45 protein-coding genes, 1 pseudogene and 3 other annotated features (1 of these 49 cut by a window edge) are annotated in these 57,671 nt (G+C 54.9%); of the genes and pseudogenes, 32 read left to right on the forward strand and 14 right to left on the reverse strand.

Features of this window, described 5'->3' with window-relative positions:
• Nucleotides 1-401: 401 nt before the first annotated feature.
• The 4 genes from C7E10_RS07250 (at nucleotide 402) to C7E10_RS12410 (ending at nucleotide 4,383) form a co-directional block, all read left to right on the forward strand.
• Nucleotides 402-695: a DUF6110 family protein gene (locus C7E10_RS07250; RefSeq protein WP_105325543.1), complete on the forward strand. Its 294-nt coding sequence runs from the start codon at nucleotides 402-404 to the stop codon at nucleotides 693-695.
• Nucleotides 696-733: 38 nt separating this feature from the next.
• On the forward strand, nucleotides 734-2,848 hold the full coding sequence (locus tag C7E10_RS07255; RefSeq protein WP_105325527.1) for a heavy metal translocating P-type ATPase: 2,115 nt from the start codon (nucleotides 734-736) through the stop codon (nucleotides 2,846-2,848).
• A 187-nt stretch (nucleotides 2,849-3,035) separates the two neighbouring features.
• Nucleotides 3,036-4,049, forward strand: coding sequence for an ISL3 family transposase (locus C7E10_RS07260; RefSeq protein WP_146109051.1), 1,014 nt, complete (start codon nucleotides 3,036-3,038; stop codon nucleotides 4,047-4,049).
• 22 nt (nucleotides 4,050-4,071) lie between these two features.
• Nucleotides 4,072-4,383: a transposase gene (locus tag C7E10_RS12410; RefSeq protein ID WP_146109052.1), complete on the forward strand. Its 312-nt coding sequence runs from the start codon at nucleotides 4,072-4,074 to the stop codon at nucleotides 4,381-4,383.
• Here the strand turns inward: C7E10_RS12410 and C7E10_RS07270 are convergent.
• Nucleotides 4,380-5,069 (reverse strand): TetR/AcrR family transcriptional regulator, encoded by a 690-nt coding sequence (locus C7E10_RS07270; RefSeq protein ID WP_105326665.1) that lies wholly within the window; start codon nucleotides 5,067-5,069, stop codon nucleotides 4,380-4,382. The two genes, C7E10_RS12410 and C7E10_RS07270, sit on opposite strands and share 4 nt — an antisense overlap.
• 160 nt (nucleotides 5,070-5,229) lie before the next feature.
• Between C7E10_RS07270 and C7E10_RS07275 the strand changes: the two genes are divergently transcribed.
• Together C7E10_RS07275 and serA are read left to right on the forward strand one after the other, a co-directional pair.
• Nucleotides 5,230-6,213 (forward strand): DNA recombination protein RmuC, encoded by a 984-nt coding sequence (locus C7E10_RS07275; RefSeq protein ID WP_105326666.1) that lies wholly within the window; start codon nucleotides 5,230-5,232, stop codon nucleotides 6,211-6,213.
• Between the two features lie 40 nt (nucleotides 6,214-6,253).
• Nucleotides 6,254-6,457 (forward strand) — a binding site (T-box leader).
• A gap of 57 nt (nucleotides 6,458-6,514) precedes the next feature.
• On the forward strand, nucleotides 6,515-8,104 hold the full coding sequence (serA, locus tag C7E10_RS07280) for a phosphoglycerate dehydrogenase (RefSeq protein ID WP_105326667.1): 1,590 nt from the start codon (nucleotides 6,515-6,517) through the stop codon (nucleotides 8,102-8,104).
• Nucleotides 8,105-8,171: 67 nt separating this feature from the next.
• Here serA and C7E10_RS07285 read toward each other — a convergent pair whose 3' ends face one another.
• On the reverse strand, nucleotides 8,172-8,804 hold the full coding sequence (locus tag C7E10_RS07285; protein ID WP_105326668.1) for a formate/nitrite transporter family protein: 633 nt from the start codon (nucleotides 8,802-8,804) through the stop codon (nucleotides 8,172-8,174).
• A 500-nt stretch (nucleotides 8,805-9,304) separates the two neighbouring features.
• On the opposite strand from C7E10_RS07285, the pseudogene C7E10_RS07290 reads away from it, so the two are divergent.
• From C7E10_RS07290 to leuB, 19 genes and pseudogenes are all read left to right on the forward strand, one after another.
• Nucleotides 9,305-10,366 (forward strand): annotated as a pseudogene (locus C7E10_RS07290) (IS30 family transposase); the annotation flags it as partial.
• A 236-nt stretch (nucleotides 10,367-10,602) separates the two neighbouring features.
• A complete protein-coding gene (locus C7E10_RS07295) occupies nucleotides 10,603-12,021 on the forward strand; it encodes an aspartate-alanine antiporter-like transporter (RefSeq protein WP_105326669.1) in 1,419 nt (472 codons plus the stop codon).
• 163 nt (nucleotides 12,022-12,184) lie between these two features.
• Nucleotides 12,185-12,835: a cupin domain-containing protein gene (locus C7E10_RS07300; protein ID WP_105326670.1), complete on the forward strand. Its 651-nt coding sequence runs from the start codon at nucleotides 12,185-12,187 to the stop codon at nucleotides 12,833-12,835.
• A gap of 173 nt (nucleotides 12,836-13,008) precedes the next feature.
• The gene (locus C7E10_RS07305) at nucleotides 13,009-13,968 is read left to right on the forward strand and encodes a LysR family transcriptional regulator (protein WP_105326671.1); all 960 of its coding nucleotides are present in this window, start codon (nucleotides 13,009-13,011) and stop codon (nucleotides 13,966-13,968) included.
• A 102-nt stretch (nucleotides 13,969-14,070) separates the two neighbouring features.
• On the forward strand, nucleotides 14,071-15,558 hold the full coding sequence (locus tag C7E10_RS07310; protein WP_105326672.1) for an alanine/glycine:cation symporter family protein: 1,488 nt from the start codon (nucleotides 14,071-14,073) through the stop codon (nucleotides 15,556-15,558).
• 46 nt (nucleotides 15,559-15,604) lie between these two features.
• Nucleotides 15,605-16,546, forward strand: coding sequence for a glutaminase A (gene glsA / locus C7E10_RS07315; protein WP_105326673.1), 942 nt, complete (start codon nucleotides 15,605-15,607; stop codon nucleotides 16,544-16,546).
• 141 nt (nucleotides 16,547-16,687) lie between these two features.
• On the forward strand, nucleotides 16,688-17,566 hold the full coding sequence (locus C7E10_RS07320) for a DMT family transporter (RefSeq protein WP_105326674.1): 879 nt from the start codon (nucleotides 16,688-16,690) through the stop codon (nucleotides 17,564-17,566).
• Nucleotides 17,567-17,585: 19 nt separating this feature from the next.
• A complete protein-coding gene (locus tag C7E10_RS07325) occupies nucleotides 17,586-17,864 on the forward strand; it encodes a DUF1653 domain-containing protein (RefSeq protein ID WP_105326675.1) in 279 nt (92 codons plus the stop codon).
• Nucleotides 17,865-18,169: 305 nt separating this feature from the next.
• A complete protein-coding gene (locus C7E10_RS07330) occupies nucleotides 18,170-19,435 on the forward strand; it encodes a M24 family metallopeptidase (RefSeq protein ID WP_105326676.1) in 1,266 nt (421 codons plus the stop codon).
• A 34-nt stretch (nucleotides 19,436-19,469) separates the two neighbouring features.
• On the forward strand, nucleotides 19,470-19,784 hold the full coding sequence (locus C7E10_RS07335) for a hypothetical protein (protein WP_105326677.1): 315 nt from the start codon (nucleotides 19,470-19,472) through the stop codon (nucleotides 19,782-19,784).
• Nucleotides 19,784-20,341 carry a manganese efflux pump MntP gene (locus C7E10_RS07340; RefSeq protein ID WP_105326678.1) on the forward strand — a complete coding sequence of 186 codons (558 nt, stop codon included), beginning with the start codon at nucleotides 19,784-19,786 and terminating at the stop codon, nucleotides 20,339-20,341. Before C7E10_RS07335 ends, C7E10_RS07340 begins: the two co-directional genes overlap by 1 nt.
• A gap of 66 nt (nucleotides 20,342-20,407) precedes the next feature.
• Entirely contained in the window at nucleotides 20,408-21,565 is a 1,158-nt protein-coding gene (gene dinB / locus C7E10_RS07345; protein ID WP_231085718.1) for a DNA polymerase IV, read from the forward strand.
• A gap of 11 nt (nucleotides 21,566-21,576) precedes the next feature.
• Complete coding sequence (locus tag C7E10_RS07350) at nucleotides 21,577-22,452, forward strand: DMT family transporter (protein ID WP_105326680.1); 876 nt, start codon at nucleotides 21,577-21,579, stop codon at nucleotides 22,450-22,452.
• Nucleotides 22,453-22,552: 100 nt separating this feature from the next.
• Nucleotides 22,553-23,848, forward strand: a complete 1,296-nt coding sequence (locus C7E10_RS07355; protein ID WP_105326681.1) for an O-acetylhomoserine aminocarboxypropyltransferase/cysteine synthase family protein — start codon at nucleotides 22,553-22,555, stop codon at nucleotides 23,846-23,848.
• Nucleotides 23,849-24,103: 255 nt separating this feature from the next.
• Nucleotides 24,104-27,526 carry a pyruvate carboxylase gene (locus tag C7E10_RS07360; RefSeq protein ID WP_105326682.1) on the forward strand — a complete coding sequence of 1,141 codons (3,423 nt, stop codon included), beginning with the start codon at nucleotides 24,104-24,106 and terminating at the stop codon, nucleotides 27,524-27,526.
• 112 nt (nucleotides 27,527-27,638) lie between these two features.
• On the forward strand, nucleotides 27,639-29,024 hold the full coding sequence (locus C7E10_RS07365) for a WG repeat-containing protein (RefSeq protein ID WP_105326683.1): 1,386 nt from the start codon (nucleotides 27,639-27,641) through the stop codon (nucleotides 29,022-29,024).
• Nucleotides 29,025-29,347: 323 nt separating this feature from the next.
• A complete protein-coding gene (leuC, locus tag C7E10_RS07370) occupies nucleotides 29,348-30,613 on the forward strand; it encodes a 3-isopropylmalate dehydratase large subunit (protein ID WP_105326684.1) in 1,266 nt (421 codons plus the stop codon).
• Entirely contained in the window at nucleotides 30,610-31,092 is a 483-nt protein-coding gene (locus tag C7E10_RS07375; protein WP_105326685.1) for a 3-isopropylmalate dehydratase small subunit, read from the forward strand. Before leuC ends, C7E10_RS07375 begins: the two co-directional genes overlap by 4 nt.
• Nucleotides 31,092-32,165: a 3-isopropylmalate dehydrogenase gene (gene leuB / locus C7E10_RS07380; protein WP_105326686.1), complete on the forward strand. Its 1,074-nt coding sequence runs from the start codon at nucleotides 31,092-31,094 to the stop codon at nucleotides 32,163-32,165. Before C7E10_RS07375 ends, leuB begins: the two co-directional genes overlap by 1 nt.
• A 52-nt stretch (nucleotides 32,166-32,217) precedes the next feature.
• On the opposite strand, the gene ilvN (C7E10_RS07385) is transcribed toward leuB, so the two are convergent.
• The 6 genes from ilvN (C7E10_RS07385) to ilvB (C7E10_RS07410) all read right to left on the reverse strand — a co-directional run bounded on the left by ilvN (C7E10_RS07385) (nucleotide 32,218) and on the right by ilvB (C7E10_RS07410) (nucleotide 39,436).
• The gene (gene ilvN / locus C7E10_RS07385; RefSeq protein WP_105326687.1) at nucleotides 32,218-32,721 is read right to left on the reverse strand and encodes an acetolactate synthase small subunit; all 504 of its coding nucleotides are present in this window, start codon (nucleotides 32,719-32,721) and stop codon (nucleotides 32,218-32,220) included.
• 2 nt (nucleotides 32,722-32,723) lie between these two features.
• Nucleotides 32,724-34,415, reverse strand: a complete 1,692-nt coding sequence (ilvB, locus tag C7E10_RS07390; protein ID WP_105326688.1) for a biosynthetic-type acetolactate synthase large subunit — start codon at nucleotides 34,413-34,415, stop codon at nucleotides 32,724-32,726.
• Nucleotides 34,416-34,440: 25 nt separating this feature from the next.
• Nucleotides 34,441-35,451, reverse strand: a complete 1,011-nt coding sequence (gene ilvC, locus C7E10_RS07395) for a ketol-acid reductoisomerase (protein WP_105326689.1) — start codon at nucleotides 35,449-35,451, stop codon at nucleotides 34,441-34,443.
• Nucleotides 35,452-35,532: 81 nt separating this feature from the next.
• Nucleotides 35,533-35,772 (reverse strand) — a binding site (T-box leader).
• 178 nt (nucleotides 35,773-35,950) lie between these two features.
• Nucleotides 35,951-37,216 (reverse strand): ATP-binding protein, encoded by a 1,266-nt coding sequence (locus tag C7E10_RS07400; protein ID WP_233547517.1) that lies wholly within the window; start codon nucleotides 37,214-37,216, stop codon nucleotides 35,951-35,953.
• 10 nt (nucleotides 37,217-37,226) lie between these two features.
• Nucleotides 37,227-37,745, reverse strand: coding sequence for an acetolactate synthase small subunit (gene ilvN, locus C7E10_RS07405; RefSeq protein ID WP_105326690.1), 519 nt, complete (start codon nucleotides 37,743-37,745; stop codon nucleotides 37,227-37,229).
• 2 nt (nucleotides 37,746-37,747) lie between these two features.
• The gene (gene ilvB, locus C7E10_RS07410) at nucleotides 37,748-39,436 is read right to left on the reverse strand and encodes a biosynthetic-type acetolactate synthase large subunit (protein WP_105326691.1); all 1,689 of its coding nucleotides are present in this window, start codon (nucleotides 39,434-39,436) and stop codon (nucleotides 37,748-37,750) included.
• 75 nt (nucleotides 39,437-39,511) lie between these two features.
• Nucleotides 39,512-39,738, reverse strand: a binding site (T-box leader).
• Between the two features lie 256 nt (nucleotides 39,739-39,994).
• Here ilvB (C7E10_RS07410) and C7E10_RS07415 point away from each other — a divergent pair.
• Both C7E10_RS07415 and C7E10_RS07420 read left to right on the forward strand, forming a co-directional pair.
• The gene (locus C7E10_RS07415; RefSeq protein ID WP_105326692.1) at nucleotides 39,995-41,497 is read left to right on the forward strand and encodes a sensor histidine kinase; all 1,503 of its coding nucleotides are present in this window, start codon (nucleotides 39,995-39,997) and stop codon (nucleotides 41,495-41,497) included.
• The gene (locus C7E10_RS07420; protein WP_105326693.1) at nucleotides 41,475-42,161 is read left to right on the forward strand and encodes a response regulator transcription factor; all 687 of its coding nucleotides are present in this window, start codon (nucleotides 41,475-41,477) and stop codon (nucleotides 42,159-42,161) included. The genes C7E10_RS07415 and C7E10_RS07420 overlap by 23 nt, the downstream gene beginning before the upstream one ends.
• Nucleotides 42,162-42,220: 59 nt before the next feature.
• Here C7E10_RS07420 and C7E10_RS07425 read toward each other — a convergent pair whose 3' ends face one another.
• Entirely contained in the window at nucleotides 42,221-43,711 is a 1,491-nt protein-coding gene (locus C7E10_RS07425; protein ID WP_105326694.1) for an ArnT family glycosyltransferase, read from the reverse strand.
• Nucleotides 43,712-43,921: 210 nt separating this feature from the next.
• Between C7E10_RS07425 and C7E10_RS07430 the strand changes: the two genes are divergently transcribed.
• A complete protein-coding gene (locus tag C7E10_RS07430; RefSeq protein WP_105326695.1) occupies nucleotides 43,922-44,776 on the forward strand; it encodes an isocitrate lyase/PEP mutase family protein in 855 nt (284 codons plus the stop codon).
• Between the two features lie 51 nt (nucleotides 44,777-44,827).
• Here the strand turns inward: C7E10_RS07430 and C7E10_RS07435 are convergent, their stop codons facing one another.
• On the reverse strand, nucleotides 44,828-45,949 hold the full coding sequence (locus C7E10_RS07435; protein ID WP_105326696.1) for a 5-methyltetrahydropteroyltriglutamate--homocysteine S-methyltransferase: 1,122 nt from the start codon (nucleotides 45,947-45,949) through the stop codon (nucleotides 44,828-44,830).
• A gap of 174 nt (nucleotides 45,950-46,123) precedes the next feature.
• A complete protein-coding gene (locus C7E10_RS07440; RefSeq protein WP_105326697.1) occupies nucleotides 46,124-50,404 on the reverse strand; it encodes an acyl-CoA dehydratase activase in 4,281 nt (1,426 codons plus the stop codon).
• Nucleotides 50,405-50,857: 453 nt separating this feature from the next.
• Here C7E10_RS07440 and C7E10_RS07445 point away from each other — a divergent pair, with 453 nt between their 5' ends.
• On the forward strand, nucleotides 50,858-52,489 hold the full coding sequence (locus C7E10_RS07445; RefSeq protein WP_105326698.1) for a putative polysaccharide biosynthesis protein: 1,632 nt from the start codon (nucleotides 50,858-50,860) through the stop codon (nucleotides 52,487-52,489).
• A 315-nt stretch (nucleotides 52,490-52,804) separates the two neighbouring features.
• Nucleotides 52,805-53,773: a M23 family metallopeptidase gene (locus tag C7E10_RS07450; protein WP_105326699.1), complete on the forward strand. Its 969-nt coding sequence runs from the start codon at nucleotides 52,805-52,807 to the stop codon at nucleotides 53,771-53,773.
• 368 nt (nucleotides 53,774-54,141) lie between these two features.
• On the opposite strand, the gene C7E10_RS07455 is transcribed toward C7E10_RS07450, so the two are convergent.
• Genes C7E10_RS07455 through C7E10_RS07465 form a run of 3 tightly spaced genes read right to left on the reverse strand, consistent with a single transcriptional unit; the run spans nucleotide 54,142 to nucleotide 56,063 of the window.
• A complete protein-coding gene (locus C7E10_RS07455; protein WP_105326700.1) occupies nucleotides 54,142-54,591 on the reverse strand; it encodes a Fur family transcriptional regulator in 450 nt (149 codons plus the stop codon).
• Nucleotides 54,581-55,402, reverse strand: coding sequence for a metal ABC transporter permease (locus C7E10_RS07460; protein WP_105326701.1), 822 nt, complete (start codon nucleotides 55,400-55,402; stop codon nucleotides 54,581-54,583). The genes C7E10_RS07455 and C7E10_RS07460 overlap by 11 nt, the downstream gene beginning before the upstream one ends.
• Nucleotides 55,395-56,063: a metal ABC transporter ATP-binding protein gene (locus tag C7E10_RS07465; protein WP_105326702.1), complete on the reverse strand. Its 669-nt coding sequence runs from the start codon at nucleotides 56,061-56,063 to the stop codon at nucleotides 55,395-55,397. The genes C7E10_RS07460 and C7E10_RS07465 overlap by 8 nt, the downstream gene beginning before the upstream one ends.
• Before the next feature lie 187 nt (nucleotides 56,064-56,250).
• On the opposite strand from C7E10_RS07465, the gene C7E10_RS07470 reads away from it, so the two are divergent.
• Together C7E10_RS07470 and C7E10_RS07475 are read left to right on the forward strand one after the other, a co-directional pair.
• Nucleotides 56,251-57,156 carry a metal ABC transporter substrate-binding protein gene (locus C7E10_RS07470; protein WP_105326703.1) on the forward strand — a complete coding sequence of 302 codons (906 nt, stop codon included), beginning with the start codon at nucleotides 56,251-56,253 and terminating at the stop codon, nucleotides 57,154-57,156.
• A gap of 107 nt (nucleotides 57,157-57,263) precedes the next feature.
• A protein-coding gene (locus tag C7E10_RS07475; protein WP_105326704.1) for a Zn-dependent hydrolase crosses the window boundary here: on the forward strand, nucleotides 57,264-57,671 show its 5' end (the start). The gene runs 789 nt beyond the window's last position; the window shows 408 of its 1,197 coding nt (coding positions 1-408); the start codon lies at nucleotides 57,264-57,266; its stop codon lies beyond the right edge, outside the window.

Raw genomic sequence — 57,671 nt, forward strand, 5'->3', positions numbered from 1 at the left:
CTTTAACTTATCCATACCTATAGCCAACCAGGGAAATACCCCTGCAATAGAAAAGTCCTTATAAAAATAGCAAGAAAATGGAAGAAGAATAAGCAATATTCATAGTTACAGCGTTTTAAAATTTTATAAAACAATAGAACATACGGATAGGCATGAAAATGCGTTGAATTTTGCCTAAAAATGTTGCATTATCAAGTTAGTTCGTACTATAATGAGGAAAGTCAAATTGGACTATAACCTCCCCGGATGATACTGGAGTGTGGTGCAGACGCAATTACAATGCGGCTTTTGGGCGGGAATTAGGACGCCCCCCAAAGGATTGCGGCTGCAGCGGACTCATGTGAAACGTTCTCCTAATGGGCCAAATGCTCCGGGCAATTTACGGAAAGGTGGCAATGGATATGGAAAGAGAAGATTGGGTAAAAACGGGATTGGTAGCTGGAGGGGCTGTACTGGGTCTTTTGGGTGAAAAGCTGGTAAAATCCAAGCTGATGAAAAAAGCCCTGGTCAAGAGCACGGCCGCTGCCCTGCGGGTGCAAAAATGCGCTTCTGAAAGCACTGCCTGCCTGCAGGCACAAGCCGATGACATTGTAGCGGCTGCCAAGGAAGAAAACAAGAAAATTGAAGAAGCAGAAGCTGCTGCAGAAGCTGCTGAAGCTGCCCAAACGCCGGTTATCGAAGACGCTGCGAAATAAGCCCCGTTCCCTAGGGTCAAAACAAGGGAGCGAGAGCCATGAAATTTCAAATTCAAAATGAGGTTCCAGGCCGCCTGCGGGTGCGCTGCCTGGCCCAGGAGGGGCGGAAAGTCCGCTCTTTTGACCTGGAGCAGGGAGCTGCCATTTTAGGGGGCTTGGAACGGGTTGCCGGCGTCCGCAAGGTGAAGCTGTATTCCAGCGCCGCCGGCATTGCCGTCTTTTATGAACAGGATTTGGCAGGCGATAACCGCCAGGGGATTATTACCGCCCTGGCCCGGCTGAACATGAACGATCCGGAACTGCGGAAGGCCACCAAGGAGAAGGCGGGCTCCCTGCAGCTGAACCGGCAATACCGGAACCGGCTGATTGGGCTGGTAACCCGGCATTTTGCCTGCAAGTTCTTCCTGCCCCTGCCGCTTCGGATGATTCGCTCCTGGTACCATACCTTGGGCTTTATCCGCCTGGGGCTCCGGTCCCTGCGTCAGGGCCGGCTGGATGTGCCGGTGCTGGATGCGACGGCCATTACGGCAGCCATGCTGCAGAACGACCTGTCCACGGCGGGCAGCGTTATGCTGCTGCTCCATATTGGGGAACTGCTGGAAGAATGGTCCTACCGGAAGTCCGTCCACGACCTGGCCGAGAATATGTCCCTGCACATTGACACGGTCTGGAAAGTGGTGGAAGGTACGGAAGTGGAAGTACCCCTGGCCGAAATTGCGGACGGGGATCTGGTCAGCGTAAAGATGGGCTCCACCATTCCTCTGGATGGGGAAGTGACGGCTGGGGAAGCCTTGGTCAACCAGGCTTCCATGACCGGGGAATCCCTGCCGGTGGAAAAGAAGCCGGGGCTTACGGTGTACGCCGGAACGGTGGTGGAAGATGGGGAAATTACCGTGAAGGTCAAGGGCGGCGCTGGTGCCACCCGCTACGACCGGATCGTGGAAATGATCCAGGCTTCCGAAAGCTTCAAATCCAACCTGGAAAGCAAGGCCGCCCATTTGGCGGACAAGCTGGTGCCCTGGTGCTTGGGCGGTACCGTCCTGACCTACCTGCTGACCCGGAACGTTATGCGGGCCATGTCCATCCTGATGGTGGACTTCTCCTGTGCACTGAAGCTGTCCATGCCTCTTTCGGTGCTGTCCGCCATGCGGGAATGCAGCACCCATAAGATTACCGTCAAGGGCGGCAAGTTCCTGGAAGCGGTAGCGGAAGCGGATACCATTGTCTTTGACAAGACTGGTACCCTGACCCTGGCCAAACCCAAGGTGGCCGATGTCTTGTGCTTCAGCGGGTACGACCGGAGCACGGTGCTGCGGTATGCTGCCTGCCTGGAGGAGCATTTCCCCCATTCGGTGGCCAACGCCATTGTGCGCCAGGCTGCGGAAGAGGGCCTGACCCACGAGGAAATGCACAGCAAGGTGGAATATATTGTGGCCCACGGGATTGCTTCCCAGGTGGAAGGGAAACGGATTGTTATCGGTTCCGGCCACTTTATTTTTGACGATGAGCACTGCGTTATCCCGGAAGGGGAAGAAGCCATCTACGAAAGCCGGCCGGAAGAATATTCCCATATCTATATGGCCCTAAACGGCAAGTTGATGGCCATTATCTGCATTCAGGATCCTCTGCGGCCGGAAGCACCCCAGGTGCTGCGGAATCTGCGGCAGGCGGGCTTTAAACGCCTGGTCATGATGACTGGGGACAGCGAGCGGACGGCAGCGGCGGTAGCGGCCAAAATCGGGGTGGACCAGTTCTACGCCGAAGTGCTGCCGGAAGATAAGGCACGATTTGTAGAAGAAGCCAAGGCCCAAGGCCATACGGTGGTGATGGTAGGGGACGGTATCAACGATTCCCCGGCCCTGTCGGCGGCAGACGCCGGCGTTGCCATTGCCGAAGGAGCGGATATTGCCCGGGAGATTGCGGACATTACCATTTCTGCCCACGACCTGCAGCAGCTGGTGGTGCTGAAGCAGCTGAGCACCCTATTGATGCGCCGGGTAAACTTCAACTATGACTTTGTGGTATCCTTTAACGCCGGGCTCATTGGTTTGGGCGTATTAGGCATTCTGCCTCCGGCTACCACGGCTTTGCTGCACAATGGGTCCACCATTGCCATCAGTCTGCACAGCATGACGGATCTGATGGAAGCCTAACTTAAAAGAATGAACTGATAAGTATATAGAAAAAAAGGAAGTTCCTTTAGGAACTTCCTTTTTTTAGGCTCATCACGGAAAATTGGGGGATACGAAATCTAAGACAGAATTTAAAAACTGAAAAAAGGTATTGAAAAAGAGCACGGGATGCTCCATTCTAAGTAATAGCGACAAAACTACGAAAGGAATGATCCACGTGCTCTCAACCTCAAGTATAGCAAATTTATGCAAAAACATACAGGACAATTTTAATATTCCTACGAGTATTGCTTCTCTTTTTGAAGAGATCATAGATGTAAATAGTACCCGGCCTACAGCCGACGTTGTATGCCCTTGCTGCGGCGGTAAGGTCCATGTCCATGACAACCCTGTAACTACACTTAAAGACATGCCCTGGATACCCGGAAAGCCACGGATTCTTCGTGTGAGATTCCACCGCTACCGGTGCCAAAAATGCGGGCATACCTTCAATGAAAACATAACCTTTAAGTATCCTGGAACCAGAGTCACTTCTCGTGCCGCTTTATGGATCAAGATTTTGCTTATGCATCAAATGACGATTAAAGCAGTCAGCGATTTGACCGGTATCCATTGGGGAACAGTTTCTAAAATCCATAAGGAAATTATGGACGAGGCTCTCAAAACGCGAAGCGAGGAACTTCGCAAAAGTGGCTACCGTCCTAAGCATCTTGCCGTTGATGAGTTTGCAATGCACAAAGGCCATACTTACGCAACCTGTGTTATGGACCTTGATATGGGAGACATCCTCTGGGTTGGTGCGGGACGCTCTATAGCTGCCTTTACAAAGTTTTTTGAAGAGACAGACCTGGAGTATTTGTCTGAAGTAGAAGCTGTCGCAATGGACATGAACGCATCGTTCAACACCCTGGTAGAAAAGTATCTGCCTCATGCGGCAATAGTATACGACCGCTACCATATGCAAGCCCAGTATGGACGAGATGTGCTGGGAGCCGTAAGGCTGGAGGAAGCAAGACAGCACAAAGAGAAAGCCGATAACCTAAAGCTTGGGATTACAGAGAATATTGCTGAAGAGCAGGCAACAAAAGCAGAGGATTCAATTAAAGAGGAGAATCGGCTTTACAAGGAAGTAAAACAAGCTCGCTGGACGCTGCTTTGCAAGGAAGAAACACTAAGCGATAAAAAGGCAGAAAATCTCAAGGAAATCCTTAAAAAAACATGAAAATTTGACAGTTTGCCATACAATGAAAGAGGAACTAAGTGATCTATTCGAGCTTAGAAACCCCGATTTAGCTGCCGTAGAATGGGAAAAATGGTTTAAAGGAGCCGAGGAGAGCAACATACCGCAGCTGCAAAAGTTTGCCCGCTTAAAGCGAAAACGCAAAGAGGGTTTGATTGCTCACTCAGCCCATCCGATTACCACAGGAAAGCTTGAAGGCTTCAATAACAAGATTAAGGTTGCAAAACGAATAGGGTATGGATACAAAAATGATGAATATTTTTTCACTCTGATTCGATATTCAGCATTACCATCTATACGAAACGGCACTGTCTAGAGATTGCGACAGTGGGATGTTGCTAGACATAAAAGAAGGATGGCAGAAATCTGCCATCCCACAATAAAACGTGAAGAGCCTTTTTTTACTGTTCGCAATGCAAAATGTACCAAATCCTCCAGCAGCTGCTCCGGCGATTTTCCTTCCGGATTAAAGGGAAGGGTATGCTCCTTCAGCAGGAACAGCAGTTCGGTAATGGCTTCCAGCAGGAAAGCCGCATAGGCATAATCCCGTGCTTCCTGGGGCGGCTGGATTTGGCCGGCCTCCTGGGCCTGGTGCAGCAGGCTCTGCAGGTAGCTGCTGATGGCTTTGAGATGATCCCATAGTTGATTATCCAGTACGCCGGAGGGATTGATCAATTCCCGGTACAGGATATTTACGTGCTTCTGGGGTTCCAGCTGGCTGCGGAGAATTTCCTGAAGGTAGCGGGTGAGCCGCTCCAAGGGCGTTCCCCCTGCTGCTTCCACTTCCTCCTGGAGCCGGGAAAGTTCCTGGCATTCTTCTTTGACAACGGCCTGGTACAGGGCGGCCTTGCCGCCAAAGTAGTAGGAAATCAGGGCGCTGTTGCAGCCGGCGGCCTGGGCAATGGCGAGGATGGATACATTCCGGTATTCTTTGGCGTCAAACAGGGCAGCGCCGCTGCGAAGCAGGCGTGCCTTGGTGCGCTCCGGGTTGCGTTTGATCATGGCGGGTCTTCCTTTCCCAGTGCTGGCTAAATTGCTGACGGTTCGCTTTATCCCTTATTATAGCCCCTCCCCGTGCGGAAGACAATCCAGCCGGAAGTGGGAAGAACACGGGTTTTTCTGTTATAATGGACGGGCAGAACAAAAGGAAAGGATGAACGGAATGGAAACAATCTTATTGGGCGCCGTGCTGGGGGTTCTGGTACTGGTGCTGCTGCTGTTGTGGAAACTATACGGAGCGCTGGCCGCCCGGGAAGAAGTGCTGCGCCAGCAGGCCCGGGAAGATGCGGACCGGCTCCGGGACAGCCTGGACCAGAAGGTGACCCTGTCCATGGGTGTGGTCAGCGACCGGCTGGGGCAGGTAAGCCGCGGCCTGGGGTCCATGCAGAGCCTGGCCCAGGGGGTGGGGGACCTGAAAAAGGTGCTTACCAACGTAAAGAACCGGGGTATCTGGGGGGAAATGCAGCTGGGGAACCTGTTGGCAGATATGCTGGCCCCGGACCAGTACGGCACCAATGTGGCCGTCCGGCCCCGGAGTCAGGAACGGGTGGAATTTGCCATCCGGCTGCCGGGACGGACCGGTGAAGGGCCGGTGTGGCTGCCCATTGACGCCAAATTTCCCCTGGAAGATTACCAGCGGTTGGTGGAGGCCCGGGAGGCCGGGGACGGGGACGGGGAAACCCTGGCCCTGAAGCAGCTGGAATTGCGGTTAAAAAGCGAGGCCCGGGATATTCGGGACAAGTATATTGCCCCGCCCTATTCCACGGATTTTGGGCTGCTGTACCTGCCTCTGGAGGGGCTTTTTGCGGAAGCGGTATCCCTGCCGGGCCTGGTGGGGGAACTCCAGCGGAAGTACCGGGTGACACTGGCGGGTCCCACTACCCTGGCGGCGCTCATCAACAGCCTTCAAATGGGGTTCCGGACCCTGGCCGTGCAAAAACAGACCAGCCAGGTTTGGCGACTGGTGGCCCAGATCAACAATGATTTGGGAACTTTCCAGCTGGCGGTGGAGAAGGCGGAGAAAAAGCTGGAAGAAGCCCAAAATGCCCTGGAAACCGTGGGAAATCGGACCCGGATATTGAAAAAACATTTAGAACAGGCAGAAAAATTTACACAGGCCCTTGACAATCCGGACAAAAGTGATTAGACTTGTAATCAAGTTCTTGTATCACCTAAATTCATATAGAAAATTGTCTATGAAGGAACCAAGTACACATGATCTTTTCCTACAGAGAGTTGCTGGCAGTGAAAAGCAGCGGAAGATGGTGTGGAATCCACTCCGGAGATGGTGGGGGCAGCAACCCACCCGGCCAAGCCGTTACACTGGAAATGAGGCTGCACCGCAGCGAAATAAGGTGGCACCACGTGAGAGATCTTCTCCCGTCCTTGACATACCCATTTAGGGGGTCAAGAACGGGAGTTTTATTTTTCTTAAAGGAGAGATAACAATGGACAAGAAAAAAGTCATCGTGGTAGAGCGTATTTCGGACAAAGGCGTGGAAATGCTGAAAAACCAGCCGGATTTGGAAGTGGATGTAAAATTTGACATTCCTCGTGAAGAGTTATTAAAGATTGTGGGAAAATACGATGCCATTGTGGTGCGCAGCGTAACCAAAATCAACGAAGAATTTTATCAGGCAGCCACCAACCTGAAGGTGGTGGGCCGTGCCGGCAACGGGGTAGACAACATCGATATTGCCGGAGCTACCCAGCGGGGCATCATTGTGGTGAATACTCCGGAAGCCAACGTAATTTCGGCCGCTGAACATACCATTGGCCTGATGCTGGCTTCCTGCCGGAATACGGTACGGGCCCAGAAGATGATTGAAAGCAAGGTCTGGGACCGGAAGGACCTGAAGGGCGTGGAACTGTACCACAAGACCCTGGGGATTATCGGCCTGGGCCGGATTGGTACCTTGGTTACCAAGCGGATGCAGGCTTTTGAAATGAAGGTTATTGCCTACGATCCCTACATTCCCGACAGCCGGTTCAAACGGCTGGGGGTAGAAAAATGTGAAACCCTGGATGAGTTGCTGGCCCAAGCCGATATTATCACCATCCATACTCCCAAGACGGAAGAAACCATCAATATGCTGGGCAAGGCCGAACTGGCCAAATGCAAGGACGGGGTTCGCCTGGTGAACTGCGCCCGGGGCGGCTTGTACAACGAACAGGCTGTAGCTGACGCTATCAAGGCTGGCAAGGTAGCCAGCATCGGTTTGGACGTACTGGTAGATGAACCCAAACCCATTTCCCCCTTGATTGGCCTGAACCAATGCGTACTGACGCCCCACTTGGGCGCTGACACGGTGGAAGCCCAGGACAAGGTGGGCATCGCCATTGCCGAAGAAGTGGTAAACGTACTGAAGGGCCAAATGGTGCCCAACGCTGTGAACCTGCCGGCCCTGCATCCCCAGGAACTGGAAGGCATGGCTGGCTATCTGCAGCTGGGCGAATGCCTGGGCAAGTTCTATTACCAGCTGGAGAAAGACCCGGTGGACAAGGTGGAGATCATCTACCAGGGACCGGCTGCCCATCTGGAAACCAACCTGATTACCCGCAGCATCTTGAAGGGCCTGTTTGACCCCATCCTGAAGGAACGGGTCAACGTGGTCAACGCCGAACTGGCCGCCGAGAACCGGGGCGTAGCCGTGGTGGAAGGCAAGGTCAATGGGGAAGACCGGGTGAACCGGATCAGCCTGCGGGTGTACAGCGGGGAAAAGGTCTTTACCGCAGCCGGAACGGTTGCGCCGGACAATACGCCCCATATTACGGAACTCCAGGGCTATGCCTTTGATGTGGTACCGGCACCCTATATGCTCCTGGCCAAGAACGATGATAAGCCGGGCATGATTGGGCAGATTGGTACTCTGATGGGAGCCGCCCATGTGAACATTGCCACCATGCAGGTGGCCCGGGATATGGATAAGGGCAGCGCTATGATGGTAATGACCGTGGACAGCACCGTGGATAAGAGCACCCTGCAAATTGTGGCAGGTTTGGACGGCATCAATTCTGCGGACTTTGTAAAATTGTAAAAATAATAGACAGCAAAAAGGAGTGCAGCCAGGGGGCCGCACTCCTTTTTTGATTGCTGAAACTGGGTCAGCTTTTGGCCCTGTTTTGTACCAGCCGGAAACTGTTGCAGGCACACAGGCCCCCCGCTGCGTTGCCGGCGGAAATGACCAGAATCCGCAGGAGGGCATCCCCATTCATCCGGCCTGCCATAAAGAAGTAGAACATATCCGCAATGCTGTGTTCGTAGCCGCTGAGAACGAAAACGATTACCCCCAGGAAGACGGCCAGGTACTTTCCGGGAACGTGGGGAGCACTGCGGTAGCCTTCCACCGCCAGGAACACGAAAATATTGCAGAAAAACCCCAGGATGAACAGGCTCAGCAGGCTGTCCTGGCTCTTGGCATAAACCAGGGCCTGGGCCGCGCTGCGGCTGGCAATCACTACCCGGGTTTGGGATAGGAGCAGGGCCGTAAGGCCGGTACCCACCAGATTCCCCAGCCAAATCAGGGGCAGTTTCAGGGCGTAGGCAGCGTCCTGCTGCAGGGCATAGCACGCCCGGCCGGTAAACAGGGCAAAACCGTACTGGCAGATGGTCAAAAGGCCAATGCAGAACAGACAGGCGCCCAGGAGCCGGTTGGATTGGGCTACAAAGGCGGCACCTCCCAGGCCGATGCAGACCCCGGCGAGGATTGCAGAAGCGAAAAGTTTCAGTTGTTCCATGGTATTCCCCTCTCAGAAGCAAAATATAAGCTGCCAAAAGCGGCAGAGGTGATTCTACTTCCACTATACCTGAGGCAGGAAAACTTGTCAAAAGAAAGCGTACAATAAAGTTGAGTTAACCAGTAATAAATATAAGAACTTTTAATATTTGCCTTGCCAAAATAGGAAAAATGCCGGGAAAACAGCTGAAATGCCTGTCTGAAAACTTCGCTTAGATGGACAATATGGATAAAAATCCCGTTCTTCTTTACAAATTAGGAGAAAAATCTGCAAAGAACAAGGCTAAAAAGGCTGTTTTGAAAATATTTCAATATACCTGCATTAAAAACTAATTTTGAAGCCGTTGAAAAGTACGTGAAATTTAGGTAAAATATTACCATTCTAAATTTTTTGGTCAGTTGTAAAATGAACTTGAACAGTTAATCAAAAAATAAAAATCCATAGTGAAGCCTCATGCTAAAATGGTTTTGCGAGAAATCATCAACAAAGGAGCAATCACGATGGATCACATCCATTCTAACACAATGGAGGACGTACGTATCCCCGGCCGCCATCTTTCTTTGGAAGAACGTGGTATGATTCAAGCTCTGCATCGTCAAGGGCTTTCCCTTCGCAACATTGCTGCTGCAGTAGGATGTGCTCATACGACTGTTTTCTATGAGCTTCGGCGTGGAACGCCGGAACGAAAAAGCAAGCACGGTCGTGCCCCACAGTATATGGCAAAGCGCGGTCAGAAGGCATACGCAAAGAATCGCAAGAACTCCAGGAAGACTTGCAAAATCGATCATGACGACTGCGAATCGTTCATCCAATGGATGGTAGAACAAGTCCGCCAGGAACGTTGGTCACTGGATGCCTGCGTTGGCTATGCTAGGCGGAACAAGCTATTTACGCCGGAACAGATTCCCTGTACCAAGACGCTTTACAACATGCTTTGGGCTAATAAGCTTCCGCTGTCGCTCTTCGAAGTCCCGCGAGCCTTAAAGCATAAACACCGTCGGAAATGGGTACGTAAGAACAAGCGTATGAAGGGTCGCTCCATTGAGGAACGTCCTGCCGTCGTCAATGAAGGTACCGAAATTGGCCACTGGGAAGTGGACACGGTCGTTGGTCAGCGTGCAGGCCGTGAGGCAGTAGTCTTCACTGCTGTTGAAAAGGTTACGCGCAACTACATCGCCATCCGCATTCCTGGACGTACCTGTGCCGGCGTTGAATCCGCTCTTGCACAGTTGCAGGAGCTATATGGCGCAGAGCGCTTCAGCCAGATTTTTAAGACGATGACGGCCGATAACGGTCCTGAGTTTGAGAACTTGTCACAGTTCGAGAGTCTCGGCACCAAGATGTACTTTACACATTCGTACAGCTCGTGGGAACGGGCTCAAAACGAACGCCACAATGGCTTGCTGAGGGATTTCATCCCAAAGGGCATGTCCGTAGAGCGGTTCTCTGATGAGGATATCCTGAACATGGCAGATACGCTGAACCAGCGCCCACGTCGTGTTTTGGGCTACCATACGCCGTCAGAGCTATTTGATGCATTCCTCGATGAAGTTTATGCTATTGAGTGTGTNGTAGAGCGGTTCTCTGATGAGGATATCCTGAACATGGCAGATACGCTGAACCAGCGCCCACGTCGTGTTTTGGGCTACCATACGCCGTCAGAGCTATTTGATGCATTCCTCGATGAAGTTTATGCTATTGAGTGTGTTTCTTGATTATAGTTGTTCAAATTCAACTTGCAATTTACCTTCTAAATTTTTTCTCATTTTTTTTCTTTTTTTACAGAGGGGGATGACCTATGCAATTCGATTTAGTTGGTTTTTTCCTGAATCCATTGGTCCTGCTGTTTTTGACCATGGCTTTGGGAAACATGTTCGGTGAACTGCAGTTCAAGAAGTTCAAGTTCGGTATCACCGGGACCCTGTTTGTGGGCCTGGGCATCGGCTACTTCCTGACCCAGTACGCCGCCACCATCGCCAAGGGCAGCAAGTATTTTGCTACTGCCACCACCATCATGCAGGGGAAAGTAATCAACGGCACCCTGATGAACCTGTCTTTGCTGATTTTCCTGGTTGGTACCGGTCTGTTGGCCGCCAAGGACATGAAGTACGCCATCAGCAAATTCGGCCGTCAATTTGTGATTCTTGCCATTTTTATTCCGTTTGTAGGCGCTGTTTGTTCCTATGGCTTCTCCAAAGCCCTGGACAACATGAGCCCCTACCAGATTACCGGTACCTACACCGGCGCTCTGACCAGCTCCACCGGCCTGGCTGCTGCTACGGAATCTTCCGATTCTGAATCCCGGCGGATTGCCCAGGATTTCCAGAATCAGGACCAGAAGACCCAAAAGAAGATGCTGGCCATCATCAACGGGGCCAAGGCTCGGGATGCCAAGCTGCGCAACCAGCCGGTTCCTGAAACCATGACCGTAGAAAATACCCAGAGCCTGAAAAACGAAGACGTTGAAGTGTTCGTTACGGAAGCCAAAGCCGGCGTAGGCGTTGGCCATTCCATCGGTTATCCTTTCGGCGTACTGTTCCTGATCATCGCCGTAAACGTAATTCCCAAAATCTTTGGGTTTGACGTGGAAAAGGAAAAAGAAGAGTACTTTGCCCAAAAGGCCTTGGATATTAAAAAGAATGAAAACCTGGCCGTGGACAAGATGCCGGAAGTTCCCCTGGACTTTATCGGTTTCTCCCTGGCAGCCTTCCTGGGCTTCCTGCTGGGTTCCATTAAGATTTACCTGGGACCTTTGGGGATGTTCTCCCTGGGTTCTACCGGCGGCGCCATCATCGTTTCCTTGATTCTGGGCGCTGTGGGCAAACTGGGTCCCATCCACTTCCGCATGAACTCCATGGTGCTGGGCAAGATGCGTACCTACTTCCTGTCCGTGTTCCTGGCTGGTACCGGCCTGAACTACGGCTTCCGGGTGGTGGATGCCATCACCGGCGCTGGCTACATGATCGTAATCATTTCTTCCCTGGTAGCCATCCTGTCCATCCTGTTCGGCTTCCTGCTGGGCCGCTACTGCTTCCACATCAACTGGACCCTCTTGTGCGGCGCCATCACCGGCGGCATGACCTCCGCTCCTGGCCTGGGTGCTGCCATTGATGCCATTGAATGCGATGAACCGGCTGTATCCTACGGTGCTACCCAGCCCCTGGCTACCCTGTTCATGGTAATCTTCTCCATCATCATCCATAAGCTGCCTATCTGATGCAGCTGTCCAAAATTGTCTGCCAAAGCCCTTGGGGTTCTGGCAGACAATTTTTTATGGCTTGGCAGGAAACTGCCCTGCGTAAGAAATTTGTGCTAAAATGTTGGTAAAACAACGGACTATTCTTTCCGTTTTGCTATAATACAAGCAAGGGGGGAGGAACATGCAGGCAGGAACTGTTTTTTCATTGGTACAAAACAACCAGCCCGTAGAAGGCTGCACCATTTCCGGACAGCTGTTTCCAGGGAAACAGGCAGAGGCCCTGCTTTTCTCGTTGGCTCAGGGAACGTCCATCAGCGCTGAGAGTTATCCTCAGGGACGGCTTTATTTGGGCCTTGCAGGAGAGCTGGTACTTCAGGATCCGGAGGAGCAGCGCCAGGTAGGCGCCGGTCAGGTGGCCTTTCGCAAGGGCGGCAGCTTGACCAAGCTTCTGGCTCCCCAAGCTGCAATTTATGCAGAAATTCCCATCAAGGAGGAAAAAAACATGGCAATGGCATTGGATGCAGGAAAAGTAATGAAGCTGGCTGACCTGGTTCCCTACCAGGCAGGCAAAATCGTCAACCGGGATCTGGTGGACGAGGCACATATGAAGTTTGTGGTGCTGAGCTTTGCCGGCGGAACAGCGCTGCCGGAACACGCTGCACCGGGCCAGGCCCTGATTTTCGCCCTGGATGGGGAAGCAGTCATTACCTACGAAGGCAAGGACCATCTCATTAAGGCAGGGGAAAACTTCGTCTTCGCTCCCGGCGGCCTTCACGCCGTCCGGGTGGAGCAGGGACAGCAGTTTAAGATGGCCCTGCTGCTAAATCTCTAAGCATTGAACATAAGGAATACCCTGGATTGAAGATTTTCATAGGGGGCGTGCAGCGGCGCGTCCCCGCTTTTTTTTGCCCGAAAGGGGAAGTGGGGTACCTGAAAACACCTTTACAGAATTATCAAAATTGCTGTAGAATATTTGTATACAAAAAACACAGGAGGCATTTTCCCATGGACACCAACAATCTCCGTTATTTTGCCGCTGTGGCCAAGTATGGTTCTATTACCCAGGCGGCCAAGGCCATGTATATTTCCCAGCCCCAGCTGAGCCACATCATCAAGCAGCTGGAACAGGAAATGGGCCTGACCTTGTTTCGGCGGACCAGCCAGGGCACCCGGCTTACCGTGGACGGCCAGCGGGTTTTGAGCCACTGCAAGGTGATTCTCAGGGAAATGGACAGGCTGGAAAATATGGCCAGTACCCAGAAAATGGACCACAGCCGCCTGAATGTCAGTATGACCCGGTTTTCCCATACTTCCGAGTGTTTTAACGAAATCTGCCGGAAGTACCAGGATATCGACAGTTTTTCCAGCCACCTGTGCGAAGCAGCCACCATGAATGTGGTGGAGCAGGTGAAAAGCGGGTATTCCAATGTAGGGGTGATCCATGTTTCTACCCAGCGGCCGGACCTTACCGGGTACTTTGCCCAGCAGGGCCTGACCTACCTGCCGCTGGCCTGCTTTAAGCCCTATGTGTGCCTGTCCAAGGAGCATGAGCTGATCCGCCGGCACGGCCGGAAGGGTATCCATATCCAGGACTTGCAGGACTACGGCTTTGTCCGGTACATGGGGCAGTATGAGGACTTTATTTATCATATCAGTACGGAAAAGGGGCCTATAGACCTGAACGAGGCCCGGAAGATTGTTTACGTCAACGATCGGCAGGAACAGATGCGGCTGTTGTCCAAAACCAATTTCTTTACGGTGGGGATTATGGAATTTCCGGACCAGGGGGCCATGTACGGGGTGATTTCCGTGCCCCTTTTGGGCTGCCAGGAACATCTGCGCTTTGGGATTATTTTGCGGCAAAATGCAATTTTATCCCAAATGGAGGAGGATTTTATCACCCTGCTGCAGAATCAATACCATAAACTCCAGGCACAGGAAGCGGACCTTTTATCGGCTTCGTAAATACCCCCTATGTAAATCATCTATTTCCTGCATGGATTCATCTTATCTTATAATGAATTTGTGAAGTTTTCGCAAGATTCGAAAATAGGAGGATGAACGAAGATGATGGAATTTTTGGATGCATTGGACAGTGTGCTGTATTATCCCATCCTGCTGGTGGTCATGGGGGCTGCCGGTTTGTACTTTAGTGTGCGCATGGGCTTTGTGCAGCTGCGGCGGCTGCCGGAAGCCATTCACCTGGTGATGGCCAAACCGGCGGATGGAAGTACTACCTCTCCTTTTCAGGCACTGATGGTTTCCACGGCGGCCTGTGTGGGAACCGGGAATATCATCGGGGTATCCACGGCCATTTGTTTGGGGGGACCGGGGGCTGTGTTCTGGATGACCTTGATGGCGATTATTGGGGCGGCTTCTTCCTTTACGGAATGCACCCTAGCCCAGATCTTCAAGCGGCGGAAAGAGGACGGTTCCTCCTACGGGGGCCCGGCCTACTACATTGAAGATGCCCTGCACAATAAGGCTCTGGCAACTGCCTTCGTTATTTTCCTGCTGCTGACCTATTCCTTTGGGTTCAACCTTCTGTGCTCCTACAATGTGCAGTCCACCTTTTCCGTCTACAGCTTTTATAATCCGTCGGTAACCCCGGCCATTATTGGGGCTATTATGGCAGCCTTGGTAGGAATCTGCGTACTGGGCGGTTCCAAGGCCATTGAAAAAGCTGCCAGCCTGCTGGTACCCGTTATGGGGGTGGCGTATGTTGTCGTTACGGTGGTGGTTTTGGTGATGAATTATCAAGTTCTTCCGCAGGTTATCGAAACCATTTTTGCGGATGCATTCAACTTCCGGGCTATTTTTGGCGGTATCGGCGGGTCCTGCCTGGTCATGGGCATTAAACGGGGGCTCTATTCCAACGAAGCTGGGGTGGGCAGTGCGCCTAACGCAGCAGCTTCCGCCACTACCACCCATCCGGTAAAACAGGGACTGGTGCAGATGCTGTCCGTATACATCGATACGGTCATCCTGTGCAACGCTACGGCACTGATGTGCCTGGTGTCCGGGGTGCAGGGCAATGCAGAAAATGCCGGGGCTGTATGGGTACAAACGTCCTTGTATCAGGTGCTGGGCAGCTTTGGCCCTATGTTTATCACCGTGGCCATGATTTTGTTCTCCTTCACTACGCTGATAGGGAACATTTACTACTGCCAGAACGGACTGGCCTATCTGAACCATAAAAAGATGCCCAGTCAAGGCTTTATGAAGGGTTTCTACCTGTATGCCGTCTTGATTGTCTTTGTAGGCGCCATTATTCCTATGGCAGCAGCCTGGGATTTGGCAGACATTATGATGGGCGGCATGACCCTGATCAACCTGACGGCCTGCCTGCTGCTCAGCGGGGTGGTTGTCAAGGCATATCAGGATTATTGCAAACAAAAGGCTGCCGGGCTGGATCCCCAGTTCCTGGGCTCCGCCATTGGCCTGAAACCCAGCGAAATTGAATTTTGGAAGGACGGCACGGAAAGCCACGAAGAAACTGACGAGGACGACGAAGGGCTGGAAGCGTTAAGCAATCATGCTGGTCCTTCCTTGTAAAACTTGGCTTTATAAAATAGCTTGACCTAAGAAGGGGGAAAGGGCAATGGTTTTGGAAAAGAAAGAAGTACAGCAAATCCTGGATGATGCGTTAAACGAAGGGCGCAGCGTCCTGTACGAGGGCAAGGTGGCCAGTTATATTCCTGAACTGGCCAAGGCCAACTCTGGCAATCTGGGTGTGTGCATTATGAAAAAAGATGGCAGCGTTTACAGCGCCGGGGATGATAATATTCCCTTTACCATCCAAAGTATTTCCAAAACCTTTGGCCTGATTCTGGCCCTGCAGACTGCCGGCTACGACAAGGTATTCAGCAAAATCGGCATGGAACCTACTGGAGACCGGTTTGACAGCATTCTGCAGCTGGAACTGAAGGATTGGCGTCCCTTTAACCCCATGATCAACGCCGGAGCCATTGTGACCACCAGCTGCATCGAAACTCCGGACCCTTTCGGTTCCTTCCTGGAACTGGTCCGGAAGCTGTGTGACAATCCCAAAATCCGGCTGAACGAATGCGTGTACCAGTCCGAGAAAAAGACCGGCACCCGGAACCGCTCCATCGCCTTTTTGCTGAAAAGCGACCATGTGCTGGACGGGGAACCGGAAGAGGTACTGGATGTCTATTTTCGGATGTGCTCTGTTATGGTTACCGCCCGGGATTTGGCCCACTACGGCATGATCCTGTCCAACCACGGGGTGGACCCCAAAACCGGGGAACAGCTGGTGGATTCCAAGATTATCCGGATTGTGACCACCCTGATGATGCTCTGCGGGATGTACGACGAATCCGGGGAATACGCAGTGAAAGTGGGGCTGCCCAGCAAAAGCGGCGTAGGCGGCGGGATTTGCGCCGTCGCCCGGCAGGGCGTGGGCATTGGGACCTTCGGTCCCATGCTGAACAAGAAGGGCAACAGTGTAGGGGGCATGAAAATCCTCCAGGTCCTTTCCGACCGGCTGGGCCTGCACGTATTTGATTCCAAAGCGTTCTAATCTCATTGCTATAGATAAACTCCCTCTTTTTTCGAAAAAGGCCTGTGCAGCTCCAGCACGGGCCTTTTTCATGGTATAATAAAAACTTGAGACAAATAACCTGTACCCAATGGGGCAGTACGCAAACAAGGAGGCAATACCATGGACCTGGCACCCAAACTCACCATGCTGATTTCGCTTTTGATTTTCGGGACCATTGGGTTGGTGCGGCGGTTTATTCCCCTGGATTCCGTGCCGCTGGCCCTGCTCCGGGCGCTTTTGGGCTGCGTAACCCTGGTTCTCATTATGGCCGTAACCCGGCAGCCCCTGCGGCTGCGGGAGCTTTTGGCCTACAAGGGGAAACTGCTGCTATGCGGTCTTTTGCTGGGCTTGGACTGGATCTGCTTTTTTGAGTCCTTTAACTATACTACGGTTGCCGTGGCTACCCTGTGCTACTATATGGCCCCGGTCTTTATGCTGTTGGCGGCGCCCCTGGTGTTTCACGAAACCCTGGGCCCCTGGAAGCTGGCCTGCGCTGGCTGCACAATTTTGGGGATGCTGCTGGTTTCCGGGTACGTGGGCAGTACGGAAATCCAGATTCAAGGCCCGGGGGTGGTCTTTGCCCTGTTGGGAGCCCTGTTCTATGCCGGGGTTATCATCCTGAACAAGGGCATCCTGGGCCTCACCGCCTACGAAAAATCTGCCACCCAGCTGGGGATTGCGGCCCTTTTGCTGCTGCCTTACACGGCGGCAGTGGGCAAGCTGCACTTTGCCGGGGTGGGGACAACGGGAGCCCTTTTGATTCTGGTTTTGGGGGTGGTCCATACAGGACTGGCCTACGGTCTGTACTACGGCTCCCTGACCCAGGTATCCGCCCAGGCTACGGCCCTGCTCAGCTATGTAGACCCCATTACCGCAGTGCTGCTGTCCGCCTTTGTGCTCCGGGAACCCATGTCGGCCTGGCAGGCTGCCGGGGTATGCCTGGTTCTGGGCGGCATGATTGGCAGTGAAATCAAGAACCCGCTGAAAAAAGCGGCGTAAAAGAAAGAAGGAGAGGGTTATGGATCCTTTGGCACATGTATTTCATCCCGGCGATATTGTCCGGCATTTCAAATGGGAAACCTTGACTGACGAGGAAAAGAAAACCAACCGGTATCTGTATCGGATTATTGGCCCCGCCGTCCATACGGAAACCCGGGAACCCCTGATGGTCTACCAGGCCCTGTATGGGGATTTTGGGGTGTACGCCCGGCCTTCCGCCATGTTCTACAGCGAAGTGGAACACGACAAGTACCCCCAAATCCAGCAGAAATACCGTTTTGAAAAGCTGCGGAAATAAAAAGGTAAACCTATAAATATATATGGTTGACACAAATAAGAAATGCTTCTATACTGGGAAGCAGAAAACCCCAGGAATGCAGCGGCATTCCTTACCCCCATCTTCCCTCAAGGAGGGGGAACCCCTGCAAAAAACAAGTCCGGTCATTGGTGGCCCCGGGCTTGTTTTTTTATGTCCGGCAGGGGAAATTCACGGTTTTTCAAGAAAATTGCTTTTTATCCGTAATTGTCATATGATAAAGAAATCAAAGTAGTATTTTTGGGAGGCCTCCGGGGCCCTTCCTGAAATAGAATGGAGAATGCAGGATGGATAACGAAATGATACTGACCGATGACTTGCGCCGGGTGCCCCGGGAGGAACTGGACCGGCGGCTGGAGCAGCTGCGCAGAGCCCTGACCCAGGAGGACCCGGGGTGGCAGCTGGCGGTGGTGACCGAAAAGACCAGTATGTACTACTATACGGGAACCATGCAGGAAGGCGCCTATCTGGTGCGGCCCCAGGATGCGGTGCTGTGGGTCCGGCGGAGTCTCAGACGGGCCCGGAACGAATCCCTGCTGCCCGCCAGCCAGATTCGTCCCATGCACAGCTTCAGACAGGCGGCGGTCTACTATGACGATGAGCCCCCGGAGCGCATCTACCTGGACGAAAAGCACACTTCCCTGGAGTGGCTGGGGCTTTTTGGCAAATACTTCCAGACGGAGCGGTGGCAGCCCTTGAACAAACTGCTGACCCGGCTGCGCAGCGTAAAAAGCCCCTACGAGCTAGCTCTCATGGAGCGCAGCGGCCGGATTCACCAGCAGGTGCTGACCCAGGAGGTAACCGGTCTGGTCCACACGGGCATCAGCGAGGCGGAACTGGCCATTCAGCTGTATTGGAAAATGGTCCAGCAGGGCAGCCAGGGTATTGCCCGTACCAACCGGCCCACCGGGGAAGATGTGGTGGGGCTTACCTCCTTTGGCAAAAGCGCCCTGGTGCCCACGGCCTTTGACGGTCCCGGGGGCACAGATGGCACCTGCATTGCCATGCAGAGCATCGGTTCTGCCTTCCGGTTTTTGAAGCCGGGTCGGCTGATTTATTTGGACATTCCCTGCGGCTTTGACGGCTACACCACGGACAAAAGCGTGGTGTACTACTACGGAGACCTGGCAGCGGATCCTCAGGGGGAGGAAATCCGCCGGGCCTACGCCTACTGTGTGGCTCTGGAGCAGGAAACGGCTTCCCTCCTAAAGCCCGGAGCGGTGCTGGGGGAAATCTACGACCAGGTGATGGGCCATTTTGACCATCGGTACGACGGTATTTTTATGAACGGGGGAAAATTCCTGGGCCACAGCGTGGGGCTGTGCCTGGATGAAACCCCAGTAATTGCCGGCGGCGTAAGGGACCGGGCAGAGGAGAATATGACCTTTGCCCTGGAACCCAAAATCGCCCTGCCGGGCATCGGCATGGTGGGTACGGAAAATACCTACCGGATTACCAGTAAGGGTGCGCTCTGCCTCACAGGCGGCCCTCAGGAGCTGGTGATAATCCCTGCGAAAGGGTCTTCACCAGAGTCTGAAAAAATGATAAAATGAATCATTAGAGTGTGAGGAAAAGGGGAGAAACACCATGGCAGTTACGCAAAAAGAGGATTCCATCATCGATAAAGATGACTTTTTGGAAACCCAGGAAATTATCCGCAAACAGATTCAAAGCAACAGCAAGCTGACCGGTGCGCAAAAACGACAGTGCCTGCAGGTTTTGGAGGGCATTGGCCATTCCGTAATTTACGGAGGCGTGCGGCAGCACGGCATTACCAAGGCCATGCTGAAAACGGCATTTCCCGTTTTTGGCAAAATGAGTGAAGACAATCGGCACAACGACAAGGAACTGAAAGTACTCAAGGTTCTCACCTATTTGATTTATCAGGGGATTATTCAGTAATGAACGCAATTACCATCTTTTTGCTGGCCGTATCCTTATCCATGGATGCCTTTGCCGTATCGGTCTGCGGCGGGCTGAAAATGAAACCCAGCGAGCGGTTTCGGGGCGGTCTGACCTTTGGCGCCTGGTTCGGGGGATTCCAGGCGCTGATGCCTTTTTTGGGGTATGAATTGGGGCTGCATTTTGCTAAGGCGGCTTCTGCCTACTCCCATTGGATTACCCTGGTGATTCTGGGCTATATCGGCATCAATATGATCCGGGAAGCCGGAGAAGACCAGGAAGAAGAAAAGATTACCGGGTTTACCGTAATGCTGGGCCTGGCGGTGGCTACCAGCCTGGATGCCCTGGGGGTGGGCGTCAGTCTGGCCTTTTCCGCCGTGGACATTGTGCCCGTGGTACTGGAAATTGGGACCATTACCTTTTGCCTGTCCTTTCTGGGCTGTGCCTGCGGGGCCCTGATTGGTATGTGGGGCAAGGCCAACGCAGAACGGGCCGGCGGACTGGTATTGATTTCCCTGGGAATCAAGGCAGTCTTGGAACATTATCACATCTTATAAATACGGGAGCTGCTGCAGGGTGCTGCGGCGGCTCTTGTTTCGCATGTATAGAAGGAGGTGCCAGGCGTGGGTACAAAACAGCGGTGGATTATGCACGTGGATATGGATGCATTTTTTGCCTCTGTGGAGCAGCTGGACCACCCGGAATACCGGGGCAAGCCGGTGATTGTTGGCGGGTTGTCCGGCCGGGGGGTGGTTTCCACCTGTTCCTACGAGGCCCGGAAGTTCGGGGTCCATTCAGCCATGCCCATGACCCAGGCCTGGCAGCTCTGTCCGAAGGCCATTTTTGTTACCGGCCGGTATGACCGGTACACGGAATTGTCCCAGCAGATTCAGGCGATTTTTCGGGAGTTTTCTCCGGCGGTGGAGCCTTTGTCCATTGACGAGGCTTTCCTGGACCTGACAGGAATGGACAAGCTGGTGGGGGATGTGCGGACCCTGGGGCCCAAGATCAAACAAACTATCCGGGAACGCACCGGGCTCACCGCTTCTGTGGGGCTGGCCCCCAACAAATTCCTGGCCAAGCTGGCCAGTGATTTGGAAAAACCCGATGGTTTGGTAATCATTGAACCGGGGGAGGAGGCAGCCAGAATTGCGCCCCTGCCCCTTAGCAAGGTGTTTGGCCTGGGCCAGCGGTCGGTGGCAGCCCTAAAGAACCTGGGGCTAACCACCATTGGCCAATTGGCGGCCTGCGACCTTAGGGTGCTCCAGCCCCTTTTGGGACGGCAGGCGGAAGAAATCCGGAACCGGGCCCGGGGGCTGGACAGCCGGCCGGTGGTGCCGGATGAGCAGCGCAAATCCCTGGGCAAGGAAAATACCTTTGGGGAAAACCTCCGGGGCAAGGAACCCTGCCTGGAGGCCCTGTGGGACCTGTGCCAGCAGGTGGGCTGGCGGCTGAGAACGGCGGGGCTTGCCGGCTATACGGTGACCCTGAAAATCAAGCTGGCAGATTTTCGCCTGCTGACCCGGAGCCGGACCTGCGACGTGCCGGTGCAGCTGGATGAAGAAATTATGGAACAGATCCGGTATTTGGCGGAGGAAGTCAGCTGGCGGGAGCCGGTACGGCTTTTGGGAGTGGCCGTCAGCCACCTGGCCCCCGGGGGAAGCCTGGGGCTTGATTTGGGAGATGCTGAGCGGGACCGGAAACGGGCCCAGGCTCTCGATGGATTGAAACAGCGTTTTGGGGAAAGTATTATCCGCAAGGGCGGCAAGGCCCGCAGCTAGGAGGTCAGTTTATGGATCGGCAAAGAAAAATCGGTATGGGGTTGGTGCTTTTGGGCGCCAGCTTATGGGGCAGCAGCAGCAACTGTATGGAATATCTGATGAACCATCAGCATTTTACCTGGTCCACCATCCTGTTCGCCCGGATGCTGCTTACAGGGATTATCTTTTTAGGAGTGTCCTGGGTTCAGAAAGAGGACCTGCTGGCAATTTTGCGTAAGGACGGCTGGACCTTCCTGAAATTTTCCGTGCTGGGCATGTACATTATGCAGGATATGTTCATTATGGCCATCCACGACAGCACGGCGGCTACGGCTACGGTGCTCCAGTACTTGATGCCGGCGGTGCTTTTGGGCATGTACCTGTGGCAGGAGAAACGGAAGCCCTACCGGAAAGAGGTGGTGGCGGTAGTCCTGGCCATTGTGGGTACGGCCCTGATTGCCACCAAGGGCCATGGAGCCAGTCTGGCCATTTCGCCCAGCACCCTGGTCTACGGCATCATCAGCGCCTTTGGCATGGCCTGGTACACCATTTATGCGGCGGACCTGCTCCAGCGCTACAGCTGCTTTTTGCTGCTGGGCTGGGGGAGCCTATTCAATGCCCTGATTCTGGGGTTGGCCAACCACCCCACCCTCCAGGGGGCTCTGCTGAACTTTGATACAGCCTGGTCCTTCAGCGTGCTGTTTGTGTGCGGCACCTTGATTGCCTACTACGTGTACCTGGAAAGCACCAAGTACATTCCGGCTTCGGAAACGGGAGCTTTGGCCGCTTTTGAACCCCTTTCTGCCTATTTCTTCTCCGTGCTGTTTTTGGGTAACCACGTAGGCGGGGTGGAAATGCTGGGCGCATTATGCATTATCACTATGGTGGTCATGTTGGCTAGAAAATAAAACAAAATGAAACAAAAAACTGTTGACAATAGGGGTACTCTTCTTTATAATGTAATTCATACTTGAGTAAGGGGAATTAACCCTATGGGAGGCAAAGACAATGAGTGAAAAGAAGAAGTACCATTTTGAGACTCTCCAACTGCATGTAGGCCAGGAACAGGCAGATCCCGCTACGGATTCCCGGGCGGTGCCTATTTACCAAACTACATCTTATGTATTCCGGAACACCCAGCATGCGGCTGACCGTTTTGCCCTGAAAGATGCGGGTAACGTTTACGGCCGGCTGACCAACCCCACCGAAGATGTTTTTGAAAAACGCATTGCAGCCCTGGAAGGCGGCGTAGCTGCCCTGGCCACGGCCAGCGGTGCAGCAGCCGTTACCTACGCCATGCAGGCACTGGTCCATGCAGGCCAACACATTGTCTGTGCCACCACCGTTTACGGCGGTACCTATAACCTGTTCGAACATACCTTCCCCGATTTCGGCATTACCACCACCTTTGTGGATCCTACCAAGGGCGTTCAGGGCTTTGAAGCTGCGGTCCAGGATAATACTCAGGCCATTTACATTGAATCCGTAGGCAACCCCAATGCCAACCTGATTGACATTGAAGCCGTAGCCAAGATTGCCCACAGCCACAACATTCCTTTGGTAGTGGACAGCACCTTTGCGACTCCGTACCTGCTCCGTCCCTTTGAATATGGGGCCGATATTGTAGTCCATTCTGCCACCAAATTCATCGGCGGCCACGGCACCACCCTGGGCGGCGTCATTGTGGACAGCGGCAAGTTTGATTGGGTGGCTTCCGGCCGGTTCCCCTGGCTGGTAGAACCCAACGCCAGCTACCACGGCCTGAGCTTTGCCAAGGATGTGGGCCCGGCAGCCTATGTAACCTATATCCGCACCCTGATTCTGCGGGATACGGGCGCTACCCTGTCCCCCTTCAACGCTTTCCTGCTGCTCCAGGGCACGGAAACCCTGTCCCTGCGGGTAGAACGTCAGGTGGAAAACGCCCTGAAGGTGGTGGATTTCCTGTCCAAGGATTCCCATGTAGAAAAGGTCAACCATCCGGCTTTGCCCGACCATCCGGACCATGCCCTGTACCAGAAGTACTTCCCCAACGGCGGTATTTCCATTTTCACCTTCGAAATCAAGGGCGGCGCAGCAGCAGCCCAGAAGTTCATCGACCATTTGGAGATTTTCTCCCTGCTGGCCAATGTGGCCGATGTAAAGAGCCTGGTTATCCACCCGGCTTCCACCACCCACTCCCAGATGAACGAAGCCGAACTGGCAGCCTCCGGCATTACCCCGGCTACCATTCGTCTGTCCATTGGTACCGAACATATTGACGATATCCTGGACGATATGAAACAAGCGTTTGCTGCTTTGGATTAACGTCTTGGCTTGAAAAACCGAACCTCTTTCTGAATTTGTCAGACAGAGGTTCGGTTTTTTTCGGGTTAAAATGGATCGTTTTGCTAAAAACCTTACAGTTTTTCGCAGATATAAGAATATAGATATATTTGATATAAGAAAAATGTTGAAAAAACTCCGGACGGTGTTACAATAAGAAAGCAACATCGAATGATTTAAACAAAAATATGTAATTGTTCGCCTTTACAGGCCATAGCAGGTAAGGAGGAGAAGTCCATGAGAGCCATTCATAAGATTTTGGTCCCCAACCGAGGGGAAATCGCCATTCGTATTTTTCGTGCCTGTCACGAACTGGGCATTCGTACGGTAGCGGTGTATTCCAAAGAAGATATTCTGTCCCTGCACCGCAGCCGGGCTGATGAAGCCTACCTGGTGGGCCGGGGGAAAAAGCCTGTGGATGCCTATCTGGATATTGAAGATATCATCCGGATCTGTAAGGAACACGAGGTGGATGCCATTCATCCCGGCTACGGGTTCCTGGCGGAAAATGCCCGGCTGGCCAAACGCTGTGAAGAAGAAGGCATTATCTTCATTGGTCCCCGGGTGGAACACCTGATTATGTTCGGGGATAAGGTCAATGCCCGGATCCAGGCCGAAAAGGCTGGGATTCCCATGATTCCTGGCACCCAGGGTGCCGTCAAGAGCTTTGCTGACGTAAAGGCCTTTGCCGAAAAGGTGGGCCTGCCGGTGATGATCAAAGCCGTCAACGGCGGCGGCGGCCGGGGGATGCGGAACGTAGATCGGATGGAAGACCTGGAAGAAGCTTATGAACGGGCCAAATCCGAAGCCAAAATGGCCTTTGGGGATGACGATATCTACGTGGAAAAATGCATCATGAACCCCAAGCACATCGAAGTCCAGATTATGGGCGACGAACAGGGGAATGTGGTCCATCTCCACGAACGGGACTGCTCCATCCAGCGGCGGCACCAGAAGGTCATTGAAATGGCGCCTGCCTGGTCCCTGCCCCAGAGCCTGCGCCAAGCCATCTGTGACGCAGCCCTGAAGCTGATGAAAAACGTCAAGTACCTGAACGCCGGCACGGTGGAATTTTTGGCCGACCAGGATGAAAAACATTTCTACTTCATTGAAGTGAACCCCCGGGTGCAGGTGGAACATACGATAACGGAAGCCATTACGGATGTGGATATCGTCAAGACCCAGATTCTGGTGGCCGAAGGCTACGCCCTGACAGATCCGGAAGTCCATGTGGGCCGCCAGGAAGACATTCCCTGCAACGGGGTAGCCATCCAGTGCCGGATTACCACGGAAGATCCCCAGAACAACTTTATGCCGGATACGGGCAAGATCATTGCCTACCGCAGCGGCGGCGGCCCGGGCATCCGGCTGGATGCCGGCACGGCCTATACGGGTGCCGTCATTACCCCCTATTACGATTCCCTTTTGGTGAAGGTCACCGCCCATGCCATGAACGCCCAGGACACCATCCACCGGATGCTGCGCTGCCTGGAAGAATTCCGCATCAGCGGCGTTAAGACCAACATCTTCTTCCTGAAAAATATGCTGAAGACAGCGGCTTTTGCAGCCGGGGCCTGCGATGTAAACTATATTGATCGGCATCCGGAACTGCTGGTGGATCCGGAAGAAGTAGATGACCGGGGGACCCGGCTCCTGTCCTACATTGGAAAAATTACCGTCAATGGCTACAAGGGCAGTGGGCACCAGCTAAAACCCGACTTCCAGCCCCTGCGCCAGCTGCCGGCCACAGGAAACTGCCCCAAGGGCAGCCGGCAGGTACTCCAGGAACTGGGACCGGAGAAGTTTTCCCGCTGGATCCAGGACCAGAAGGAAGTGCTGTTTATGGACACCACCTACCGGGATGCCCATCAGTCCTTGCTGGCTACCCGGATCCGGACCCACGATATTTTGAACGCCATTGGCTATACGGCGGAGCAGGTGCCTCAGATCTATGCCTTTGAAAACTGGGGCGGGGCTACTTTTGATGTGGCCTACCGGTTCCTGGACGAAGATCCCTGGGAGCGGCTGCGCCAGATGCGCAAGGCGGCGCCCAATATCCTGTTCCAGATGCTGACCCGGGGGGCCAACACCGTAGGCTATACCAACTATCCCCCGGAAGTGGTAACCCAATTTATCGACTTGGCTGCCCAAAACGGGGTGGATGTATTCCGGATTTTCGACTGCCTGAACCAGCTGGACCATATGGCCCTGTCCATTGAAGAAGTCCGGAAGCAGGGCAAGGTGGCAGAAACGGCCATCTGCTATACCGGGGACGTACTGGATGACCGGCGGCAGAAATATTCCCTGGCCTACTACACCCAGCTGGCCAAGGAAATGGAAAAGGCCGGGGCCAACATTATCGCCATCAAGGATATGGCGGGGCTGTTAAAACCGGAAGCGGCCTATGCGCTGGTCTCCGCCCTGAAGGACGCCGTGGACCTGCCCATCCATCTCCACAGCCACGAGGGCGGCGGCTGCACCCTGTACAGCTATGCCAAGGCCGTAGATGCCGGGGTGGATATCCTGGATGTGGCCACCAGTGCCCTGTCCAACGGCACCAGCCAGCCCTCTATGACGGCCATGATCTACGCCCTGTCTAACCATCCCCGCCAGCCGCAGATGAACCTGGAAGCCCTGGAAAACATCGACCGGTACTGGCAGGTGGTCCGCTCCTATTATGCCGGGGTGGACAGCAAGATGGCCAGCCCCAACACCACGGTCTTCCAACATGAAATGCCCGGCGGCCAGTACTCCAACCTGCGTCAGCAGGCTACGGCAGTGGGCCTGGGTGCCCGCTGGCCGGAAGTGTGCCGGATGTACGCCCGGGTGAACCAGCTGTTTGGAGATGTCATCAAGGTGACCCCGTCTTCCAAGGTGGTAGGGGACATGACCCTGTTCATGGTCCAAAACAACCTGACGGAGGAAGATGTCTTGAACCGGGGCGAAACCCTGGACTTCCCCCAATCCGTGGTGGACTTCTTTGACGGCAAGCTGGGGATTCCCTATGGGGGCTTCCCGGAAAAACTCCAGAAGGTTATCCTGCGGGGGGCTCAGCCCCACTTGGAAACCCCGCCGGTGCCGGTGGACCTGGATAAGGTCCATGCAGAAATGAAGGCCCTGCGTATGCCGGAAACGCCGGAAGCGGAATCCAGCTACTGCATCTACCCCAAGGTCTACAAGGACTTTATCCAGCGCTACCACCAATATGGGGACCTGTCCATCTTGGATACGCCTACCTTCTTCTTCGGCATGAAACCCGGCGAAGAAATTCAAGTGATGATGGACGGCAAAATGGTGCTGATTCGCCTGAACCATATTACCCGTCCTACGGAAGAGGGTTACCGGGAAGTGCAGTTTGAAATCAACGGTATGCCCCGGGAACTGAAAATCCGGGATGCCAAGGCTTCGGAAGGCACCACGGCAGCCCGCCGGGCGGATCCTACGGTGCCTGGGGAAGTGGGGGCCACCCTGTCCGGCTCCGTTCTCCGGGTATTGGTGGACAAGAACAGTGTGGTGAAGAAGGGCGATCCGCTGCTGGTAACGGAAGCCATGAAGATGGAAACCACCCTGACCGCTCCCATCGACGGCCTGGTAACCGAGGTATTGGTGAAAGCCGGCAGCCGGATTGCTTCCGGAGACCTGCTGGTGGTGATTGAATAAACGTTTAACAAAAGGAGAATCCTGCGGGGTTCTCCTTTTTTTCAGCAGGTTTCAGATGGGGCGGGGTGTGCTACAATAGAGACAGCGGAGAAAAGAAAACGGAGGTGCCAACATGAAAAGCAAAGGGAAACTCGGTTTGCTGCTGGCTCTTTGCCTGGCGCTGGGCCAAACGGCCCTGGCCGCTGAGCATTTGGCCGTGGTGGAAAAGGACGGAAAGCAGGGAGCCATTGACCCGGAGGGGAAAGTGGTCATCCCCTTGGAATTTAAGAGTGTGGAAGTAAACGATAAGGTGGAAGCACCCGTGGTTCTGGTGAAAAAGTCCGGCAAGTATGGGCTTTATGACCGAAATGGGAAAGAATTGTTAAAGCCGGTGCTGAAAAAGGTCACCGGGGTAAACGAAGGATATTTTGGCGGCAAGGAGAAGAAAACCTGGAGCTTCTACAACCTGAACGGGGAAAAGCAGCCCGGGGAATATGAGGAAGTGGGGCTGTACCAGGAAGGCCTGGCGCCTGTCAAGGTGGAGGACCGCTGGGGCTTTGTGGATACCCAGGGAAAACTGGTGATTCCGGCCCAGTACAAGTCCGTTAGGGGCTTCAGCGAAGGCCTGGCAGCTGCCAAACTGAACAGCAAATGGCTGTATATCCATAAGGATGGCACGCCGCTTATCGGAGCCAGCATCAAGGACCCCCGGGATTTCCACCAGGGCGTTGCCGTGGTGGATGACAACTGGCTGATGAATATTAAGGGCCAGAAATACGCCAAGCTCCGGGATTATTCCTTTGTGGGGGATTTTGCCGAAAATGGCTTGGCCGAAGTGGGCGTCCGCCGGCGCCACCGCAGCCTGCTGGATTATGTAAGCATTGGCTGGGGCTGGGACGGCTGGGGCGTCTGGGGCTATCCTGGCTGGGGCTGGACCGGAGGCTACCACCATCGCCGGCACCACGGTTGGGGCTGGGGCGGCGGCATCGGGATTTCGCCCGGGGCCGTTATGCCCGGCAGCCTGTACCGGGGCTATGTGAACAAGCAGGGCCAGGAAGTGATTCCCACTACCTACGATACGGTAACGCCCTTCTACGGCAGCTATGCCCTGATCCAGGACGAAGGCCACTGGGGTATGGTCAATGCCCAGGGCCGGGTGGTGATTCCCCCGGCCTACGATGCCCTGTGGCCCTTTAGCCAGGGCCTGGCAGCTTTCAGCTTCGACAAGAAGTGGGGCTTTATCAATGAGCAGAATACGGTAGTGATTTCCAACCGGTATGACCGGGTGAACTCTTTCCTGGAGGACCGGACCACGGTAATGACCCAGGAGGAAGGGGGCATTATCGATAAGCAGGGTCAATTGGCAGCCCCTCTGCGCCGGCAGTTAAAGGAACTGGGACCGTTGTACGCTGACCGGGCGGCCTTTAAGGATCCGGCCAAGGACCTGTGGGGGTATGTTAACAGGGATGCCCAGGTTGTTATCCCTGCACAGTACGATAAGGCTGGAATATTTGACTGAAATTCGTGAATACGTACAAAAAGCTGTTGACAGGAATTGCATACGGTGGCATAATGTAAACCATACCGCAATAATTGCTTATCGGTTATGAACGGGACTGAATAGGAAGAAGCCTTACAGAGAGCCGGCGGCAGGTGCGAGCCGGCAGGATTCCAATATTCTCTCGCCCGGGAGCCGCAGGGATGAACCAAAGTAGTTCCTGCCGTCCACAGTGCGTTAAACTGAACGAGAACAAACATAGGGTGGTACCGCGTTCATTCGCCCCTATCCGCTTCTGGCGGATAGGGGCGTTTTGTATCTGAAAAAGGAAAGGGGAGTTACGTATGGGAATGACAAGAACACAAAAAATTTTGGCGAAACACGCCGGACGGCCGGAGGTGGAAACCGGTGAGCTGCTGATCTCCCAGGTGGATCTGACGCTGGCCAACGATATTACTGGGCCTCCTGCCATTGACGAGTTTGATAAGATTGGGCGTCCTGTTTTTGACAAGGACAAGATTGCCTTGGTGCCGGACCATTTTTCGCCGCCCAAGGACATCAAATCTGCAACCCTGTGCAAGCATATGCGGGAATTTGCCCGGAAGCATGAGATTACCCATTATTACGAAGTGGGCCGTATGGGCATTGAACACGCCCTGATTCCGGACAGCGGGCTGGTGGCGCCTGGGGAATTGATTATTGGTGCCGATTCCCATACCTGTACCTACGGGGCCCTGAACGCCTTCTCCACCGGGGTGGGCCAGACGGACCTGGGGGCAGCCATGGCCGAAGGGAAAACCTGGTTCAAGGTACCCGCCGCCATCAAAGTGGTGCTTACCGGCAAGAAACCGGCCTACGTCCAGGGCAAGGATGTCATCCTGACCCTGATTGGCCAAATCGGAGTGGATGGGGCCCTGTACCAGTCCCTGGAATTTTTCGGGGACGGCGTGGGAGAACTGTCCATGGCGGACCGGTTCACCATCTGCAACATGGCCATTGAAGCCGGGGCCAAAAATGGTATTTTCCCGGTGGACGAAAAGACCCGGGCCTATCTGAAGGAACGGGGCGTTACCCGGGCTTGGGAACCGGTGGAGGCCGATCCGGACGCCGTTTACGCCCGGACCATTACCATCGCCCTGGATGAACTGGTGCCGGTGGTGGCCTATCCCCATCTGCCGGAAAACACCCACCCCGCTGCCGAAGGCAAGGACATTGCCATCGACCAGGTGGTCATCGGGTCCTGCACCAACGGCCGGTATGAAGATCTGGACCAGGCTGCAGAAGTGCTGAAGGGCCGGAAGGTCCATCCCCGGGTGCGCTGCATCATCATTCCGGCGACCCAGGAAATCTACAAGCGGGCCCTGGATAACGGCCTGTTCGACATTTTTGTGGACGCAGGAGCAGCGGTGTCCACACCGACCTGCGGACCCTGTCTGGGCGGCTATATGGGCATTTTGGCTGCCGGCGAACGGGCCGTTTCCACCACCAACCGGAACTTCAGGGGCCGGATGGGTCATGTGGACAGTGAAGTATATTTAGCCAGCCCCTATACGGCCGCTGCCAGCGCCGTAATGGGCCGGATTACCGATCCCCGGGAGGTGTTAGCATGAGTAAGGTTTGGCGTTATGGAGACCATGTGGATACGGATGTCATCATCCCTGCCCGCTATTTGAACATAGCAGATTTTAAGGAACTCAGTGAGCATGCTATGGAAGACATTGATACCACCTTTGCTTCCCAGGTTCAGCCCGGGGACATTATGGTGGCCGGCCGGAACTTTGGCTGCGGCTCTTCCCGGGAACACGCCCCCATTGTCATCAAGGAAAAGGGCATCCAGTGCATCATTGCTGAAAGCTTTGCCCGGATTTTCTACCGGAATGCCATTAATATTGGCCTGCCGGTACTGGAAATCGGGGAAGAGGCCAAAAAGATAGAAGCGGGAGACCAGGTGACCGTGGACCTGGACAAGGGGGAAATCCACGTGCTGAACAAAAACCTGGTGATCAAAACCCATCCCCTGCCGGAATTTGTCCGGAAAATCGGGGAAGCCGGGGGCCTGATCAATTACGTAAAAGGAGGCAAAGCCTGATGAAGATTACCGTACTGGCCGGTGACGGCATTGGTCCAGAGATTACGGACGCAGCCCTGGTGGTGCTTAAAAAGACGGCCCAGGTCTTTGGGCTGGATATTTCCTATGACCATCAGCTTATGGGGGGCTGCGCCTATGATGCCTATGGCACGCCCCTGCCGGAGGTAACCCTCCAAAGCGCCAAGGCAGCGGATGGGGTGCTTCTGGGGGCGGTGGGCGGACCCAAGTGGGATCAGCTGCCCGACGTGACCAAACGGCCGGAAAAGGGTCTTTTGGCCATCCGGAAGGCCTTGGGCCTTTACTGCAACCTGCGGCCGGTAACGGTACGGCCCTACGTGGCCCATCTGTCCCCCTTAAAGACGGAACGGGCAGAAGGTGCGGACCTGGTGATTGTCCGGGAGCTTACCGGCGGCATCTACTTTGGGGAGCACCAGGAAGCAGCTTTGGTGGACGGTGTGGAAACCGCCTCCGATATCGAAAAGTACACCCGGCCGGAAATCGAGCGGATTGCCGTAAAGGCCTTTGAAGCAGCCCGGCTGCGCCGGGGCAAGGTTACCAGCGTGGACAAGGCCAATGTCTTGGGGTCTTCCCGGCTGTGGCGGAAGGTGGTTACGGAGCTCCACGACAGCCGGTACCCGGAGGTGGAGCTGAACCATTATTACGTGGACAACTGTGCCATGCAGCTGGTGCTGAACCCCAAACAATTTGACGTGATTCTCACCAACAACATTTTTGGGGACATTTTAAGCGATGAAGCGTCCACCATTGCCGGCAGCATAGGGCTCCTGCCTTCCGCCAGCCTGGGGGACGGCACAGGCCTTTACGAACCCATCCACGGCAGTGCCCCGGATCTGGCAGGCAAAGGGGTGGCCAACCCCTTGGGCACTATTTTGTCGGCGGCCCTTCTCCTGCGCTATTCCCTGGGGCAGGAAGCAGCGGCAGCTGCCATTGAACGGGCGGTGGACCAGGTGATGGAAGCCGGGTACCGGACCCCGGATTTGGCAGGCGAAGGCCTGACCGTGGTGAGTACCGGAGAAATGGGCGAACTGGTAGCCCAGGCCGTGAAAAAATAAATAACAAATAAAAAAACGACTTTCCTTTTGGAAAGTCGTTTTTTTATGGGTGTTACATTTTTTTAACGGGAACCAGGCCCCGGCCCAGGGAAATCTGGCCAGTACGGGCGATTTCCAGTACTTCGTAGTCTTCCAGAACCTCCAGCAGGGCATCAATGTGGTCTTCCCGGCCGGTAAGCCGGAGAATCAGGGATTCCCGCTGGACGTCCACCACCTTGGCGTGGAACAGATTGGCAATATTGGTCAGCTCTTCTCGCATGGCGGGGCTGCCGCTTTTTACCTTGATCATGGCCAGCTCATAGCTGACAAAGGGGGCGTCATCCAGGTCCACCACCTTGATGACGTCAATGAGCTTGGCCAGCTGGTTGATGGCCTGGTCCAGCTCCCACCGGTCTTCCACGGAAACCACAATATTGATCCGGGTTACATCCGGTTCTTCCGTGTAGCCGGCGTTGATGTATTCGATGTTGATGGCCCGGCGGCTGATGAGGCCGGCCACATGGGTCAGAACACCGGGTTTGTTGTCGGCCAAAATGGCCAGATGCTGCTTCAGCATAGTCATTCTCCTCCCAATACCATTTCATCCAGCCGCTTGCCCCCAGGTACCATGGGGTACACATTTTCGTCCGGGGGAATGGTCACTTCCAGGAGCGCAGGACCACTGGTGTTGAAGAGCTGGGCCAGGGCACCGGCCAGTTCTTCTTCCCGGCTGCAGGTAAAGCTGGGCACGTCCATGGCGGCTGCTACCCGGGCCATGGAAGGGTTCCGGGTAAGGTCCGATTCTGCGCAGCGGCCGCCGTAGAACATCCGCTGCCACTGGTTTACCATACCCAGGGTGGCGTTGCGCAGCACCACGGTTTTCACCGGGATACCATACTTGTGCAGGGTGGCAAATTCCTGGCAGTTCATCAGGATGCTGCCGTCCCCGGTTACCAGCACCACCGGCTTATCCGGGGCGCCCAGCTGGGCGCCTAAAGCGGCGGGCAGGCCGTAGCCCATGGTGCCCAGGCCCCCGGAGGTGACAAAATGCCGGGGCTCTGTCAGGGGATAGAATTGGGCCGCCCACATTTGGTGCTGGCCCACATCGGTGGTGACAATGGCGTCCGGGCCGGCCTTTTGGGCCAGCTGGGTCAGCAGCACCTGGGGGGACACCCCGGCGTCACTGGAAGGACGGGTGGCAAAGGGATACTGGACCTTCAGCTCCAGCACCTGCTGGCGCCAGGGCACCCAGTGGAAGGAAGAGGGCGGGCAGGCCGCCAATTTTTCCAGCAGCAGGGGCAGGGACCAGCGCAGATCTCCGTTGACACTGATGTCTGCGTGGACAATCTTGTTGATTTCCACCTTGTCGATGTCAAAGTGGAGAATCCTGGCGTTGGGCGCGAAATTGGCCACGGAACCGGTGACCCGGTCATCAAACCGGGCTCCTACCGTCAGCAGCAGGTCGCAGTCCGTTACCGCCATATTGGCCGCATAGGAACCATGCATGCCCAGCATCCCCAGGTTGTATTCCCAGCCGTCGGGAATGGCGCCTTTGCCCATCAGGGTGTAGACCACTGGCAGCTCATAGGTTTCTGCCAGGGTCTGCAGGTAGGAAGCGGTGCCGGAGAGCACCACCCCGCCGCCCAGCATCAGCACGGGCTTTTTGGCAGCGGACAGGGCCGCCACGGCGGCGTCCACTTCTTCGGCCCGGCCGGTACGGGAAGGGTTGTAGCCCCTTAGGGAAACCGTTTCCGGATAGGTAAAGTCCAGGGTGGAATCAAACACGTCCTTGGCCACATCCACCAGCACGGGCCCGGGCCGGCCGGAAGCGGCAATGTAGAAGGCTTCCTTCAGCACCCGGGGCAGGTCCTGGACCTTTTTCACCAGGTAGTTGTGCTTGGTGATGGGGGTGGTGATGCCGGAAATATCCGCTTCTTGGAAGGAATCCCGGCCAATCAGGGGAGTGGCCACCTGGCCGCTGATGATGACCAGGGGAATGGAGTCCATGTTGGCTGTAGCAATGCCAGTAACCATATTGCAGACGCCGGGACCGGAGGTGGCAAAGCAGACCCCGGGCCGTCCGGTAACCCGGGCGTACCCATCGGCCGCATGGACGGCGCCCTGTTCATGACCGGTGAGAATATGGGGGAATTGTTTCCGGTACAGGGCATCATACAGGCTGAGGACCGCTCCTCCTGGATACCCGAATACCACCTGCACCTGTTCTTTTTTCAAACATTCGATCACTGCTTCTGCACCGGTCATCTTCATTGCTGCCGTCCTCCTTTAGATTGTCTTACTCGTTTTTATCGTTTTCATGCAGCCAAGGCATCATGGCCCGCAGTTTGGCCCCTACTTTTTCCAGGGGATGTTCGGCGTGCTGCCGGCGCATCGCCAGGAAGTGGGCACGGCCGCCGGCACGGTTTTCCAGCAGCCAGTCCTTGGCAAAGGTGCCGTCCTGGATGTCTTTCAGAACCTGCTTCATGGCTGCCTTGGAATCCTGGGTCACCACTTTGGGACCTGCGGTGTAGTCACCATATTCAGCGGTATCGCTGATGGATTTGCGCATTTTGGCCATGCCGCCTTCGTACATCAGGTCCACAATCAATTTCATTTCGTGGAAGGTTTCAAAGTAGGCGATTTCCGGCTGGTAACCGGCTTCACACAGGGTTTCAAAGCCGTTGGTGATCAACTGGCAGACCCCGCCGCACAGAACGGCTTGTTCGCCGAACAGGTCGGTTTCCGTTTCTTCCTGGAAGGTGGTTTGGATTACCCCTGCCCGGGTGCCGCCGATACCTCTGGCGTAGGCCAGGGCCAGGTCAAAGCACTTGCCGGTGGCATCCTGTTCCACAGCAAATACGTCGGGTACGCCGCCGCCTTCCACAAAGGTGCGGCGAACCAGATGGCCGGGGCCTTTGGGAGCTACCATGAAGACGTCCACGTTGGCAGGGGGCTGGATTTGTTTGAAATGGATGTTGAAACCATGGGCAAAAGCCAGGGCGCTGCCGGGCTTCAGGTTGGGGCCGATTTCCGTCTTGTACACATCGGCCTGCTTTTCATCGGGGATCAGGACCATGGTAACATCGGCACTGGCTACCGCTTCGGCAACGGTCTTTACTTCCAAACCAGCTGCCTGGGCCACTTCTACGGAATGGCTGCCCTTGTACAGGCCTACCACTACGTTTACGCCGCTTTCCTTCAGGTTCAGGGCATGGGCATGACCCTGGCTGCCATAGCCGACTACCGCTACGGTTTTACCCTTTAATACATCCCAGTTAACGTCCTTGTCATAAAATACTTTTGCCATGTGAAACACTCTCCTTTTGAAATAAAATCCTTTAGTTTCCCGTTGTGGAGGCTTCAGAGGTATAAAAAAATCCGCCCCTATGCTAGGGACGGAAGATTCCGCGATACCACCCTGATTCTCCGGCCATTGCTGGCACAGAGCTCTCTGCAACGTACTAACATACGCGTTCCGGTTAACGGAGGACAGCCGTCAATGCTTAATACACTTCAGCATTGCTCTTCGGGGAGGATTTTCCTTTGGGGGTTTCTATCGGCTCGCACCAAATGCCGACTCTCTGGGAGAAACTGGGAGCAAAGTACTCTTTCCCGTCATCAGATTTCTCGTTATTTCCTTTTGGTTGAAAAGGATGTCCTAATACTACAATGACAGCAAACAACTGTCAACAGAAAAACGAGAAAAAAATTGCAATATAAGAATTTGATGTGTAAAAGTGTAACGCTTGTAGCGCTGTCCGGGTCTTAACCGGGGTGCCTGCGGAGCAGGCGGGGTTCCCTAGCAGCTATTCAGTTGTGCGTTGGCCCAGATACCACTGGACAAACTGTTTGGCAATACGGCCATTCCGGCCGGAATGTTCCATTTCCCAGCGTACTCCCAAAACCCGAAGTTCCTGGGGAGAAAGGGTGATGCCCTCCTTTTCCAGTTCGTGGGCAATGATGGCCAGGTATTCGGCCTGGGTGGGGGCGCCAAAGTGCAGGATCAGGCCAAAGCGGTCGGACAGGGAAATGGATTCGTTGTCCGCATCTTCCCGGAAGACCTCTGCCTCCAGGGCATCGCTCCGGTCGGACCAGGTTTCCTTCAGCAGGTGCCGCCGGTTGCTGGTGGCGCAGAGCATCACATTGTCCGGCTGGGGTGCGGCGCCCCCGTCGATGGCTGATTTCAGGTATTTGTATTCGGTTTCATTCTCGTCAAAGGACAGGTCGTCGAAGAAGAAAATGAAGCGGTGGCTGCGGATTTTTCCGGCGGCAGTCATGGCTCCGGAAAGGAGCTGGAGCTGGTCCCGCTTGATTTGCACCAGGCGCAGGCCCTGGGCGCTGAACAAGGGAATCAGGGCCTTTACGGAGGTGGACTTGCCGGTGCCCCGGGCTCCGGTGAGGAGTACGTTGTTGCAGCCCCGGCCGGCCATAAACTGCCGGGCATTGGCCAGGAGCTTTTCCTTCTGGTCCTGGTAGCCCAAAAGGTCCTCCCAGGCATAGTGGGGGAATTGGGCAATGCCCTGGAAGGCACCTGCTGCGTCCAGGCAGAAGGCCTCGTACTGGGCCATTTGGCCCCGGCCATAACGCTGGTACTGGCTAAGGAGAAGCTGGGCCTGCTCCCTGGGACTTGGGGCCGCCAGCAACGCTGCCCGCAGCTGGTCTTCCAGCTTGGAATTTCCCGGTTGGGCAGGCTGGTAATTGTCATAGAGCGGGTCTCTAAAAACGGCTTCCCCGGACAGGTGCAGGAAGGGCTGGAGCAGTTCCAGGTCCCGGGTCAGAGCTGCTGCCAGACCGCTGCCGGCCCGCCCCTGGGCTTCCACCGTGCGTCCGGCCAGGTTATTGCCTTCGCACAAAAGGTGGAAGAAATAGGCCTGCCACAGGTTGCCCCCAAGGCCCCAGGCTTCTGCCTGGGTAAGGACCCTTTCCCGGGCCTGGCTGAGCTGGCTTTTGCCGGGGTGTTTGGCGGCTTTGGCCAGCTTATGGATTACTGGGTCAAAAAACAAGGGACGCAATACGGATAGCTTAGAAAAAATGGTAAAATCGATCATTTGTGAGTTATTTTCCAGGTTCATGTTTTCTCCTTCAGGCTTTTGCCAAAGCGGTTTCTTTCACCGTATGGGGACCCCGGCCCAGGGAAATCTGGCCGGTGGTGGCAATTTCCAATATGGTGTAGGCTCGGAGCAGCTGGAGCAGGGCCTTGATATGGTCCTCCCGGCCGGTAAGCCGGAAAATCAGGGATTCCGGGTAGACGTCCACAATCTTGGCGTGGAACAAACCGGCAATATTGGTGAGCTCTTCCCGGATTTGGGCGGTGGGGCTGCTGACCTTGATCAGGGTCAGTTCATAGCTGACCAGGGGCTGGTCGTCCAGGTTGACCACGGCAATCACGTCAATCAGCTGGGAAAGCTGGTTGATGGCCTGGTCCAGGGCAAATCGGGTGTCCACTTCCACCATCAGGTTGATTCGGCTGATTTCCGCCAGGTCCGTGTAGCCCACATTCAGGCATTCGATATTGATGTTCCGCCGGGCCAGCAGGCCGGCCACATGGGCCAGAACCCCGGGTTTGTTGTTGACCAGAAGGGCAAGATGCTGCCATTGCATGATTATTCTCCTCCTAAAAGCATATGGTCCAGGCCTTGGCTGCCGGGAACCATGGGATAAACCAGTTCATCAGCGGGTACGGTGACCTCCAGCAGGGCGGAGCCCTCCGTGTCAAAAAGGAAGTCCAGCCCCGCCGCCAGCTCTTCCGGGGAAGCAACTTCCCGGGAAGGAATGCCCATGGCGGCCGCAATGGCCGCTGTGGAGGGCTTTTTTACCAGCTGGGTCTGGGAGTACCGGCCGCCCCGGTACACGTGCTGGAGCTGGCGTACCAGCCCCAGCTGGCCGTTTTTCAGCACCAGGGTCTTTACCGCTAGCCCATAGGTGGGCAGGGTGGTAAATTCCTGGCAGTTCATCAGGATGCTGCCGTCTCCGGTAATCAAGAGTACGGTGCTGTCCGGACAGCCTGCCTTGGCGCCCAGGGCTGCCGGCAGGCCAAACCCCATGGTGCCCAGACCGCCCGAGGTAAGAAAGTGCCGGGGGCGGTCCGTAGGAAAGAACTGGGCGGCCCACATCTGATGCTGGCCTACATCTGTTGCCACAATGGTGTCTTCCGGGGCCCTGCGGGCCGTCTCCTTCAGCAGCAGCTCCGGGGAAACCCCGTCTTTGCAGGTATGGGCGGCAAAGGGCACTTCCTGCTTCAGGGCCAGGCAGTGCTCCCGCCAGGGGGCAAACCGTTCCTTCAGGCCGGAAATCTCCCTGAGGGCTTCCTGGAAACGGGGCAGGGCATCCTGAAGGCTGGCCGGGACGCTGATCTGGGCGGGGATAATCTTATTGATTTCACTGGGGTCCACATTAAAGTGGACAATCTGGGCGGCTGGGGCAAATTCCGAGGCTTTGGCAGTGGAACGCTCGTCAAAGCGGACCCCAAAGGCCAGCAGCAGGTCGCAGCCGGTAACGGCCAGATTGGCGGCGTAGCTGCCGTGCATTCCCAGCATACCCAGGTGTTGGGGCAGGCTGTCGGGTACGGCGCCTTTGCCCATCAGGGTGGTTACTACGGGAATCCCCGTGTCCAGGGCCAGCTGGGTCAGGGTGCCGGCCGTATCCGCCAGGATGACCCCGCCCCCTGCCATGATGACGGGGCGCCGGGCCGCCGAAAGCGCTGCTGCGGCCCGGGCAAGGTCCTGGGTCCGGGCCGGGCGTCTGCTGTCGTAGCCCAGCAGCTGGACGCTCTCCGGATAGGTAAAGTCCAAGGGGGTATCAAAGATTTCGGTGACAATGTCCACCAGCACCGGGCCGGGCCGGCCGGTACGGGCCAGGAAGAAGGCTTCCTTCAGCACCCGGGGCAGGTCCTCTGCCCGGCGGACCAGGTAGTTGTACTTGGTAATGGAGGTGGTGATGCCTGCAATGTCCGCTTCCTGGAAAGCGTCCCGGCCCAGGAGGGACGTAGCCACCTGGCCGCTGATGATTACCAGGGGAATGGAGTCCATGTGGGCGGTGGCAATGCCGGTAACCATATTGCAGACCCCGGGCCCCGAGGTGGCAATGGCCACTCCCACCTGTCCCGTAGCCCGGGCGTACCCGTCGGCTGCGTGGATGGCTCCTTGTTCGTGGCCGGTAAGGATATGGGGAAAGCCGGTTTTGTACAAGGCATCATACAGGCCCAGTACGGCCCCTCCTGGGTACCCAAAAACAACGGGGACCTGTTCCTGGCGGAAACAGGCAATAATGGCTTCAGCGCCTGTCATTTTCATAAATAGCCTCCTTTTGGCCGGCGGGCCGGATTTTTGGTGCGGGGAGCAGTCCATAAAAAAAGTCCCTCAGCTTGGCTGAGGGACGGAAGAACCGCGGTACCACCCTGTTTCCCTGCGGCTGCAGGGCACTTGGGCACGTGAAGACGTGCTTCCGGTAACGGGGAAATGGCCGCCCAGACCTACTGCTGTTTCGGCCTGGAGCCTCCGGGAGGAGCTTCCTCCCAAGGGTTTCGCCGGCTTGCACCAGCCGCCGGCTCTCTGCGGAAAACCCTGGGGAGTACTATTCCCATCATAGGCATTTGCTGTTTGGTAGTGAATTGTCCCTATTCTAGCGATTTCGCGGACAAGTGTCAACGAAAAATGATGAATTTGGACAAAAACGAAAAAACAATCTTAAAACTGTAACGCCTGTTGCAGTCTGTATGAAATAAAACACCAAGAGAAGGGCGGGGGGGAAGGCACTTTTGCAAAGTCCGGGGCCCAAAGAAAATGGTATAATAGGAAAATGCAGGGAAAGCCCTGGCTACGGTTTTTCCTTGGGAAAAAGGAGATTACGTTATGAAAAAGCGGTGGAAGGATTTATCCATACGGAAGCGGCTGCTGCTGTCCAACTATTTGATGATTTTGGCCCCCATCCTGTGCTTTGCGGTACTGAGCATTGGAATTTTTTGGGCTTTTGGCATGGAGAACCTGAACCGGGCCAATGTGCTGTCCTTTATTTGGCCGGAAAGCGGGCCCACGCTGAATATCCAGTTTGAACTGACCCGGCTCCGAGTCCGGTCGGACCAGTACAATGGCCGGGATCTGGGGCATCTGCTGCTGGTTTGCGACCATTTGGAGGATCAGGGGATGCAGGTGGCCCTTTTGCAGCAGGGAAAGACCCTGTACGTAACCCCGGGCACGAGTCCTGACGCGCTGCTCCAGGAAGCCCAGCAGCGGGCCCCGGAAGGCCGGGGTGCCATTGCCTGGGGGGAGAAGGGCCTGGCCTTTCATTACACCTCGCCCAAAGGCCTGGAAGCCGTAGTGGTAGGAGCGGACCCCCTGGTGGAAAAAAGCGATTTGTTCCAGATGACCTCCAAGGAGTTGTTCAAAAGCAGCTTTGTGGGAGCCTTCCTGCTGGTGCTGCTGATGGCCGCCCTGATCGGCCTGGCGGTGTCCCGGATCATGGCCCAGCAGTTTTTGAAGCCGCTGGGACGGCTGCGCCGGACGGCAGCCCAGGTCAGCCGGGGGGATTTGGATACCCCCATTGTGGCGGACAGCCAGGATGAAATTGGGGCCGTGCTCCGGGCTTTTGAAAAGACCCGGCTGGAACTGAAAGCCAACCGGGAAAAACGGCAGCTGTACGAACAGAACCGAAAAGAAATGATGGCGGGGATTGTCCACGATCTGGCGACTCCCCTGACCAAAATCCAGGGCTATGCCTCCGGCCTTAAAGAAGGCATTGCCAATACTCCGGAAAAACAGCAGCATTACCTGGAGAAAATTCTGACCACCACGGAAAGCATGAGCCGGTTGAACCAGACCCTGCTGCTTTTGTCCAAACTGGATCTGGACCAGGTGCCCTTCCATTGGCAGACGGTGAACCTGTCGGCCTTTATGGAAGACTGTCTGGCAGAGCAGGAGGAATATTGGGAGAAACAGGGCCTTACCCTGTCCTTTGCCAGTACCCTGGCTGCGGCTCCCGTTGCCCTGGACCCGGAACAGTTCCAGCGGGTGCTTTCCAATGTGCTGGGCAACAGCGTCAAATACCGGGGCCAGGATGGCCGGGTGGAAATCCGGCTGGAACCGGGAAAGCCGGGCTATGTGCGGCTTTCTTTTGGGGATCAGGGCCAGGGCGTAACCCAGGACCAGCTGAATAAAATCTTTGACAGTTTTTACCGGACGGACCGGGCCCGGACCCATGTGGCCAGTGGCAGCGGACTGGGCCTGGCCGTTGTGAAAAAAATCGTGGAAACCATGGGAGGGACCATTTGGGCAGAAGCCAATACGCCCCAGGGCCTGAAAATCTGTATGGAATTTCCCTTAAAGGAGCAGCAGCATGGAAAAGATTCTCATCATTGAAGACGACGAAGATATTGCAGAACTGGAGCGGGATTATCTGGAAGCAGCGGGTTTTCAGGCAGAAATCCTGGGCAATGGCCAGGAAGGGGAAAAACGGGCTCTGGACCCGGAAATTGCTCTGGTGCTGCTCGACATTATGCTTCCGGGCGAAGATGGCTTCCAGGTCTGCCGGAAAATCCGGGAGCAGCGGAATATTCCCATTCTCCTGGTGTCCGCCAAGCAGGAGGACGTGGACAAGATCCGGGGGCTGGGGCTGGGTGCCGATGACTACATTGTGAAGCCCTTCAGTCCCAGTGAACTGGTGGCCCGGGTCCGGGCCCACCTGAAACGGTACCAGCAGCTTACGGGCCAGAATCAGGCGTCCAAACTGCTCATCCGGGGGGACCTGACCATCGATTGTGCCGGGCACCGGGTTTATGTTGGCGGCAAGGAAGTGGTGATGCCCAACAAGGAATTTGCCCTGTTGGAATTTCTGGCCGAGAATCCAGGGCAGGTATTCAGCAAGGAGACCCTGTTCCAGCGGATTTGGGGAGAGGACTCCCTGGGAGATACGGCTACGGTTTCCGTCCATGTGAACCGAATTCGGGAAAAAATTGAAAAATCCACGGCCAAGCCGGAATACATTGAAACGGTTTGGGGCGTAGGGTACCGGTTTAAAAAATAGACGGCAAAAAGCGCTGCAGAAAGGGAAATCACCCTTTCTGCAGCGCTTTTTTGCCGTCTTTATTCTCTTGTCCACACGGCCCACTGGCCGCGTTCGCCCAGTTTTTGCCAATCTCCGGGCACGGTTTGGAGGAAGTCTTTTTGGTGGCCTTTTTCCACCACCACCAGAATGTTGCCGGTCTCCGGCAGGTCTTCGATGGCGGCAAAGGGCATCATGTTTTTGGCGTTCCAGCTGATGCCGTCAGGTTTTTGCTGGTCAATTTTTTCCCGGGTGTTCAGGTCCGGGGCGGGAATGCCGCTGTAGTAGGTAAAGGAAACCGGGTAGCGGCCGCCGTAGATATAGACCTGGGTGTTGGGACCGTCCCAATACTTGGCCAGTTGGGCAGCATCCCAGGAGGAGGCCTGCCGGCACAGGGGAATGGCCAGGGCGTAGGACAGCACCACCAAAAGCAGCACCATGCTGGCCGCAATCCGTTTGAGCCAGCCGTCATAGCGGGGCGAGAGGTAGGCTGCCAGGCCGATGGCCAGAGGCGGCAGGTAGGGGAAGGTATAGGTAGGGTACTTGGTGGCCATGCATTCAAAGAACAGGAAGATGCCCAGGGCCCAGATTACCAGGTATCGCTGCCGGTCCTCCAAACTGGCCCACAGGGTCCGGTGTTTCAGCTTCTGCCACAGGGCCCTGCCGTGTTTCTTTAACAGGTAGGGGGCGGTGAAACTCCAAGGGAAACCGCTGATCAGGAAAATCATCAGGTAATACCACCAGGTATTGTTCCGGGGATGCTCAGAAACCGTGGCCCGGAGAATGTTGTGGACGCCGATGAAGTATTCCAGGAAGGCATTGCCATGGAGCTGAATCATGGGTACGTACCACAGGGCAGCTACCAAAAGGGAAACCAGGATGCCGGAAAACAGCTTCATGGACCGGAGGGTACGGCCGTCCCGGCAGGCCCCCAAATAGGCCAGGATAATCAGGCCGGGGAGCACCAGCCCTACGGGACCTTTGGTCAGGATGGCGATGCCAGCCAGAACGTAGGCACCGTAATACAGCAGGGGACGCTGCTCCCGCTTGGCAATGTAAAACAGCATCAGGGCCCCGTCCAGGGTTACAAACAGGGTCATATCCGTAATCACGGCTTTGGCCAGGTAGAAGTATTCCACACTGGTCATCATAATCAGGCTGCTGAGAAAGGCCACCCGTTTGCCGTACAGTTTGTTGGCAAACCAGTAGGTTTGAAAAACGCCAATCAGGCCAAAGACTCCTGAGAAAAAGCGGGCGGCAAAGGAAGTCAACCCAAAGAGCTTAAAGGCAGCAATGAGTTCCAGGTAGAACAAAATCGGTTTGTCATACCAGTACCGGCCAAAAATCCGGGGAGAAACATAGTCGCCGGAGGCCAGCATTTCTTTGGCGGTCAGCACGTAGTTGGATTCTACCGGGTCCGTAATCAGCAGCTGGCTGTTGGCTGCAAAAAACAGCAGAATACCCAGAACAAATAAAATCAGGATGTCCAAATGGCGTTTATACCAGGGTTGGGAAAGGGCTGCATCTTCCATGGGAAACCTCAATTCTGCCGCAGGGCGGCCTTGTACTTGAATGATTATCAGTATAGGCCGGGATGTTAAAGAATTCTTAAACAAAGAAAGAGGATTCCATAAAGAAAAAACGGTGGGGACGCACAGCCGGTTGCAGGAGTGAAACACTCGGGAGTATACTTACAGGGAATAGCAATTAGGGAGAAAATTGCAGGGAAAGGGGAATGGAACATGAAAAAAACAACAAAGCTGCGGCAATTATTGGCAGCGGAAGCACCCATTTTGGCGCCCTGCGCCTACAATGCCATGACGGCCCGGCTGGTGGAAATGGCGGGGTTTCCCTTGGCCGGAGCCACCGGCAATGGCATCCACGGGGACTATTTGGGGACTCCGGATAATGGGCTGATGACCATGACGGAAATGGCCGGAGTGTACCACCGGATGTGCGGGGCCGTGGAAATTCCCATTATGGCGGACGCAGAGGCCGGGTACGGCAATGCCCTGAACGTACGGCGGACGGTGCAGGAGTTTGAGCAGGCGGGACTGGCCGGGATATTTATCGAAGACCAGCAGCTGCCCACCAACTGCCCCTTTATCCAGGAACCCAAGCTGGTTTCGGTGGAGGAAATGTGCGGGAAAATCCAGGCTGCTGCAGCTGCCCGGCAGGACCCGGATTTTGTCATCTGTGCCCGGTCCGATGCTCCCTTTGGGGAAGCCGTAGAACGGGCCCAGGCCTACCTGGAAGCCGGGGCGGATATGATCAAAATCGTGCCCAAAACCCGGCAGGAGCTGGAAGAAGTGCCCAAACGGGTGCAGGCGCCCCTGCATGTGGGCTTTATTTCCCGGAAACCCATGTACGAAGGGCTGACAGCCCTGGACCTGGGGAAAATGGGCTATAAGATCATCACCTTTCCCCAGCTGCTGTACTATACAGCCATCAAGGCCCAGCTGGAAGCCCTGGGAATTTTGCGGGAAACCAGTTCCGACCAGGCACTGGCCGAGCGGATGATCGATATGGATTTTTACCTTCAGGTGGTCCAAAGCGAAAAATACCAGGCCTGGCAGAAAAAATTTATCAAGGAATAGGCCCAATAAAAAATCTCCTGCGCTTTACGCACAGGAGATTTTTTGCATCGGTCAGGCATCGGCCCAAACATCTTCCGCAATTTTTTTGATCAGCTGGAGCTTGGCCCACTGTTGTTCTTCGGTCAGCAGGTTGCCTTCTTCCGTGGAGGAGAAGCCGCATTGGGGGCTCAGGCACAGCTGCTCCAGGGGTACCAGCTTGGAAGCTTCCTGAATCCGAGCCACAATGTCCGCTTCCTTTTCCAGTTCTGGGGTCTTGGAGGTTACCAGGCCCAGGACCACCTGCTGGTTCTTGATAAAGCGCAGGGGCTGGAAGTCCCCGGAACGCTCGGAATCGTATTCCAGGAAGAAGCCATCTACCTTGCAGCCGCCGAACAGGGTTTCTGCCACAGGTTCGTAGCCGCCGGAGGAGAACCAGGTGGAGCGGAAGTTGCCCCGGCAGATGTGCATGGTAATGGTCATATCGGCAGGTTTGGCTTCCAGGGCCAGGTTGATCATAGCCACATAGTTCTTGGCCAGCTGATCCAGGTCAAAGCCCCGTTCTGCGTAGGCTTTCCGTTTGTCCGCATCGCAGAATTCCCCCCAGGAGGTATCGTCTAATTGCAGGTAGCGGCAGCCGGCAGCGTAGAAGGCCCGAATGGCCTGCTGGTAGGTAAGGGCAATGTCGTGGAACAGCTTGGCCTCGTCCTTGTACAGGTCGATGGGCTGGTAATTCTTTTCCCGGACGCAGCAGATCAGGTGTAGCATGCTGGGGGAGGGAATGGTCATTTTGGCCAGGGTATCTCCGGCGGCTTCCTTCAGAAAACGGAAATGGTCCAGGAAAGGATGGGCGCCAAAGCCCAGAGGGCCGGAAATCCGTACGGTGGCAGCCTTGGGCTGGGCCCCCTTAAAGGCTACGGACCAGTGTTCGGCCTTGACTTCGGTAACGCCTTCCAGGTCGGCCAAAAAGTCCAGGTGCCAGTAGCGGCGGCGGAATTCGCCGTCGGTAACGGCCTTTAGGCCCACCTTCTTTTCCTGGGCCACCAGGCTGCGGATCTGTTTGTCTTCTTCTGCTTTCAGGTCTGCGGCAGTAATCTTGCCGGCTGCAAAGGCTTCTCTTTTTTCTTTCAGGGCAGCGGGACGCAGAAAGCTGCCTACAATGTCATAACGAAAGGGCGGTTTATTTTTGGTAGTCATACTGTATGCCTCCTAGGGGAATGAATTCCTATTGATTCTCTCTTGTTTCCATGCCGTTAGTATAGCAGGTTTCCGGAAACAGGGGAAATACTTAAAAATATGCATTTGCCATAGCTTAAAGCTATAACGAAAAGCAAAAGAAAGAGCGCAGGCACTTGGCCTTGCGCTCTTTTTTTACAGCATGATTTCCGGTTCCGGACCTTGGCCCAGGAGTCCGTCCTGCTGCTTTTCGCTGGCGGCAGGACGGGCTTGGGGTGCCCGGATATTTTCCACAAACAGCAGCAGCCGGTTGGTGACGTTTACGTCGCTGACGCCACTGTCAAAGTCCAGACTCAGCAGGTTCATCTGGGGGTACAGGGATTTGATTTTCTTTTCAATTCCCTTGGAAATGATATGGTTGGCAATGCAGCCGAAGGGCTGGAGGCTGATCACGTTTTCAATGCCGGATTTGGCAAAGTTGACGATTTCTGCCGGCAGCAGCCAGCCTTCCCCAAATTGGGCAGCCATGTTGATGATCTGTTTCCCGTCGTTGGCCAGCTCAAAGATATCTTCAATAGGGGTGAAGTACTGGAAGTTTTTGCCGATGTCGTTGAATTTCTTGATCTGCTTGGTAACCCACATATAGATGAAATCTACCAGGATGTTGGGTACCGGGTGCCGTTCCAGGCCGAACCGTTTGTTGGTGACCCGGTTTACAAAGGCCTGCATGAAGAACGGGGTCAGCAGCGGCGGCATCACTTCAATGGAGTGGTCCATGAGCCAGGTGGTGATGTTCTTATGGGCAAAGCTGTTGAATTTCAGGTAGATTTCACCCACAATGCCTACCTGGGGCAGGCGTACTTCCGGCTTGGCCAGGGCGTTGAATTCTTCGGCAGCTGCCTGAAGCAGCTTCAGCAGGCCGCTGGAGCTGTTGGCCTCGATTTCCTTCTTGGCCAAATCCAGGTACTTGTCCCGCAGTTCCAGGGCCTTGCCCTTGACGGTTTCCCGCACTACGGAAGCGTTGAAGAACTTGGACAGGCAGTCGGAGAACAGCACGGTGGAAATGGTGATCTTGGCAATCTTCAGCCAGTTGACTTCAAAGCCCGGCTGGTCATTTTTGATATTCTTGCTGGTAGCCAGGGACAATACCGGGGTCTCGGTAAAGCCGGCAGAAATCAGGGCGTGCTTGATCAGGCCAAAGTAGTTGGAGGCCCGGCACTGGCCGCCGGTCTGGGTAATGGCAACCGCGGTGTGGGCGGGGTCGTACTTGCCGGACTGGAGGGCCCGGATAAAGTCGCCCACCACCAACGTGGCCGGATAGCAGACTTCGTTGTTGGCAAATTTCAGCCCCAGGTCCGCCGATTGGACGGTGCTTTCCGGCAGGGTTTCCACCTTGTAGCCCACCAGTTTCATCACGGACGGAATCAGGGGAGAAATAAACGGGGTAAAGAAGGGGGCCAGGATGGTGTAGTCCTTCATGGACTTTTCAAAGCGGGGGGTATCCACAAAAGGATCCGGTTCCTGCTTGGCATCCCGGTTGTAGCGGATGCTTTCCACCACGGACCGTACCCGCAGCTTCAGGGAGCCGATGTTGGAAACATCATCGATTTTCAGCAGGGTCAGGGCCTTGCCATGGCGCTGGAGGATTCCCCGGATTTCATCCTGGAGGAAGGCGTCCGGGCCGCAGCCAAAGGAGGTCATTTCCATAAAGTGGATGCTGTTGTCCTGCCGGGCCACCCAGTCCGCTGCCTTGGAAATTCGGTTGATGTAGGCCCATTGGCGCACCAGGTAGGAATCGTCAATGGTTACGCTGCTGTCATCCCGGAGCAGGTCTTCGTTGATGACGTTGATGCCCATGGCTGCAATGGACTCGCTGAGCTTGTGCTGGATCAGGGGATCCGTATGGTAAGGCCGGCCGGCCAAAAGAATGGTCAGCTGCTTGTTGTCCCGGCTCTTTTGGAGAATCTCCTGATTTTTGGCCTTGATGGCGTCGCTGTAGGCTTTTTGGGCAGCCACTGCGGCCTGGAAGGCCTTGTCCGCAGTAAACCGGTCGAAGCCAATGTAGCTGAGATATTCCCGAATCTGCTTTTTCAGGAGTTTTTCATCCTGGAAGTTGATGGGGGGAGAATCGATGGGAATCTGGGTATCGGCTACGCTTTTGATGACGTCGGAGTACCCGGAAACCACCGGGCAGTTGTAGCTGTTTAACTGGCGCTTGTCGTCCTGGTGTTCGTAGATGACGTAGGGCATGAAAATCCGGTTTACCCGTTTTTTCACCAGGTTGTTGATGTGCCCGTGGACCAGTTTGGCCGGGAAGCAGATGTTGTCCGACATGACATCGTGGATGCCGCCTTCATAGTTTTTGAAGGTGGAGGGGTCGGACAGCTGGACCTTCAGCCCGCAGCTTGTAAACAGGGCGTGCCAGAAGGGGTAGTCCTCGTAAATGTTCAGGCAGCGGGGAATGCCAATGGTGCGTTCCGCGTCTTCCTTTACCGGCCGGTCAAAGAGCAGCTTGTATTTGTATTCGTAGATGTTTTCCCCGGGTTTTACGTCTTCCCTGTTGTTGGTGAAGAATTTTTCGCATTTGTTTCCGGAGAAATAGGTGCTGCCGTTGGCAAAATTGTATTTTTTGATCAGGCAGTTGTTTTCGCAGCCGTGGCATTGGAGCTGGCTGTCGGTATAGGTGGCAATATGGAGCAGTTCGTCCAGGGTCACGGAACCTTCGGCCCGGCTTCTGGCAAACAGGGCGCAGCCGTAGGCTCCCATGATTTCAGGGATATTGCTCCGGTGCACGGTGGTATGGGTCAATAGTTCAAAGGCCCGGACCACAGCGTCGTTTTTCATGGTACCGCCCTGGAGCACGATTTCCTTCCCCAGGTCCAGGGTGTTTTGCAGCTTCAGTACCTTGTACAGGCAGTTTTTTACCACCGAGTAGGCAAGTCCCGCGGAAATATCCGGGGTGGTCAGGCCTTCCCTGAGACTCTGTTTTACCTTGGAGTTCATGAACACCGTGCAGCGGGTGCCCAGGTCGCAGGGCATTTTGGCTTCACAGGCCATTTTGGCAAAGTCGCTGACGGAATAGTTTAAGCCCTTGGCAAAGGTTTCCAGGAAGGTGCCGCAGCCGGCGGAACAGGATTCGTTCAGTTCCATCCGGTTCAGGACCCCATGGTCCACGAAAATGGCCTTCATATCCTGGCCGCCAATGTCCAGAATAAAGGAAACCTTATCGTTGATCTTCCGGGCTGCCAGATAGTGGGCAATGGTTTCAATGATGCCGGTTTTCAGGTCGAAAGCGGCTTTGATCAGGTCTTCCCCGTAGCCTGTTGAGCAGCTGCCCTTCACCAGGGGATTGGCCCCTACTTCCAGGCATTTGGCGTAGAACGCTTCCAGGCTCTTTTGCACGGCCCCCAGCGGGTTGCCGTTATTGGGAGTGTAATAGGTGAACAGAATCCGGTCCTGGGGGTCAGTGACCACCAGTTTGGTGGTGGTGGAGCCGGAGTCGATGCCCAGGTATACGTCCTGGGTATCCGCCGTTAAGGGCGTCAGCTGGATATAGTCCGCTTCCTTTTCCTTTTTCCACGCTGCGTATTCTTCCGGGGAATTAAAAATCGGCGGCAGCACATCCTCGGACCGGATGACGGTCTTGGGAGCCTGGGCAAACCGTTCTACCAGCTCATCAAAGCCGATAACTGGAGCGTCCTGGGCGCTGATGGCTGTGCCGTAGGCCGGAATCAGGTTGGCGTTTTCCGGCACAATGAAGTTCACATAGGGAATGCGCAGGCAGTCCATCAAGGCTTTGCGCAGGGCCGGCATAAAGGTCAGGGGGCCGCCGCAAAGCAGGATTTTGGGCTCAATGGTGCAGCCGTGGCTCAGGGTGGAAATGACCTGGACGGCTACAGCGTGGAAAATGGAAATGGCAATGTCTTCCCGGCTGACATTCTTGCTTAGGAGATTCTGGATGTCTGTTTTGGCAAACACACCGCAGCGAGAGGCAATGTAATGGACGTGCTGGGCCTTTTCTGCTAGGCCGTTGAGCTCTTCCACAGGAACCTTCAGCAAAACTGCCATTTGGTCCAGGAAAGCCCCTGTGCCCCCGGCACAGTTGCCGTTCATACGCAAATCGCAGCTTCCATCGGGTTTGATGTATACAATTTTTGCGTCTTCGCCGCCGATGTCGATCAGGGTGGCCACTTCGGGATATTTTTCCTTGACGAATTTGGTGGCCGCAATGACTTCCTGCTCAAAAGGAAGCTGGAATTTTTCTGCCAGGCCCATGCCGACAGAACCGGTAATTTTCAGCTTCAGGCGGGCAGCTCCGATTTGGGAGCGCAAGGATTGCAGTTCTTCCCGGAGAACGGCAGGCACATTGGCCTGGTGGCGTCTGTACCGGGTAAAAACGACTTCCTTATTTTGGTTCAGGACAACAATTTTCGCTGTCGTGGACCCGATGTCTAAACCTACATTATACGTACTCATGATGCACCTCTACTTAAAGTGTATATAATTATAGCACATTTAACTAAAAATACTAGATGGAACCCGTAGGGAAAGAGGTTATTTTTCACCCCATTTTGAGGGCTTTTGGAAAAGCTGCTGGCCCTTATTAGAAATGGCTTATAGCTAGGAAAAACGGGGATTTTCACGGTTTTTCAGGTTCCCGGGCGCGGCTCCTTGATGGGGTGCAGGAAAGCAGGTTGGAACAAGAATACGTGTACACTCCAAAAAGACAGAAGGCCGCTTTAATTGGTACGGACACATAAGGAAATCTTCAAATGTTACAAAAATGTTTACACTTATAAATGAACAATCTGGGAAAAAAGTGGAAAGCCTTTGTGGGATTTCCGGGATTTCTGCGCCAGACGGGCCAAAATATGATAAAATAAAACAATTGTGTTGAAATTGATTTTTTCTGGCAGAAGGGTGTGTGGCATGGAACAGGAAGTGCAAAAACCAGCAGGGAATAAAACAACAAAATTCCTCAAGGGAACCATGATTTTAACCATTTCCAGTATTGTGGTAAAGGTAATCGGGGCCCTGAACTGGGCCATTTTGTCCCGGGTTATGGGGGGCGAAGGAATCGGCATCTACCAGATGGGCTTCCCCATCTATCTGATGGCCATTACGGTTTCCTCCGCCGGTATTCCCGTGGCCATTTCCATTATTACCGCAGAAAAGGTGGCCCAGGATGATTATTTCGGAGCCCAGCGGGTGTTTCGGGTGTCCCTGCGGCTCCTGTTCTTTACGGGCCTGTTCTTCTCCCTGTGTTTGTGGGGCGGGGCAGGGTATCTGATTCAGTCCAAGATTATCGCCGATCCCCGGGCCTACTATTCCATCATTGCCCTGGCCCCGGCGGTATTCTTCGTCACCTTCCTGTCCAGTTTCCGGGGGTATTTCCAGGGGATGCAGATTATGATTCCTACCGCCTGTTCGGAAATTACGGAACAGACGGTGCGGGTATTTACCATGATCGCCTTTTCCTACCTGCTGCTGCCCAGAGGTCTGACCTATGCAGCGGCAGGGGCCAGTATGGGGGCTGGGGCCGGTGCTTTCTGCGGCCTGGTGGTACTGCAGATTTTCTACCTGCGGCTGAAGCATAAGCTGTTTCCCAAGGGCCTGACCGCTCCGGCCAAGCCGCCGGAATCCGCCTGGACCATCATCAAAAGACTGGTGACCCTGGCCCTGCCGGTGTCCATGTCCAGCCTGATGCTGCCGGTAGTTTCCAACCTGGATATGATGATTGTGCCCCGTCGGCTCATGGCCGGGGGCTGGACCCTGCCGGAAGCCACCACCCTGTTCGGGTATCTTACCGGGGTGGCGGTGCCCCTGGTCAATATGTCCACCATCTTGACCGCGGCCCTTTCCATCAGTCTGGTGCCTGCCATCAGCGAGTCCCGGATTTTAAATGATACCTCCGGCATCCGGGAAAAGGTCAGCACGGCCTTTTCCGTAGCTGCCGTCATTACCATTCCTTGCAGCATTGGGCTCCACGTGCTGGGAGGCCGGGTAGCTACCCTGATCTACAGCGCTCCCAACGCCGGGCCGGCCATTGAAACCATGAGCTGGGCCATTTTCCTTTTGGGCCTGCACCAGGTCAGTACGGGGATTTTGCAGGGCCTGGGCCGGACCAAGATTCCGGTGTTCAATATGATTATTGCCGCTGCGGCCAAGGTGTTCCTGAACTGGAACCTGACGGCCATTCCCTCCCTGGGGATTGTGGGTTCTTCCTGGGCTACGGTGGCGGATATTGGGATTGCTGCCCTGCTGAACCTGTTCTTCATCCAGAAGTACACGGGCTTCTCCCTGGAAGTGAAACAGCTGCTGAAAACCCTGGTGGCCGCTGTGGTCATGGGGGCCGCTGTAAAAGGCTTTCTGCTGCTGTTCCCGGGTACCCGGTTCCTGAGCATTATTGGGGCCATGGTGGTAGCCATTCCGGTGTATGCCCTGCTCCTGCTGCTGCTGAAGACCATGCCGGAAGACGAACTGGCACAGATTCCCTTTGTGGGCCGGCGGATGGTGCTGCTGGGCCGGAAACTGGGACTATTAAAACCCCAGGAAAAATAAAAAATAAATGTGTGCTGCTTCCTCAACCAAAACGGCTGGGGAAGTATTTTTTTGACTGATGAGTCTTTTGAAAAGCCCTGTATTTATGCCGCTTTACGGAAGTAAAATGTGATATTTTTGGAGCAATCCTTGCAAAGTAGGAGGATTCCTAGTACAATAGCTATCAGTATAAGGATTCTTATTTGGCAGGACAGGCAAAGCTTCCTGCCAGGCCAAAACCACAAAAACCATTTGGGGGTGTGAGCTGCTCACAGCCCCTTTCTTGTTGGCAGTCCCGGCGGCAGCGCCCTGGGACAGGTAAAGGAGTTTGAAGGTATGGAGCAAAGCAAAAGCAAAGAAAAACTGGCAAAGCTGGGCAGCTACTTTTCCGGCCTGTTGCTCAAGGGCCATTTCCTGGGCGCCGGCCTTTCTTTGGAATGGAAAGATGAAAACGGGGAAGTCCGGGAATTCCACGGGGGCACCAAGCTGATTTTCGGCTTTGCCGGGGTTTTCCTGGTCTGCCTGATGGGGCTGGCGGTCTGCGGCGGCCTTTTGGTCCGGGCCTGGGATGAACAGCTGGAGCTGGCCAACTACCGGGCGGACTACGGGGTCTACACGGAACGGATGGCTAAGCTCATGGACAACAACGAAAAACTCCAGAAGGAACTGGGCCAGGTGGTCCAGCTGGAGGACGCGGTCCGGAAGAAACTGGCCCAGGACGGGGTCAAGATTGGCGAAGAAACCGTGGACCAAAAATCCAAGGAGCTGGATAACGGCGGCCAGGGTGGTTCCACCACGGCCGACCAGCTTTCCGTGCTGGAGGTCCAGGATGAAATCAACCGGAAGCGGCTGGGCTACAAGAAGGAAAACCTCACCAATATGCTGCTGGCCCTGTCCTACTCCGGGGACGGCACCTACGGGTGGCCCCTCAGCGGCGGGGAAATCAGCTCCTTTTACGGGATGCGGGCCGATCCCTTTGGGAAAGGTAGCGACTACCATCCGGGCATCGATATTGCCGCGGACTACGGCACGCCGGTGCGGGCTTCGGCCACCGGCGTGGTCCAGGAAGCCCAGTGGAACGGCGGATACGGACGGTTTGTCAGCATTGATCACGGCAATGGCATGCTGACCTGCTACGGCCATATGAGCGCCATTGCCGTAACCCCGGGACAGCATGTGAAGCGGGGGGACGTCATCGGCTACGTGGGCAGCAGCGGCTACAGCACCGGGCCCCATCTGCACTTTGAAATGCGGCAGAACGGGAATACGGTGAACCCGTTAAACTACGCCCGGCCGGTACGCTAAGACAAAATAAAACGACTGGGGCTGTGAAATAATGAAACTTCTATCGTCGCCTGCGGCGACACTTCCTACACGCTTGCAGGAAGCATTCTATGACGCTACTGGTCAAGTAATAGACTAGGGTAGTGCCAGGCATTTACGAACTATGCTGCTTTGCTATATCCGTTTTGCACATGACTCGTATAGGCCTAAGACTGGCCCCTGCAAGCGTGTAGGGGCTGTCAGTCCGCAGGACTGACTGAGGAAGTTTATTAGATACGGCTATAACGGACAACAAAAATGGCTTGAGAACTCTTTTGAGCTCGCAAGCCATTTTTTCTTTCAGGGGTAGGTATTATTTCACACCCCCCGCCGTTTTTTTGTTTGGGACGCTATTCCTTTTCCCGTTTGGCCTGGCAGTCGGCACAGTAGCCGTACAGTTCCAGGTAGTGGCCCACAATTTCAAAGTGGGTTTTCCGGGCCAGGTCTTCCTCAAAGCCGTGGAGGGGACAGCCGTCAATGTCCACCACCTTGTGGCAGCCCAGGCAGATCAGGTGATGGGTGTGGCTCAGGGTGTACAGCAGGAAGCCGTATTTCCGGGAGCCCGGCAGCAGCATCTTTTCCGTAAGCTTTTTCTCGGTGAACATTTCCAAAATCCGGTATACGGTGGAAAAATTCAGATGGGCTCCTTCCTGGAGCAGTTTTTCATAGATTTCGTCGGCAGAGAGAACTTCCCGCTGGCGGAGCATCATTTGAAGCACCTGGTTCCGGGCTTTGGTGCTTTTGAGCCCTACCCGGCGGATCATCTCCTCACTGGTCAGCGGTTCTGTACTATTCAGCATGGGCACCTCCTTGCTGGAGCTTTTGGGACAGCTCCTTATAGAAAATCACCAGCATCAGGAGCACCACGGACACAATGGCGGTAATGCCCCCCGGGGCGGCTCCCAGCCAATAGGAAGCAAACAGCCCGGACAAGATGTCGATGAAGCTGAACACCACCGACAAGAACAGGGTTTGGCGGAACCCCTTCTGCAGCTGGAGGGCGGTGGCCACCGGCAGGGCAATCAGGGAACTGATGACCAGGATCCCCACAATCCGGATGGATACGGAAATGGTGGCTGCCACCAGGATGGAAAAAATATAATTGATGGCCCGGGCCTTGACGCCGGCAATCCGGGCACCGTCCTCGTCAAAGGACAGCATGACCAGTTGGGGAAAGAGTCCCAGGATGGTCAAAAGGGAAATGATGGTCAGCACCAGTACCGTCAGCACTTCTTTCTGGGAAACGGTCAGGATGCTGCCAAACAGGAAAGAATCTACATTGGCGTGGACCAGGCCGGAGCTGATAATGGTAATGGCGATGCCCACGGACAGGGACAGGACAATCACCAGGGTCAGTTCCGCATAGCGCCGGAATTTCTCCCGGAGGACTTCAATGAGCAGCCCGAAAAAGGAGGTCAGGCAGAAGGCACTGAGGATGGGGTTCCAGTCCAGCAGAAGCCCCGTGGCCACCCCGGCCAGGGAAGCGTGGCTCAGGGCGTCGCCAATCATGGAGTAGCGGCGCAGCACCAGGAACATCCCAATCAGGGGACAGATCAGGGAAATCAGCACGCTGATCATAAAGGCATTGCGCATAAAGGCGTATTCAAACATGACGGTTCCCTCCGTTCTCTGCTAGATATTCCTGGATATATTCCTGAGGCGTGCAGAAATGGCCCTGGGACTGGACCACGTGGAAGAAGGTGGAGGCATGGGAAGCGGCGTAGCGCAGGTTGTGCTCCACCGTGACAATGGTGATGCCCTGGGCATTTAACTGCTGAATCAAAGGGTACAGGTCGTCCTGGCTCTTGAGGTCCATGCCGGTAGAAGGTTCATCAAAAATCATCAGGTCCGGCTTGCCCAAAAGGGCCCGGGCAATCATCACCTTCTGGTACTGGCCGCCGGACAGGGCGCCAATCAGGTGTTCCTGCAGCTCCGTAATATGCATCTGGTCCAGCACCCGGTCCACCACTTTTTTGTCCTTGATATGGAGAATCTGCCGGGTATAGTCCAGCACTTCCCGGACAGTAATGGGGAACTGCTTGTTTACCATATCCGTGGGCTGGGGCACGTAGGCCGGCCGCCGGAAGGTGGAACGGATGGTGCCGGAGCTGGGGGAGAGCAGCCCCAGCATCAATTTGATCAGGGTGCTTTTGCCGCTGCCGTTTTCTCCCACAATGGCGATATAATCCCCGTCCTGAATGGTCATGGACAGGTCTTTCAATAAATAGGGACCTTGCTCGTAGGCAAAGTAGATATGACTTAAAGCTAACATGGGGTTAAATCCTTTCCCAAAATATTCTCTGGCAAATCTCTGGGATTTCCAGATGACAATAGTTTATTATAGAAGTGTTCACATAGAAATGCAAGGCATTTGCATTTATTGACGTTAGGCCAGCGGCGTGGTATGATAGGGAACGCGAGAAGATGCAAATCATTTGCAAGAAGTGGAGGAAGCAAGGATGAAAAAAGGATTGGCTCTGGTGCTGAGCCTGTGTTTATTGGTGCTGGGGGCCGGCTGCGGCAGTTCCAGTACCCCAGAAAAGAAAAGCGGCAAGCTGCCGGTTTCGGTGAGCTTTTATGCCATGAAGGAACTGGTCCAGGCTGTGGGCGGGGATAAGGTGGAAATTACCACCATCATTCCGGACGGCACGGAACCCCACGATTTTCAGCCCACGCCCAAGGATATGACCCGGCTGCATGAAGCCAAGGTTTTTGTAAAGCAGGGCCTGGGCATGGAGCCCTGGGCGGACGATATGGTGAAGGCTGCGGACAATCCCAAACTGCTGGTGGTGGAAGCGGCCAAGAATGTAACCCCCATCAAAAATACCGATGAGGATGAAATCAAGGAGCATGGCCAGTACGATCCCCATGCCTGGCTGTCCCTGGCCTGTGCCCGCAACGAGGTGGACCAGATTGTGGAGGGCCTCTCCAAGGCGGATCCGGCCAATGGGGATTACTACAAAAAGAACGGGGAAGCCTACGAAAAGAAGCTCCAGGACCTGGAAAATACCTATAAGGGAAAATTCCAAAACCTGCCCCGGAAAGAATTCGTTACCGGCCATGCGGCCTTTGCCTACCTGTGCCGGGATTTTGGCCTGACCCAGAACAGTGTGGAATCCGTCTTTGCTTCCGGCGAGCCCAATGCTAAGCAGATGGCCCAGCTGGTGAGCTACTGCAAAGAACATCGGGTAACCACCATCTTTACGGAAGCGGCCATCAGCCCCAAGACCAGCGAAGCCCTGGCCAAGGAAGTGGGAGCCAAGGTGGTGCCCATCCACACCCTGGAGGGCAGTGAAGGCAGTGACAAAGGGTATTTGGCCCTGATGGAAGAAAACCTGAAAGCCATTTACGCCAGCCTGCAATAAAGCAGAACCTCGGGAGTGCGGCTTGCCGCCTCCCTTTTTTTATGGAAAAAACCTGTTTTTTTCAGGCAGTTTGGGTATAATGGGATGATACGGAAGGGGGACTGGCAATGGAACGCATCAGCCGAATTTTACAGGAAATTGCCCATTATGGGAAAAATCAGGACGGGTCCTATACCCGTCTGGGCTATAGCCCGGAATTTAGAGAGAGCCGGAACGCGGCCCAAAAACTCATGGAAAGCTATGGAATGGAAACCAGTACGGATGCAGCTGGCAATGTGAGAGGCATTCTTTGGGGTACGGACAAAGCGGCAAAACATATTCTCATGGGGTCCCACCTGGATACGGTGCCTTCCGGAGGCCTTTTTGACGGCGCCTACGGGGTAGCCGCAGCCCTGGGAGCGGTGGAACGGCTGCAGCAGGAGGGCCGGAAGCTGCGTCATACCGTAGAGGTGTACGGCTTTAACGCCGAAGAAGGGGGCCCCTTGGGCGGTACCTTCGGCAGCCGGGCCCTGGCG

The sequence above is a fragment of the Acidaminococcus hominis genome (assembly GCF_900291475.1).
Taxonomy (GTDB): domain Bacteria; phylum Bacillota; class Negativicutes; order Acidaminococcales; family Acidaminococcaceae; genus Acidaminococcus; species Acidaminococcus hominis.

Coding starts and splice junctions, on each gene's coding strand:
- C7E10_RS07255 (WP_105325527.1), top strand. CDS start 734: ATGAAATTTCAAATTCAAAATGAGGTTCCAGGCCGCCTGCGGGTGCGC.
- C7E10_RS07445 (WP_105326698.1), top strand. CDS start 50,858: ATGGAACAGGAAGTGCAAAAACCAGCAGGGAATAAAACAACAAAATTC.
- C7E10_RS07360 (WP_105326682.1), top strand. CDS start 24,104: ATGAGAGCCATTCATAAGATTTTGGTCCCCAACCGAGGGGAAATCGCC.
- C7E10_RS07455 (WP_105326700.1), bottom strand. CDS start 54,591: ATGCTGAATAGTACAGAACCGCTGACCAGTGAGGAGATGATCCGCCGG.
- C7E10_RS07340 (WP_105326678.1), top strand. CDS start 19,784: ATGAACGCAATTACCATCTTTTTGCTGGCCGTATCCTTATCCATGGAT.
- C7E10_RS12410 (WP_146109052.1), top strand. CDS start 4,072: ATGAAAGAGGAACTAAGTGATCTATTCGAGCTTAGAAACCCCGATTTA.
- C7E10_RS07260 (WP_146109051.1), top strand. CDS start 3,036: ATGATCCACGTGCTCTCAACCTCAAGTATAGCAAATTTATGCAAAAAC.
- serA (WP_105326667.1), top strand. CDS start 6,515: ATGGACAAGAAAAAAGTCATCGTGGTAGAGCGTATTTCGGACAAAGGC.
- C7E10_RS07295 (WP_105326669.1), top strand. CDS start 10,603: ATGCAATTCGATTTAGTTGGTTTTTTCCTGAATCCATTGGTCCTGCTG.
- C7E10_RS07300 (WP_105326670.1), top strand. CDS start 12,185: ATGCAGGCAGGAACTGTTTTTTCATTGGTACAAAACAACCAGCCCGTA.
- C7E10_RS07310 (WP_105326672.1), top strand. CDS start 14,071: ATGATGGAATTTTTGGATGCATTGGACAGTGTGCTGTATTATCCCATC.
- leuB (WP_105326686.1), top strand. CDS start 31,092: ATGAAGATTACCGTACTGGCCGGTGACGGCATTGGTCCAGAGATTACG.
- C7E10_RS07250 (WP_105325543.1), top strand. CDS start 402: ATGGAAAGAGAAGATTGGGTAAAAACGGGATTGGTAGCTGGAGGGGCT.
- C7E10_RS07275 (WP_105326666.1), top strand. CDS start 5,230: ATGGAAACAATCTTATTGGGCGCCGTGCTGGGGGTTCTGGTACTGGTG.
- C7E10_RS07415 (WP_105326692.1), top strand. CDS start 39,995: ATGAAAAAGCGGTGGAAGGATTTATCCATACGGAAGCGGCTGCTGCTG.
- C7E10_RS07400 (WP_233547517.1), bottom strand. CDS start 37,216: ATGAACCTGGAAAATAACTCACAAATGATCGATTTTACCATTTTTTCT.
- C7E10_RS07375 (WP_105326685.1), top strand. CDS start 30,610: ATGAGTAAGGTTTGGCGTTATGGAGACCATGTGGATACGGATGTCATC.
- C7E10_RS07350 (WP_105326680.1), top strand. CDS start 21,577: ATGGATCGGCAAAGAAAAATCGGTATGGGGTTGGTGCTTTTGGGCGCC.
- C7E10_RS07435 (WP_105326696.1), bottom strand. CDS start 45,949: ATGACTACCAAAAATAAACCGCCCTTTCGTTATGACATTGTAGGCAGC.
- C7E10_RS07320 (WP_105326674.1), top strand. CDS start 16,688: ATGGACCTGGCACCCAAACTCACCATGCTGATTTCGCTTTTGATTTTC.
- ilvN (WP_105326690.1), bottom strand. CDS start 37,745: ATGCAATGGCAGCATCTTGCCCTTCTGGTCAACAACAAACCCGGGGTT.
- ilvB (WP_105326688.1), bottom strand. CDS start 34,415: ATGAAGATGACCGGTGCAGAAGCAGTGATCGAATGTTTGAAAAAAGAA.
- glsA (WP_105326673.1), top strand. CDS start 15,605: ATGGTTTTGGAAAAGAAAGAAGTACAGCAAATCCTGGATGATGCGTTA.
- C7E10_RS07355 (WP_105326681.1), top strand. CDS start 22,553: ATGAGTGAAAAGAAGAAGTACCATTTTGAGACTCTCCAACTGCATGTA.
- C7E10_RS07305 (WP_105326671.1), top strand. CDS start 13,009: ATGGACACCAACAATCTCCGTTATTTTGCCGCTGTGGCCAAGTATGGT.
- leuC (WP_105326684.1), top strand. CDS start 29,348: ATGGGAATGACAAGAACACAAAAAATTTTGGCGAAACACGCCGGACGG.
- C7E10_RS07420 (WP_105326693.1), top strand. CDS start 41,475: ATGGAAAAGATTCTCATCATTGAAGACGACGAAGATATTGCAGAACTG.
- C7E10_RS07270 (WP_105326665.1), bottom strand. CDS start 5,069: ATGATCAAACGCAACCCGGAGCGCACCAAGGCACGCCTGCTTCGCAGC.
- C7E10_RS07285 (WP_105326668.1), bottom strand. CDS start 8,804: ATGGAACAACTGAAACTTTTCGCTTCTGCAATCCTCGCCGGGGTCTGC.
- C7E10_RS07470 (WP_105326703.1), top strand. CDS start 56,251: ATGAAAAAAGGATTGGCTCTGGTGCTGAGCCTGTGTTTATTGGTGCTG.
- C7E10_RS07425 (WP_105326694.1), bottom strand. CDS start 43,711: ATGGAAGATGCAGCCCTTTCCCAACCCTGGTATAAACGCCATTTGGAC.
- C7E10_RS07465 (WP_105326702.1), bottom strand. CDS start 56,063: ATGTTAGCTTTAAGTCATATCTACTTTGCCTACGAGCAAGGTCCCTAT.
- C7E10_RS07365 (WP_105326683.1), top strand. CDS start 27,639: ATGAAAAGCAAAGGGAAACTCGGTTTGCTGCTGGCTCTTTGCCTGGCG.
- C7E10_RS07430 (WP_105326695.1), top strand. CDS start 43,922: ATGAAAAAAACAACAAAGCTGCGGCAATTATTGGCAGCGGAAGCACCC.
- C7E10_RS07460 (WP_105326701.1), bottom strand. CDS start 55,402: ATGTTTGAATACGCCTTTATGCGCAATGCCTTTATGATCAGCGTGCTG.
- ilvC (WP_105326689.1), bottom strand. CDS start 35,451: ATGGCAAAAGTATTTTATGACAAGGACGTTAACTGGGATGTATTAAAG.
- ilvB (WP_105326691.1), bottom strand. CDS start 39,436: ATGAAAATGACAGGCGCTGAAGCCATTATTGCCTGTTTCCGCCAGGAA.
- C7E10_RS07325 (WP_105326675.1), top strand. CDS start 17,586: ATGGATCCTTTGGCACATGTATTTCATCCCGGCGATATTGTCCGGCAT.
- C7E10_RS07335 (WP_105326677.1), top strand. CDS start 19,470: ATGGCAGTTACGCAAAAAGAGGATTCCATCATCGATAAAGATGACTTT.
- C7E10_RS07450 (WP_105326699.1), top strand. CDS start 52,805: ATGGAGCAAAGCAAAAGCAAAGAAAAACTGGCAAAGCTGGGCAGCTAC.
- ilvN (WP_105326687.1), bottom strand. CDS start 32,721: ATGCTGAAGCAGCATCTGGCCATTTTGGCCGACAACAAACCCGGTGTT.
- C7E10_RS07440 (WP_105326697.1), bottom strand. CDS start 50,404: ATGAGTACGTATAATGTAGGTTTAGACATCGGGTCCACGACAGCGAAA.
- C7E10_RS07330 (WP_105326676.1), top strand. CDS start 18,170: ATGGATAACGAAATGATACTGACCGATGACTTGCGCCGGGTGCCCCGG.